Raw genomic sequence first — 57,024 nt, forward strand, 5'->3', positions numbered from 1 at the left:
GCGAAGGCATCGTCACCTCCGCCTGCAAGCGCATCGATCTGCGAGAGGTCGATAATGTCGCCATCGGCCTGGCTGAAGTCGAGGATGGTGTCGGCAAGGTGCGCGTAGCTGCCCGTATGGCCTGCCTTGAAGAGGAAGGTGTCCGCGCCCGTACCGCCGGTCATCGTGTCGATGCCCCAGTTGCCGATCAGGATATCGTCGCCGTCACCGCCCAGCAGAGTGTCGTTACCCGCGCCGCCGTTGACGACATCGTTGCCGGCCCCTCCATCGAGCACATCCTCGCCATTGTGGCCTTGCAGGAGGTCGTTCCCGCCATCGCCCGAGATGGTGTCGTCGCCCCCTTCACCGAACAACAGGTCGCGGTCGGCGCCGCCGGAGATGATGTCGCCGCCACTGCCGCCATAGATGCGGTCGAAGCCGGAATTGCCCGAGAGCGTGTCGATGCCGTCGCCGCCGAGCAGCAGGTCGCCGCCATTGCCGCCGATAAGCGTGTCGTTGCCGTCATCACCGCGCAGCATATCCCAGCCGGCCTGGCCTTCGATCACATCGTCGCCATCCTGGCCCAAGAGCAAATCGTCACCGAAGCCGCCAATTACATGGTCCGCGCCGCCCGCACCGAAGATCTGGTTGTCGTCATCGCTGCCGGTCAGAACATCCGCATGCACCGAGCCGGTCAGGTCCTCGATCGAAACCAGGGTGTCCCAGCCGGAGCCGAGCGTGTTCTGGGCCCCTTCCAGCGCGAGACTGACGGTTACGCCCGCCCACGCCGAGAGGTAAGACGCCCGGTCGTTGCCGTTGCCGCCATTGAGCAGGTCATTGCCCCCACCGCCGTCGAACGTGTCCCACCCCGCCCCGCCGTAAAGATAGTCACGACCGTCACCGCCATTTAGCCAATCATTGCCAAATTCGCCCGACAAAATATTTCCGTTTTCGTCGCCGATCAGCGTATCCGCGAAAAATGAACCCGTTAAATATTCGATTGAAGCCAACGTGTCGACGCCGGCTCCTCGCGTGTCCTGAGCGCTGGAGAGCGCGAGGCTGACAGTGACGCCCGCCGAAGCCGACAGATATGACGCGCGGTCATTGCCGTTGCCTCCGACAAGTGTATCCTTGCCATCGCCGCCTTCCAGCGTATCCCAACCGGCGCCGCCTTCCAGGATGTCGTCGCCTTCGCCTCCATCGATGGTGTCGTTACCGTCCTCTCCCTGAAGGACATCATTGTCAAAACCACCGACAATGTGATCCGCTCCACCCCCTCCTTCGGCGAGATCATCGCCAGAACCACCAAATAAGCGATCACGGCCAGTTCCACCAATAAGTTGGTCATTCCCCGCATTCCCAAAGAGCGCATTTCCAGTTTCGGTGGCGACGATCGTGTCGCCTTGCGTGGAACCGTATACGGCTGCTCCACCGATGGAGGCTTGGATAGAAGACGCTATGCCCCAGTCTTCGGGGCCCTCGACAGTTAGGAATCCGGGCAGTTCCAATGCTGATAAATCATCAGAATAGTAACGGACTTGGTTCCCGGCTCGGTCATATCCGGTCAGCTCTATTCTATAAGTTCCCGCCGCCGCGGGGATTCCTAAGTCGACAGTTCCTTGAGCTCGGCCATCGCCGTCAAGATAAATCCACCGGTCCTGGTGACCCCCATCTGGCAAATAAACTCTGATATATGCTCGATCAGCACCGGCTCCATCGTCAGACCATCGCATGGAGAATTCCAGCACTGGGCGATCGCTTTCGTCCAATGCAAACGCGGCGTCGAAGTTGCTTAGGCTGGGCGCAGCCGGATCTCCGTCCGGATTGTTCAACCATACCGCAGCATCCGGACGTGCCATCGTCAAATTCAGGGCGTTGTCCGCCACACGGATAGTGTTCACCCGATATGTCCCTGAAGGTGAATACTGATTAAGGGCGAACGCTGCTGTAGCTATGCCATCGGCGCCGACCTGGGCGTACGAAAAATAGGACTCGCCCCCCGGTCCCTCTATCTCGACTACGACATCATTTGTGTCGATACCAGCGCCACCCTCGTCGCTGACATTGAACCTGACAGAGAGTGAAAAAGTGCCATCATCACCTCTAATAGGGGTTAGAAAAGACGCATCGTCGACTACTGGCCCGAGCTCATCGCCAAATTCATTGTAGAAATCAAAGCTATTGGAAAAGCCTGACGCTTCTATTTGTGTGTCGGTGATATCAACCTCGGAGCCCTCGTTACTTATGGCCCGGATCGACCTGACCTCATAAAGATCAGACTGGGCCAAAGGATTCAGCGCAAATTCTCCTTCAAAAATCCCATTGTCCGGATTTCTGTGAAGCGTCACCCACGTTTGGACATCCCCCTGCGGCCAAAATAACAGTCGGATCGTTTGGGCTTGAGAGAATGCATCGGATAATTCGACGCTAAACTTGATGAATGCCGGGTCCTGCTCCTCGCCGCCCCTATGCATATCGATTTCGAATCCGAGCAAGTCATTCATCGCGCGACCCTTTTTCCCTATTTCCTGTCTAATTACTCACTGCTCTAGTCGAGCCGAATACACAACGGGGAACGATAGAACCCTCGCCTGACAGATGGTGTTATCGCGCGAGCCCTCTCGCAGATGGGTGGTTCGCAGCGAAAATCGCAATTCAACCCCATGTACAGTAGCGGTTGGAACGGTACGATTACAGCAAGCTTGGGGCGTGAGACCAATGCCGCGAGCCTTTCTGCCGAATCGGCGAAACGCGGACGAAACTCTAGTACGAGCCGACGTCGGGCTCTCAATTTACCCTCTACATTTCAACAGCTTGGCCTGTAATTCAAAGTGGTTTTTAGCTCATCTATTCTCCTACTCCGAACCAGACCAAAGGAGACTGAAATGGACCATGATGAGATGAAGCTGCACGGGGAAGCCTACGCGCGGTGCGTCGCGCTATTCGACGAGATCGCCGCTGAACCGCCTGCAGGCCTTTCGCGCGAGGTGTTCCTGAAACTTGTGATGCAGGCCACCGTATGTCGCTGGACGGCATTGCCGATGTCACGCGCCGAACGAGACAACTACATCAAAGCGATCATCATCACGCTGAGTGACTTGGACCCTGCTAACGCGCTCGAAGGGATGTTAGCGGTACAGATGATTACCAATCATGAGGTTATCGTCGCGTGCCATTCCCGCGCACTGAACCAAGGAGAACTTCCTCTCCACCGCGACGCAACCCAGAAGCATGCAATCAAGGCCATGGAAACATCGATGAAGCAAATGGTCGCCTACCAGCGCCTCACCTCCCAGAGGCAGGTGACCATGAAACGCATCCAGCCTCGCACTAACCCGCCGCCTGCCTTGGCCGACCGCAGTATGGACAAAGACCCGGGCATTGAGACCGTTGATCGCACACCGGTTCGCAAGGGCTCAGGGAAGTGACAGCTCGAACGGCTAGCCACCGGCGCAATGTCGAACCGATGCTGAACAGTCAGAGGTGCGGAGCAAGAACCCGTGGCGGAACGGGTTGCCGCTCCCCCGCCGTCTCGGGCAAGAAGCGATGTCGGATGCACGGCGGGGCCAAAGGGAGCGGTGCCCCAACGAACAACCAGAACGCGCTCAAACACGGGTTCTACACGCGAGACGCCATCAAGGAACGTCGCTACTTCAGCGATCTGCTCCGAGAAAGTCTCGCGACACTGAGGGAGTTCGACTAGTCACTCTCGCTGCTCTCGTGTCGCAAAGACAGCAGCGCGACGATCCGGCGCCCTAGAAAAACGCAGAGCAAGGCGGCAGCCGCCCCTCCCATGCCGAACATAAAGTCATTCCAGTCCGCTTCGCGTCCCTGCTGCATGATCATCTGGATCAACTCGATCGCGGCCGCAAAGCCCACAAGCCACATCCAGAGTTGCCGCAAGTGGAGACGCGGAAAAGTTCCTGCTGCCAGCAAGGCTAGCACTGCAAAAGCGACGACGTGCAGCAGCTTGTCGTCGGGATTACCTGGAATGCTGAAAGAAGGCAGGACGGCAAGGACCAGGACCACAAGAGAGGTCGCGCTCAAGGCGATCGCAAAGAGGCGGTAAGTGATCGGAGGTTTCCTGTCGTGGTAGCTTGCTAACGGCGCTTGACGCGAACGCCCGGTGTGGAAATCGGGTCTCCGAGGAATTCGATGCCAGCATTCTCGAGAGCCTTCTGAACTCGCTCTAGCGTTCCCGCACGCGAAGGAGGCACCCCATCGAATGCTTCAAACCTTTGAATAGTAGCCCAGCTAACTCGGGCTGCGTCGGCGAGATCCTGGGCAGAGATTGCCAGAAGAGCTCTCGCCGCACGAATTTGACTAGCGGACACCATTTGACGCCGCCCTCCTTATGCTATATTTGATAGCACAGTGCATAAGCTCGATGATCTCCTCGCTCGCTGTATCGGTGCCTACTCGCAAAACACCTTGCGTGGCTACCGCAATGATTTGCGTCATTTCCAGAGGTGGTGTGAGGCACGTGAGCAGCAATGGCTCCCCGCTCAACCGAAGAGTGTGGCGCAGTTCATAGACAATGAGGCCGAGACCAAGGCCATGTCGACGGTGAAACACCGGGTCGACGCGATCCGCTTCGCGCACCTGATCGCCGACCTCCCCTGTCCGAACCAGCACAGTGAAGTCCGTCTGGCCGTACGCCGCGCCAAGCGCAGGAAATCGACGAGGCAGCAGCAGGTTCTCGGTCTGACGAAGGAGCTCTTGGACCGAATGGTCGTCGCTTGCCCAGACACCCTCTCTGGAAGACGCGACGCTGCGCTTCTTTCGGTTGGCTACGATACATTGTGCCGGAGCGGTGAACTCGTCCTGCTACGCATCGAGCATCTAAGCCCATGCCGTACGCGGCTGCTGATCCCCCGATCGAAGAATGATCAGTTTGGTGAGGGGCGGTCAGCTTACCTCTCGGACGATACGACCGCGCATCTGAACGAATGGCTAGATGCCTCTCAGATCACTAAGGGCGCTCTTTTCCAAGGCCTACACACGCGCAAATTGGGGGAACGGCCGCTGGTGACCGCCTCGGTTAGGCGGATCGTGAAACGCGCCGCAGAGAGGGCTGAGCTGACCCGGCCGGAGGTAAGCGCCTTATCGGGTCACTCGATGCGGGTTGGCGCGGCTCAGGACATGTTTGTCGCAGGTTTCGAGACCCTCGGCATCATGCAGGCCGGAGGATGGAAGAGCCAGAACGTGCTAGCACGGTATGTCGAACATGCCTCAACGCATTCCATGCATCTCCGGCGGTGGAAGCGCCTGTCCGAGATACACGCAGAAGCAAGAATGCCGGCCCAATCGGGACTGGCACTCCAACCACGCTACGGTTGTGAACGCTAAGAGCCTTTAGCCAGAGCGCCCAGATATTCTCCATATTCGTTCTTCGCGAAACGCGACGCCCTGGCCGTCAGATCTTCGTTGCTAATCCATCCAAGCGCATATGCGATCTCGTCAGGCGAGCCCACTTGCTGCCCCTGACGCTCAGTCAGAGTGCGGACGAAATTGCCTGCATCGAGTAGTGAGGCATGCGTGCCCGTATCGAGCCAAGCGTATCCGCGGCCCATAAGCTTGACCGACAGAAGTCCATCCTCGAGATACGTCTCGAGGAGTGAGGTGATCTCGAGCTCTCCTCGCTCCGAAGGCTTCACTCGGCGTGCTCGCTCGGGCGCTGTTCCGTCAACGAAATAAAGACCTGTCACGGCATAACTGGACGGCGGGACTTCAGGCTTCTCGACGATCGCGCGAACAGTCCCGCTCTCGTCGAAATCTGCGACGCCGTATCGCTCCGGATCCTTGACGTGATAGCCAAAGACGGTGGCACCATCATCGCCGCCCGCCTCAGCGAGCATTTCGGGCAGCCCGTGGCCAAAGAAGATATTATCCCCGAGGACCATCGCGGAGGGTGCGCCATCGAGAAAGCCTTCTGCGAGAATGAAAGCTTGCGCCAGTCCGTCGGGGTTGGGCTGCACCGTATAAGACAGCGCAATGCCCCACTGGCTGCCGTCACCAAGCGTACGCTGGAACTGGACTTGGTCTTCGGGAGTGGTAATGATCAAGATATCCCGGATACCCGCGAGCATAAGCGCGCTTAGCGGGTAATAGATCATCGGCTTGTCATAGATCGGAAGCAGCTGCTTAGATACGCCGGTGGTTACGGGATAGAGGCGTGTACCCGATCCCCCTGCAAGAATGATCCCCTTGCGAACGGTCATTGCGTAATCTCCAAGTCTTTGAGAACGTTTTTCAGGCCGTGCCGCCAGTCAGGGCGAGCGATGCCAAAGGTCTGCTCGAAACTGCTGCAGTCGAGCCGCGAATTGAGCGGTCGGGTGGCCGGAGTTGAATACTCGCTTGTGGCGATGCCCTTCACTGTCACCTCGCGCCCAGCCTGCGCGAATATTGTCTCGGCGAAATCCTTCCAGCTGACATCGGGCGCCCCGCTGAAATGATAGGTGCCTGACTTCGAAGCATCATTCGCCAACTGGTCCACTAGGTCGAGGCAGGTCTGTGCGATGTCGGCCGCTGGCGTCGGGCCTCCGACCTGGTCAGCGACGATATTCAGCTGATCGCGGTCCTCGGAAAGCTTCAGCATGCTCTTCACGAAGTTGCTGCCATGGGAGGAAAAGACCCAAGACGTGCGAAGGATCGCGTACCGCCCGCCGGCCTCTTGGACGGCTTTTTCGCCAATCAGTTTTGACAAACCGTAAGCGTTCTTAGGATTGGTCAGCTCGCTGGGTTTCCAAGGCTCATTGCCGCTTCCATCAAAAACGTAGTCAGTCGAAATGTGGATGAAGGGAACGTCCATCTCAGCGCACGCCTTAGCCATCGCAGCTGGCGCCCAACCATTCACGCGGGTAGCGAGAGTGACTTCCTCTTCAGCGCGGTCCACGACCGTATAAGCCGCAGCATTGATCACTCCGTTCGGCGAGTGTTTTCGTATCGCTTCTGCACAGCTTTCAGGATCCGAGAGATCGGCCTCGTCCCGAGACAAACAGGTGACATTCCCCAAGGCTTTTAGCTCGCAAGCCACCTGCCCCGTCTTACCAAAAACGAGTATTGTCACGCTGACTTTGCCTTGCCGGTACCGAGCCGCTCACCCACGCCCTTGCGCTCCAGCAAAGGCTGCCACCACGCCTCGTTTTCGAGATACCAGGTAACCGTCCGCTCCAGCCCCTCTTCCACGGTCACAGAAGGTTGCCACCCCAGTTCATCACGTATGCGCGAGGCATTGATAGCGTAGCGAGCATCGTGGCCAGGACGATCAGTGACGAAAGTGATAAGATCGGAATACAGACCTTCGCTTCGCGGCTGGACGCGATCGAGAATTGAGCAAATCGCCTGCACCAACTCTAGGTTAGTGCGCTCATTATCGCCGCCGATGTTATAGCTCCGCCCCACCTCTCCTCGTTCTGCGACCAGCAGGAGAGCCTCCGCATGATCCTCGACGTAGAGCCAGTCCCGGATATTCGAGCCGTCGCCATAGATCGGCAGCGGCTGGCCCGCGAGGGCATTAAGAATGACGACCGGAATGAGCTTTTCTGGGAAGTGATAGGGCCCGTAGTTGTTCGAGCAGTTCGTGATGACGACAGGCAGACCGTAGGTTTCGTGCCATGCCCGGACCAAATGGTCAGAGCTCGCCTTAGAGGCGGAGTAAGGGCTCCGCGGATCGTAAGGGGTGCCCTCAGTGAACTTGACCTCGGGGTCAGCAGGTAGCGAACCATAGACCTCATCAGTGCTGATGTGATGGAAGCGGAAGCGTTCGGGCTTTCCAGCTTCCTCCCAATATTTCCGGGCCGCCTCCAGCACATTGAAGGTCCCGTTGATATTGGTCTCGATAAAATCGGACGGTCCATCGATTGAGCGGTCAACGTGCGATTCCGCCGCAAGGTGCATGACAATGTCAGGCTTGAAGTCGTCGAGTGCTTCCTGAACGCCTTCGCGATCACGGATGTCGCACTGCTTGAAACGATAGAGTGCACTTGCCTCTTCATCGCTCACATTCTCGAGACAAGCCGCATAGGTGAGAGCGTCAAGATTGAGTACCTCGTGACCTCGCTTAATCGCAAGCCTGACGACGGCAGAGCCGATGAAACCGGCACCGCCGGTAACGCAAAGCCTCATTGTTATTTCTCCCAGCAAAATGGGCTTTTGATTTGTGAGAGGGAAGGCGCCTCGGCGTCCTTCTCACTCAGGACCGGGTTCTCGGCCTTCGGCCATCCGATGCCGAGATCCGGATCATCCCAGCGCACCGAGCCTTCGGTTTCGGGAGCGTAATAATCCGAGCATTTGTATACGATCTCACTGCCCGGCTTCAGCGTCATGAAACCATGCGCGAAGCCTGCAGGAATGAAGAGCTGAAGACCGTTATCTGCACTGAGTTCGTAGCCGACCCACTTGCCGTAGGTCGGGCTGTCGAGACGGATATCTACAGCGACATCGAAAATTGCGCCGCGACCACATCGGACCAATTTCGCCTGTGCCGCCGGAGGTTTCTGAAAATGGAGACCTCTGACGGTTCCCACTTTTTCGGAGAGCGAGTGATTATCCTGTACGAACTCAGACCTGATACCTACATCGCGAAATGCGCGCGCATTGTAGATCTCAGCAAAGAAGCCTCGGTGATCACCAAACCTCCGTGGCTCCAGCAAAACAACATCAGGAAGCTTGGTCTGGATAACTCTCATTAAAGTCTCAGCTTTGTCATCGTTTAGGTTGACGAAGAAATGCGACGAATAACTTTCGCTGGGACCCCACCAACTACAGTGTCATCAGCAACGCTCCTAGTAACGGTACTATTCGCCCCAACGAAGACACCGGACCCAATGTCTATATCACCGACGACTACCGCGTTTGCCCCCAAAGTAACCCTATCTCCAAATCGCGGGTGACCTTCACGAAACCCATCTCCACCAACGGTAACGCCTTGCCGAACGAAAAAATCTGCGCCCGCGATCAACCCGCCGCCCAGAACTAACGTCCCGTTATGAGCTATAAAAAAGCGCGGACCGATATTCGCCCTCTCCGATATGTCAGTGCCTGTAATCAATTGCCCTCCACGTTTTATCAAATGCCTCAGAGGTGAAAAAATAACATTCAATGGGTACGGAAGAAGCAAAATTGCTCGAGAGATCCTATAATATAGTAATGACCATGAAGTTAGCCACAGAAAAGGAGAAAGGATGAACGCGAATGGGAATGGCTCACGCCTCCCCCAGCAGCGCTTCAAATCTTGTCGAAGAAAGCTTATCTGCTCCAGAGATTTTCTCATCTCATATCTCTTAAATAATTTTTTTCCGGAGGTACCAAAAGGAGAAAATTCCGAATGCGAGCGCGAACCCTAATACGGAAAATCCGACGAAGCTGATGCCGTATGTCGGCGTGAATGCGACCAATGCGCACGAATATGGGACAAGGACCATGACAGAAAGAAGGCTTAAACCTCTTTCATGCCCGCCCATGAAGAGAGCACTTCGCACCGTCGCGGTCGCCCCTTGAAAAAATCTCGCCATTGCAACCGCGACATACGCCATTGAGGCTTCATTCGTGAACTCAACGTCGAAAATCATATTCACCAAGGGCAACAACAAAATTGCGCCCAAGAACGCGAATAGCGAAAAAGCCAAGTTTAGATGTGTGAATTTTCTCAATGCGTGCCAGCCACTCGCGAGGTCATTTCTCGAGAATCTTGCAGCGATATTATTGGCATAAATTGTTGTGATTGTTACGGGAAGAAGGATCAAAGTGGTGATGCGCATGATAATCGCATAGAACGTCACATCGACCGGACGGAGAAAGAAACCGATTACCAAGCTATCTAATAAGGATTGCACCCCTTCGATCAGAGAGAATGCATAAAAAGATTTTGCCTGCGCCACCGATCGAAGCGGGCTTTCCCCGCGGCGCGCTGTATCTTTTTCAACCGCTGGAACCCGACCTAGGGCTAGTCGTGCACCCACCGCGACAACCAAGGTCGATAAAAAGAAGGCGGCCGCAAGAGCATAGGGCAAATCTCTTGCCAAGAATGCAATCGCCAAAAGGCTTAATGGGCCGATGACTTCAAACAAAAAGATGGAAATATTTACACGCCCCAATCCTCGGAGTAGAAATATGCTATTCCACATTGTCGCATATAATGGCGCGGATAATCCCAAAACGAGAAAGCTCGTGGCGACATTTTGAGAGTAAAATGCTGTTACAAATGCATATCCGGCAGCTGCAGCTATAACTGCCGGAATCGACGAAAAGTAAGATAGTCGCGTTAAGCGCGCCCGGGTATCCTCATCGCTGGAAGCTGCCTCCTTAAGAATATAATGATCTAACCCGAGGCGGCCTACTAGCATCGTTAGCAAGAATACACTTAGGGCGATGGAGTAGATGCCGAACTCGCTCTCCCCAAACAAACGCACTAGAATGATAACCTGAGCGGCTTTCAACAAAACCGCGGTCGCGCGGAGGGAGAGCGCGCGAATTACGACCGAGTTCTCCGCCAATCCAGCAAGAGAAATTTTTTGTGTAATGCTGATCCGAGCCCGGAAATTGGAGAGACGGAACACTTTTCTCAGCCGCCAGTCAACCACGCGGTGGCTCAGCGGGCAAAACCGGAAATACTGAATCAAAAAAATCAGAATTCGAAGCTTCGATCGCTCCGAAGAAGCTATCCGCATCTGCTCGGTCAGCTCCGTAAGTTACTTTGAACTTTTCAACTGCGTGGCGAAGCGTTGACCCTGGCAACACGACAGAACCCGGAAAGAAAGGAAATGAAGCGAATCCGCACTCCTCGGTGGTGATTACTTGAAGGCCTAGCTCTATCGCTTCGAGCACGACGATTGGGCATTCGGCCATTACTAGGCGGAAAGGCAGGAGGGCCATCTCGCACTGAGCCAACTGGGTGAAAAGCTCATTCCGCGACAGCATCCCTTCGACTACCTCAGCCCTTCGGAAGGCCTTGGCATATGGCCTAAACCTATCCTTGAGTTCGGGGCGTTCCTGGCGCACCAGAAGCCTCAAATTTTTGGTGCCAGATTCCAAAGCGAACCGGGCCACGAGATCAATACCCCGAGTTTCGAAAGGCGGCCCAACGTAAACATATTTGACATACTTCCGGCCGCTCATCTCAAGGCTTGCCTGCCCCCAGTTTCCCTTGATGAACGGGATCATCAAATAACCATTGTCACCGCGATATTGTCGATACCGCACATCCGACAGGAAAATCACACCTTGTGACTTTTGGAGGTGCCGCTCCACCCAAAAACGCGGAACGGTAGCCCCAATTAAAAGCCGCCAAAGATCACCAAAATTTCGAAAGACTGCAGCAAATCCAGCGCGCCAAAAATCTCGAATTCGATAAAGTGGGAATGTCGCGAGATAGTAAAGACGAAAGCTTTGATTTTCCGCGCCTCCGCTCCAGAGAAGATCTGACAAAGATAACGTCTTTACAACGATCCCCGAAAATCCCATCGGGACCTCTCTAATACTTGGAGCAACGCTTACTCGGTAACCTCTGATTTTCAAAGCCATAATGAGGAATTTTATAGTATACCAAGGCTGTCTTTTTGCGAGATTTTCGTTATAATCGCGAATTATAATAATAATATCATTCACGATAATGATCCAATACTTTCGCGTATATATTTTCGGAGGAGAACCCTTCAGCCAAGCATTCAGAACGTAATGAAAGTTTCATGTATTCCTGAGGAGACAGTGCCGATGCAGCTTGAAGAGCATCAAAAATCGATGAGGAGGTGTGATCATTAATTGGGATATAGGCTTCCGGATCGATGTCTTTGACCAAACCTACTTTTGTAGCAATAACTGGGGTGCCGCTTGCCATTGCCTCCAGCACTACTCTGGGGCCGGTTTCGTATGTTGAAGGCATAATCAAGAATTCAGCGGATGCGAGAGCGTCAGCCACGCCCTCGGTATCCAGCGAGCCAAGCCAAGAGACCGTATCCGGAACAAATTGTTCCGATATACGTCGCTTTAGGAGTTCAGAGAGGGGGCCATCACCTCCAAAAACGAAATGGCGTTGCCCGCCTGCACGCTGATACCGCACGATAGCATCGAAGAGTTCTGGCAAGCCCTTTCGGTATCCAAGACGACCCAGATATAGAATAAAACCTTCACGTCGATTTCCACGGCCCTTAAATACTTCCAAATCAATTGCATTGACAATTGTGGATATTTTATCCTGCCGAACGTGATAGAAATTTCTAAGTTCTTCGGCCACCCCTTCCGAAACGGAGATAATTTTGTCACTTCCTTTAATAAGCAACCGCTCCATTAACGGACTTAAAAAGTAGCCCATCAACTTATTAAGCTTGGCATGCAAGCTGATCGGTTCAATAAATTTGGTATCCGCCACCATAGTCGAATGTATGGTGGAAATAACTTTGGGCCTTTTTTCGGAGCCGGTCCTCCTTGCAGGAATCACAAGGGGAGAATGATAATGAATGATATCGAGTTCTTTGCGCCTAAAAATGGTCGTCAGAATGACAGCGAAGATGAAAGAACTAATGGCTGGTATGCTCGATGACGGAATTCGCGTGACCCTTATTGACTCGTAGGTTTCCATCGAGGGCCGCCGGAAACCGCCGGTACGGACGAAAATGGTAACGTCGCAGCCTTTGGCATTGAGATATTTGGCTAAGGAAAATACATGAGTACCCAAGCCCTCCCGAGGAGGGAAGGACCCGGAAGTCACCAAAGCAACTTTCAACCCACCTGCGGTGAGCGGGGAATGTTCTTGAATGGCCCTACCTTTAGTCTGCCAAATGCCCTCTTCGTAAATCCTTACGGAGAGCATTCGCCGAAGTCGCTGCAGCAACTCATTGGCCCTAATCATGAGCGCGCCTCTACTTTTCATGAAAAATTTTCATCTCGAACTGTCGATGAAGTTCCGCTGAAATTCGGCAGGCCAAGTCCAGCCCTCCGCTTTTACCAGGTCGCCACGATTCAACTGGCTGAGCCCTGATAGCTGCAATTCCCCTTCGCAACTCTTGCAATGAATTGGCTTCTATCGCTCGGCGAGTCAGACGGAGATGGTTGGCTAACTCCACTTGATTGTCTTGGCATTCGCCCAGCTCCTTCTTTCGAGGAACAACGATCAGAGGGCGACCAATCTCCAAAACGTCGAAACAGCTTCCGTATCCTGCTTGTGCAATGACAAGCTCTGAGCGAGCAATGAGCGCTCGGATCTCATCTCTAGGAGCGTATTTGAAGCACTCGCAATTTGGCGCTTCGGCAGTGACCCCGCATTGTGCAATGACCTGCTCGCCACCTTCCTGCGCCAAGAAGGAGATAAATTCTCTTAGGCGGCTAAATGGGTAGGGGTTAGTCCCGAAAAGACAAAAAATCATCGCCGAATGACCCCTCTGGTAAAATACTAGCCACCAAAGATCTTGGATAAAACTTTTGCAGCTCTTTACTTTGGATCACGAACACATTCGAAAATCGATAGAGTATACGTCCAGTGATCGATGGAGAGTTTATTCTCGCACCACTTTCAATAAAGATACAGATACTTCCGGTAATTCGCGATATGATGTAGAACGGGACCGCCATCCCTGCGCCGGTCGAAACGACAATAGCCGGCCTTAACCGCATCCAATACCGTATTGCCCACAGGACGTTCTTCAAAAAGAGCCAAGGTGACCGATGGCAATCCACAATTGGCATCAAGTCAAAAGCCCCAGAAGAACCGCGGTCCACAGCCCCAGGCTCAGTCAGCACGACATCGAAGGCCGGGAAATGCCGACAGACCGCTAATAATTCAGTAAGATGCCCGCCCCCAGATGCTATACCGACTATCCGCATCGCTGGAGTATCTTTTTTGCTATCTGATCCGGCCGAGAATCAGCTGTGTCAATCATGTGGAGACGGTAGATTCGAGCAATGCACCTATAGATTTTGACTTTTCTCTCATAATTCTTGTCAAATCGAATGTCCGGGCGTCTCCGTCGAACCAGATCCGGGTTACAGCTCAAGACTACGCATTCCCACGAAGCTACATGGTCTTTAATCGCGGCATCAAAAAGCCTCAAGGCGAACCGTAAATTCCCGCTTGAAAGTGCGGAATCAGCGACGATATCAATTAGATAACGGTCTGCTAAAATAAATTTCCCGTTTTTCAGAGAATCAGAAAGCTTCCATCTGGGCTTTATGAATAGGTTCCAGTCGATCCAGATGCTGAAAATGTAGATACGTCCAGCTACTCCTGAATAATTGTGATAACCCAACCTTCCGCCTGGAGTATCCTCATAGTAACTCCAACCCAAGAGGCGGCCTAGAAGATTGAACAGCCGCGCCAGTACGAATCCAAACCTTCGCCAAGAGGTGTGGGCAAACGAATGATCTTTGATCTGCTTTAGAAGCTCCTCCAAAATCGTCGACTTACCAGTACCATCGGGTCCGCTAAGGACGATTTTCATTGAAGGCCCCGATTGCCGTCGAGGGCCTGCCTGGGGGTTGGCGCATTGGGGAATTTTCTCTTGAAGATATCATTGGAAAACAAGAGCGCCGGAACCTCCCTATCATCCATCTTGTTGATGAAGTTCAATTCACTAAAGCAGAACACGTCCAGCGGCAGCCCGTTAATATTCGCCCAAAGTCTAAGTTTTAACGCGTAGCAATAAGCCCTTGCCGAACTTAGAAGACCAGAACGATGGTAAAGGCGTATATCGATGTCTGAATAACTATGCATTTTACCGCGGCAGAAACTTCCGTAAAAAAGAACCTCACGAATGCCGTGGGCCTTAGCCGTCTCTGCAAGCTTTTCGATAATCCGCGTCACATCTCGCATCGAGAGAGCGCGCGCCAATCCTAGGTACCGAAGCATCACCGGAATTTGACTGTTGACGAAAAAGTTCGCGAAATGCCCGGCTACAAAGGACCATAGCAGTCCAATGCCGGCCGCATAGAAGAGCACCGCAAATATTATTGTAACCAGTACTTTGAAGAGCCGCTCTCCCGGCGTCATATAAAGAACACCTTGAAATATCATATAGGATATCAATACAGGTATGGGCTTATTGATTAGCCTGTTTGCGAATTTGTACTTTTTCTCTGCCATCGTCAATTCTTTGAGGTAGTGCCCTTGCTTAAAAATTAAGCTCCCAACGCTCTATACAAAGTAAGATATTTCTTGGTCACTTCGGAAGGCTCAAACGGTTTAAGTTTAAGGTGCGCATGCTCCGCGATGCGGTGTCGAGACCTGTTCCAACCCATTACTGCGACGATTGCAGCGGCCAACGCCTTTTCATCAGGCTCCACAATAGCACCCGTTTCGCCATCGGAAATGATCGACGCGACATCCCCGACGGGTGTTGAGACTACGGGAATGCCACAGGCCAAGGCCTCCTTAACCACCGTGGGCGATGCCTCATGTTGGGAGGTTAGGACCAGAACCTTCGCAGAAGATATCGCGAGGGGAACAATATCGGGAGGAACTGCACCCGCCATGCAGACCGCCCGAACAAGCGCGGAATTTTCGATTTGCTTGCTAATCAAATTCGCATCTTCACCCTCCCCTGCGATGACCAATTTCGCTTCTGGAAGCTCCGCGAGCACTAGCTCCCAGGTCCTTAAAAGTAGCGGCAAGTTTTTGACGTGCGCGATCCGCCCTACGAAGAGACAAACGTCGCTATCTGGATATGGCGAATCCGGCCAAGGGGGACGATCTGGACTAAAGGATTGGAGATCAATCATCGAGGGAATTATGGATATATCAGATTGATCAATTAAATTTCCGTGCCTTTGTTTAAATTGATCAACCACGTCCGAACTTACTGCAACAATTTTTGTCGCTCGTTTAAGAAGAAAACCTTCGATATTGCGAAATATTGGAAATACAATTCGAGAAGCAAGCCGACCGAAGCGCTTAGGGAAAACTGTGAAGGTCCTACCGTGTAAGGTCACGATGCAGCAAAAGCGACGACCCAAGAAAGGCAAGCAATAATATAGTCGATGAACATGAATGACAGCGCTTACATCACGTAGATACCATATCCTGGCCCAGATGAGTCCTAGCAAAAAGCGCCAGGTGCTGTTTGCAGATTGAGCTACGGGAATGTAACGGATTTTTCCACGGGTCTCCGCTTTCCCCCCAACTCCGAGGAAGACCATCTCTGACACGGAGTCGAGAAGTGAATTCGTCAAGTTCTGGACATATCTGACTCCCCCCCCCCTGTCCGTTCTCAAATGGGTTCGTCTGGTAAACCATTACTAGCAATGCAGGCCTCCCGCAAAAAACATAGCGAACCTCACCTTTCCATCCTGTGGCGCTTTCGCAAATCTAATCGCCCGCTTGGCGTGGTGGCCCTACCCGCGCCTCGCACTCCAGGCGGACCCTCGGCAAAAAGATGCATAGCCATTGCAAGAATGAGGAAATTTGGAGCGAGCACCATATTTGTGTGCAGCCCTGACACGAAAAAGAGCACCACACCTGGGGAGTACGCAGTCTTGTAGATCAAAGCACATGAGAAGAAGACGAAGCCCAGTGCCGCCACTACCCCTCCATCGTATAGGAGATACAGAAGGTCGAAATGAGGGAACTCGAGCCCGCGCAAGGCCAAGTTCTTTACCCCCCCCAGGCCCTGCGCGCCGAAGAGCAAACTGAGCAGCTCATCCTCTCGAAGCAGCCAATTCCAGATCCAAACATGGGTCTGCAACCGGCCAGACGTAAACGCATCAAGGTCCCGCGCGTCATAGATCTGCATCCTCTCGATGATTGGAATTCTGCTAACAGTGTCGATATTTAGCCAAAGCAGTGCGGCAACAGCCAACGAAACCGATGCAAATGCGATGTATCGTTTGGATTTTATGGCGGACTGTAGAGCAGCCATTACTATGAGCGATAGAAATACCCCACGCGACTGGGTCAGAAATATTGACCACCCCGCCAAGATCAGCATTGTAAATAGCAAGATACGACTTTGACTGCCCTTTGGCCACTCTAACATTATATAAATGATTACGAAACCAGCCAATAGAGCATATAGAGTGCCTGAACCCCAACCCTTTGATCGGGAATGCACGAAATCTTCTGGAGAAAATTGAAGGTTTGTCCATAATTGGGACACCACCACAATCATGCAGAAAGTTAATAGCATTCGATGGCCCATTAACCATGCACCGGCCCGAAGTTGGAAGCAAGTGAATATTGCTATTGTCGTCAAAAAAATAAAAATTGGGCTGGTAAAGGCGGCCTCGCTATTGCCGAAATTACTTATTAATAAAGCCGACAATATTGAGCATATTATCAATACGTATATAGGGTTGAAGTTAGTCACCTTTACGAACGGCGCCACGGCGAGAACTGTAAGGGCCAATTGAGGAATGAGGAAATTACCCTCATTTCCCGTGAGATAACTAAGATTGGTCGTTCCTAAAAACATAAGAACAGCGGCGCCCAGTGGCACCGCCCAACCGTCGACCAAGTGGTTATGCGCGGCCCTATGCCGCATAATTCCGGACCAAGTATCGCGCAGCGCTGGTAAGATGATAGGCGAAATTCTTGCTGATTATCTGACGGTTTGCCCGGGCGGCGTTATGTACGAATTCAATATCCGTGTAAGATCTTAGCCTATGTCCAGTCAGGCGCGCGCGCCTGCAGAAATCAACGTCTTCCATGTACATGAAGTACCTCTCGTCGAACCCATTCAGATATTGATAGAGGTCAGCTCTGATGGCGAGAAACGCTCCCGAAGCCCAGTCGCGATAGCCCGATGTAGTTGCCATTTGGTCGCTATATCTACTAGGGCCAGAAAAGCCGATCAACGAGAGTGCAAGCGTACCGAATTGAGGAAATGGCCGTATGTTATCGTCATATTTGCGAGCCACATCATTCCATAATAAGGGGCAAACCAGCTTTTCTCCGTCTGCTTCGGCTTGGCCAACGAGTTCAGCGATTTTTTCCCCATCGGCAATGATGTCCGGATTGCATACTACGAACCAATCATTACCAGTAAGATTAGATTCCCGAAAATTCATGTTGTGATTAGCGCCAAATCCTCGCGGGGATGAGTTGGTAAACAGACTAACTCCAACACAATCTCTGTGAGATTCACTGTTTAAATTTTCACGAAGAACTACGGATAGCGGCCTCAGACGCTCCAAAAGCCGATTTCTCTCAAGCTCTTCCCTGTGACCATGAGATACTATCGATACAACTGTGCGCATGAAATCAGGATGTCTTTTTGTTCGTGTGGGACGATTGGACTCGCCAAATCATTCAACCGTTACCGATTTCGCGAGATTGCGAGGCTGGTCAATATCGGTGCCCATGGCCAATGCGGCATAGTATGCCAGCAACTGGGCGACAATTGCGTGAAGGAAGGGCGTCACCACGACGCCGGAGGGCGGAAGCACCACGTCTGCGCTAGGCACTTTTCCGACATGCCAAACATGCGCGCCGCGTGCGCTTACCTCGGCGGCATTCGAAAGCGTCTTTTCTTGGAGATTTCCTTCATTGTCGAAGACGACCACCGGCAAGTCGTGATCAATGAGCGCGATCGGTCCATGTTTGAGCTCTCCAGCCGCGTAGCCCTCCGCGTGGATATAGCTGATCGCCCGCGCTGTCAAAGCCGCGGTATTCGAGCCGCGAGAGGCCCTCGATCACGCGATTTGTCACGTCTCTACGGCCTAAGATCCCGACAATTCCACACATCGTGTTCTTGCGTCTCTTTCTGGTGGGGTTTCGTGGGTTTCGCGATCAGCCAGCAGGTTCGAGCGCCGACTGTCGCTCCCAAGCGAGCGCGTGACCGACGATCTCGTCGATGTTCTGGTGCCTCGGCTGCCAGAGCACTGTCGCTAGCAGCCTCGCATTTTCCGAGATGAGTTCACCCGGGTCGCCCGCGCGGCGAGGCTCCTGGCGGCGCTCGACCTCTCCGCCCGAGACGCGATCGACCGCGTCGAGTACCTCACGCACCGAGTAGCCTCGTCCGTAGCCGCAGTTGAGCGTCATCGATGCGTCCGGCTTTTCGACGAGCGCCTCAAGCGCAAGGACATGCGCTGCGACGAGGTCGGAGACGTGGATGTAGTCGCGTACGCCGGTGCCGTCGCGCGTCTCGAAATCACCGCCAAAGATTGCAACGTGGCTGCGCTTGCCGAGTGCAGCTTCGACCGCGACCTTGATCAGGTGGGTCGCCCCTTGGGTCGACTGCCCGGTCCTCCCCTGAGGATCGGCTCCGGCGACATTGAAGTAGCGCAAAATGCAATGGTTGAGGTCGTGCGCATTTGTCACATCGCGCAGCATCGCTTCGGTCATGAGTTTCGACATCCCGTAGGGATTGATCGGCCGCGTCGGGCTGTCTTCGCTCACGCGCGCCGTGTCCGGCTCGCCGTAGACAGCCGCGGTCGAACTGAACACGAAGTGGCGCACCCCTTCCTTGATCGCCGCCTCGATCAAGACGCGGCTGCGGGCGGTATTGTTGTCGTAATACTTCAGCGGGTTCTCGACACTCTCGGGGACGACAACCGAGCCAGCAAAGTGCATGATCGCACCGATACCGTGCTCGCGCAGGATCGACCGCACCGCCTTCCCATCACCGACATCGACTTCGTGGAAGGGCACCCCCTCGGACACCGCCGAGCGAAAGCCCGTAACGAGGTTGTCGACCACTACGACTGGCCAGCCTGCATCCTGCAGAGCGAGCACCGCGTGGCTGCCGATGTAGCCTGCGCCGCCCGTAACCAGCACGGAGAATTTATTCGAAGTCATGAACATTTCCGTTGGTTTCAGATGACCCACCCGGGCCCCATTCGTCAGCAGTCAACGACCCCATGCGCGATAACACCGACTAGGAATCGTTCTTGTTGGCCTAACGCCTTACGGCTGCTTGAGGGCGTTTCTTGTTGGCCTAACGCCTTCGGCTGCTTGAGGCCTGGAAGCGCTCCAGCATCCGTTGGCGATATCCCGCTCATTCCCCATCAACCTGCCGCTCGAGCCGCGCAATCTGCGCCTGGAGATACTCGTACTCGGCGCGCTTGCGCGCCAGGAACCCGCCCGCCAGCCGCGCCCGCTCCGCAATCCCGCCAGGCGTCAGAACATAGGCATAGCCTGCCTTGTTCTCCGATTGCCTGAAACGGCCCATCTTGAGCCAGCCCTTCCCCGCAAGTGCCCTCAGGCAATAATTCGCGCGGCCGAGGCTCACGCCCATTCGCCGGGCAAGCTCGCGCTGCGTGATCCCCGGCTCGTGCTCGAGCAAATACAGGATCTCGCAGTCGAGCGCCTCGCGCGCGGACAGCGCAGGCTGCTTGGATGGCTGTGTATCGGTCTGCACGGCTACCGCACTACGCGGGAATCGCCCTCACGCAGTGCCAATCTCGTTTATCGAACAGCGATCTTCACCCTGTTCAAATTTGAACGGCTGGCTAGGAGCCGCCATCCCGCAGGTCAATCAGCGGGATAAACTATTGAAGCAAAATACCCTGAGGTGTGGTCAGGCAGCCACGAGCTGAGCGCGCGGAAGCGTCACCCTGGTGTCTCCCGACAGCAGGCGAAGCAGCACCACGACACGCTCTGACCCTGCAACGCTGGCTAGCGAGCCGCACAGGTCGTCGAAGGGACCGCCCACGACGCGCACGGCATCACCGGGCTGCAAATCTTCTTCGAAGGCGACATCGCCGTGCTCGTCCGCCATGTCCTGCAGGCGTTCGACAAAGCCACTCGGTACAGGCGCCGGGTCATTGCCGAATGTTACCAGCCGCAGCACGCCGATTGTCCCATTGATCGAGCGCCAGCGATCCTCGGCACCCAGCTCCACGAAGACATAACCCGGAAATAGCGGCTCGCGAACAATCGCCGGCTTCTTCGCGACGAGCTTAGAGCGTGCGACCAGCGGACAATGCGTTTCGAAGCCCTGGCGCCCCAGATGCGAGATCGCGAGCTTTTCCTGGCGCGGCTTGACCTGCGCCGCGTACCACCGCGGCAAAGGGGCCGTTGATGCGAGAGAAAGGCTCATTCGCCCGCTCCCGGTTTGATGGCGGCGCATGACGAACTTGGGGTCACATCACGCGCCGCCGCGCGGGACACCGGAGACGACCCGAAGAACCCCTGCGCCTCGATAGGGGCGGCAAATTCGAGAATACCGGCCACCGAGCTATTTTGCCCCGAAGCCCGACAGGACGACGCGCAGCGTGCGCAGCGCGATGACGATGTCGAGCCAGTAGGACAGATGTTTGATGTAATAAAAATCGTACTGAAGCTTGTCGTCGACCTCGTCGAGCGAGGCGACGTGCCCCTGATTGACCTGCGCCCAACCGGTGATCCCCGGCCGGACGATATGGCGGTACCGATAGAAGGGGATCTCGGCTTCGTACCAGGTCGAAAGACTGACCGCCTCGGGACGCGGGCCGATCCAGCTCATTTGCCCGAGCACGATATTCACGATCTGCGGCAACTCGTCGAGGCGGGTCTTGCGCAGGAATCGGCCAATCTTGGTGATCCGCTCGTCATCAGTCAAGGTGACCGATTTCTCGCGGTCCTCGCCGTCATTCGCTTCCGTCATGGTACGGAACTTGACGACGTTGAACACTTTGCCGCGAAAGCCCATCCGGCGCTGCAGGAAGAAGACCGGCCCCTTGCTGTCGAGCTTGATGAGGATGGCAGTGATCGCCATCAGCGGCAGCACGACAGGAAGGACGAGAATCGAGGCGAGCAGGTCCACGCTGCGCTTCAGCTTCTGATAGACGAAACTGGGCACGAGCGCGCCGAAGCTGTTCTCCGAGAGGTGATTGATCTGCACCCTGCCCGTCTCGGTCTCCCACACCTGGCGGTAGTGATAGACCGGCCGTCCCGAAATCGCTGCCTCGGCAATCAGTCGCTCCCATTCGGGCTCGAGATCGGCATGGAGATCGGCGATGATCGGACCGCGAGGGAGAACTTCGAGGCGCGGCTCGTGGAGATCGAGAATTGGCACGCGAGTGAGGCGCCGGATACGGTCGACCTTGCCGCCCGGCACAACGCAGTAGAGCATGCCCTTGTCGCGCCAGAGGGTCTCGATTGCGTAGCGCGCGAGCAATGTCCCCACGAAGCACAAGAGCAGAATGGCATTCGAGTACTCAAGGCGAAGAAGGACGACGAGGCCTAGGAAGACGGCGTAGAATGCGGCCAGCACAGGAAGGATCGACTGCGCGATCTGCGTTCCGGGATATTGGCGGAAGCGGCGCAGGACCAAAAGGGTCGCGACCGCACAGACCGTGACGCCGAAGACGGAGTTCGAAATAGCATCGCCTGATGCAAGCGGCACCCGTTCCGCGAAGTCGAACGCCACAAGCAGCGCATCGGCATTGAAGCTGAGCGCTAACAGAGCGGGGATCAAAACCCCGACAACGAGAACGAAAGCAAATTCGAAACGAAGCCGATGAACAAAGCTCCGCCCATTGCTTACCGCTGGCATTCTGGCCAGTAACACTTGCGACCCCTAAAATAATCTACACAGCCGATGAATGGCCCAACTTAACAATTGTTAAGCAATTGCATTTGCGAAACAATTGGCCCCATCGGAAGTCCCGTTAGCGCAAAATTCGCTCTCGTGCACCCCCGCAAAGCCACGCTAGCGACCTTGGTTGCCCGCGGCTTGTATGAAAGCGACATACGCGCCAATTTCCGAGGCTAATTAGGCAATTTTATCAATCAAGTATGGATTCCCGCATTACTGGATGGGCCTATTCTCGTCATCGGGAGAATCGTAGAGAACTGCATCGTATTGGGACTGATTTAACCTCGCCCTTGAGCAAAGAGACGATGAAGTTTATGCCGAGCGACGTCTCTGGGGAGGGATAATCATTGCAAAACGTTACTAACGCAGCGCCTGTTGAAGCCATCGACACTGGGAACTCGCAAGGAAATGTCGACTCCTATGGCGCCTTGGTAGGATGGAAAGCCGAAGACCTGCACGACCGAATCGTGCTTCGCATGCAATTCGTCCATAAACCTCCGCCACATTCGCGAGACGATGTTCACCATTCGGTCCTCGTCATCGACAAGAACCAGGCCGTGCAACTGGGTAACTATCTTTTTCAGATAGCGGGGCAGACGAAACCAGCGTCACGCCCTTCGTGGTTCGGCCGCTTGATTGGCAAGTAACCTCTTTAATTGTCGGTCCTTGCTTAAATTGACCTGACCCGCCAAGAACGCCTCCTTCGTCAGGGCGGGCGCTCCTGCCGGTCCATCAAGATCGTCGGAAAGTAAGAGCCATTTTTCTGCTTCAATCTGCCAACGAAAGACTTCGTCCGCACGCGGCGATTGGCCTTCTCGCATTCCTCGTCTTCGTGTTTCTTCTCGGAGGCGGCTCGCGCGCTGACATCACCAGCCTTCCAGCGCTTCGGTTCGTCTCTGCCTTAATCATAGCCACTGCGATTCTGATGCTTCGCAAGGACGATCTGGCGCGCATCAAACTTCCGCTGCTGCTTGTTGCGGGGATCGCTCTAATAGCATCGCTTCAGCTTGTCCCCCTCCCCCCAGATCTTTGGACGCTGCTGCCCGAACACGAGGCGATAGCGCGGTTGGACAACTTGCTTGGACTGGAGGTCTGGCGGCCCGTTACCCTCTCGAGTGCAGCCACAATCAACGCATTAGGCTCGCTCACCGTGCCTCTGGCGGCGCTTCTGCTCTTTTCGATGGTCCGTGACCATACCCCCGTATTGTTGGGCTTCGTAGCAATCGGGATCGTGAGCGCCCTCCTCGGCATCATGCAGCTTTTTGCAGATCCGCGAAGCGGACTGTTTTTCTACGAGATCACCAACAATGGCAGCGCGGTCGGTCTCTTTGCTAACCGTAATCACCATGCGGTCTTCCTGGCTTGCTGCTTGCTGGTCAGCCTGTTCCTGATGCAGCACTCTGATGAACGGCGCTTCCCATGGATTAAGTGGAGCATGGCAGCGGCCGGGGCATTTCTAGCGCTGGCCATCATTACGAATGCTTCGCGTGCAGGCATTATTGCGCTTTGTATGTCGCTTTTCCTAGGCGCCCTGACACTCGGGATCGACCGGTTAAAAACCCGGAAAACATCCGCGGCGGCAAGACAAGGGAAGTTTCTTCCAATTCTCTTAGCGGTTGTCGCCATCATTCTGCTCCCGCTCTTCGCCTTGGCTGAACGAAGTCCCGCCCTCGCCCGCATCCTTGAGAACAGCGCACTCGAGGACCTGCGGGCAAAGTTGCTACCAATTCTTCTGGATATGGTGGGCGACTTTCAGCCTTGGGGGTCCGGCCTCGGCGCCTTCGAATACGCCTATCGGATGCGTGAGCCGGTCGATCTGCTCGGACCCGCCTATGTCAATGAGGCCCACAACGACTGGCTCCAATTCCCGATCGAAACCGGTGTGCCGGGGCTTATCCTATTTGCTCTGCTGGCAGTCATCTGCGTCCGGCGCTTTATCCGGCTACCCTACGAGCGAGGTGCTCGCAGCGAACCATGGTTAGGCCTCGGAATCCTCATTGTCCTTGGGGCCGCAAGTGTGGTCGACTATCCACTACGCGTTCCTTCCGTGATGGTGCTTGCGGTGATCGCCCTTGCCATGTTCGGAGCCCCTGCCCTAAAGGGGAAATCTCCCGAAGTGTCGGTTTAACTTATTTAATATGGGGGTCGCGGAAGGACTGCCTGTCGTCAGGCTTGCTTCCAAACCAATTTCCAACATGCAGATTTTGCGCACTACTATACTTGCAGCAGCTTGCGCCTCCCTTGCTTCGTGCGCTGGATCGGGGCCGATTGGCGAATCTCCCATGATCGAGGTGGCCGAACTGAGCGCTTTGCCCGCTCCGGCAATTGACGAGGTATCCGTGGTCAGGCCGCAGGACAGTCTGCGCATCAGCGTCTTGGGCTTTCCCGAGCTGAGCCGCGAACTGTTGATCGGATATTCGGGGGCTTTCCAGTTTCCGCTCATCGGGATGGTTCAGGCCGATGGCCGTACTCCGCTCGCGATTTCCGAGGAAATTGCTGCTCGCTTGCGCGGTGATTATGTCGTCAATCCCGAGGTCACCGTCGATGTTCTCGAACAACCGGGCCGCTTGCTGACGATTGGCGGCGAGGTCACTCGTCCAGGACGCCATGAAGTAGCCGGCCCTATGACGTTGCTGGAGGCAGTAGCGACAGGTGGGGGGACCACGGACACGGCTAAACTCAGCGAAGTCTTGGTATTTCGTACAGTCGGCGGTCAGCGCTATATCGGGCTTTATGATTTGGGTGCGATCCAGCGTGGTAACTATCCGGACCCTCTCGTCTATGCCGGCGATATCGTACAGGTAGGCGATTCACCTACACTGCGAAGGATTCAGGCAATCACCGCATTGGCGCCCCTGGTAACCACCCCCATCATCTTGCTTGATCGCGTGCTAAGGTAAGGCCTCATGAGAAATGCAATGAGCAGCCCTGCCGGTCGTCCCGAGTTCGCCGAATATTACGATGAAGAGCCTTCGTCGCTACGCGATTTTGCCGTGCCGGCAGCAGAGCGCATCTGGCAGGTCGTCAAGAACAACAAGCTCCTGATCGCAGGTTTTATTGCTGCTGCCCTCATCATCGGGCTAGTGGCGACCCTGCTAATTACCCCGAAATACCAAGCGAGCGCGCGGATCGAGATCAGCCGCGTCGAAACCAACGTCACCGCGGTTGAAGGCGTGGAAACGCAGGACCAGGTGCTCGACGCGCAATATTACGAGACCCAGTATGAGTTGCTCCGGGCGCGCTCGCTTGCGGAGCAGGTTGTCCGCGAGGGCAACCTGGCTACCGACGAGCAGTTTCTGAAGGCCTTTGAGGTCGAGAATCTCGGCGACAATCCAGAGAAAAGGTTGGTCGGCATACTTTTGAGCAATGTGAGCATTGCACCCGTCGGCACTTCGAACCTTGTAGATATCCGCTTTACCAGCCCCGACCCGGGGCTCTCGGCTCGCATCGCCAACCTCTGGGCCCAAGAGTATATCGCGAGCAATTTGGCGCGGCGTTTCGGCGCGACCACCGAAGCCCGCCAGTTCCTCGAAGGACGCCTCGAACAATTGAGAGAGCGTCTCGAGGAGGCCGAACGTGAACTCATTACCTATGCAGCCGAGCGCAACTTGTTCACGGTCGATGCTCCCGCGGAAGGCGACAGTGACGATACGGCGGCACAAACACTGGTCGCAAGCGATCTCCAGACACTCAACTCAGCGCTGGCGCAAGCCACCACCGAGCGAATTGCCGCTCAAGCTGCAATCAATGGATCCGGCACAGCGCTGGCTCCTGAAGATGCAGCCGCAATCCAGCCGCTGCGGCAGCGGCGCGCCGAGCTTGCAGCTGAACGCGCTCAGCTGCGCGCCACTGCAGGTGAACAATATCCGACTGTCCGTGCGCTGACCGACCAGATTGATCAGTTGGATCAGGAAATCGCCAAAGCGGAAGCTCGCTCAGGCGGGGCCGTACGGGCGCGCTACCGGCAAGCTTTGGAAACCGAGCAGCGCCTGCGTGAGCGTGTGAATGAATTACAGACCGAATTCGTCGGCCAGCGGCGCGACAGCGTACAATACAACATCCTCCAGCGTGAAGTGGACACCAACCGCTCGCTCTATAACGCACTGCTTCAGCGTTACCGCGAGATCGGCGTCGCCGGCGTAGGCGAGAACAATATCGCACTCGTGGATGCTGCAGAAATACCGTCAGTTCCCACCGAACCAAACCTGCCGCGCAATTTGCTCCTTTCGTTGTTGCTTGGCGCGGCTGCGGCCGGAGGCATTATCTTGCTTCGCGAAAAGCTCGACCAAAGCCTGCGCGATCCGGCCGAAGTACCCGATGTTCTGGGGATACCGCTTCTAGGCAGTATTCCGCGGGTAACCGATGAGAGCGTAGACGAAGCTCTGAATAGCAAGCATTCCGAGCTCTACGAGGCTTACTTCAATCTGTTCACTAACCTCGGCTTTCTTTCCGAGAGTGGCGTGCCGAAATACCTGATGTTGGGCAGCACACGCCCGGCCGAAGGCAAGAGTCTCTCTAGCGTGGCGCTCGCCGATATCCTGTCAGACCGCGGCAAGCGCGTTCTGCTGCTCGATGCGGATATGCGGCATTCCGGTCTCTCGAAGTACCTCGAAGTGTCCGGCGGTAAAGGCCTCAGCAATATTCTGAGGGGCGAAGAACAGTGGCAGCCCATGGTCCAGACCGGTGCACCTTACGCCTTCCAAGTCATCTCCTCCGGTCGGCAGCCCCCGAATGCCGCTGAGCTTCTCGCCGGCGATCGCTTTGCCCAATTCTTGCAGAGCCTGGGCGAGCAATACGATCATATTATCGTCGATGCTCCGCCTGTCCTGGGACTCGCGGACGCCCCCTTGATCGCTTCGGCAGTCGATGGCGTCGTGATGGTGATTGAAGCGAACAAAGGAAAGATGCGCATGATTGCGCAATCGCTGGATCGTCTCGAACGTGGCGGCGGCAAGGTTTTCGGGGCCGTGGTGACGAAGCTCGATCAGCGCAACCAGTCCTACGGCTATGGCTATGGCTATGGCTACGGGTACTCCTATGGTGAAAAGAGCGCGAACGAGAGCGCGGCCTGAGCATCCAAGCGACATGATCTCTCGGCTTTTTCTTGCTGGTCTAGCGATTGCGCTCGCGCCGATCGTGGCAATTCATGCGCACGCATCATCTGCGGCCTCAGCTTCCGATTGGGCCGTTCGGCTAAATGGCTTCCAGCTAGCCGAGCAAGCATTGAGCGCAATACGCACTTCCGAAGAGGGTGGTCAGGCTGCGATACAAGCGGACAAAGATACGTTAGAAAAAGCACGCGTTGCCTTCTCCAAAGAACCGTTCGCAAGTGACGCTCTCTTTGTTCTGTCGCTCGACAGAGGCGCACAGCAACATGCGGTTCTGAGTGCAGCGAGACAACTGGACAAGCGTAACAGGCTCACTGGGCTAGCGCTGCTCCAAGCCGAAGTGGCGCAGAATAATCTGGAGCGCGTCTTACCCCTCGTTGATCAATTGTCCCGTGTGGAACCCGACCTGGCTCCCCAATTCGTTTCCGTCCTATCGGAGAGTTGGAGCGATGCCGGATCCTTGTCACTGCTCGAGCAAGCTCTACGTGATGAGCCATCGTGGGCCACAGCGTTTTGGCGCAGGATTCCACGCGACGAAGCCTCGCTCGAACGATACGCGGCTCTTCGCGAGAGGCTATCTCCTCCCTCCGATCCGCAAACTGAACGCAATCTGCTCAGCGCTTTTGTTGAGACCGGACGGTTCCCCGAAGCGTTTGAACTCTACGAGCAGGCTCGGTCGGCGACGGATAATCCCGACGAATTCTACCCGCCGATTGATTGGCGGGTTTCTGAAACCCGCGATGTCCGCGCGCGTCTTATTTCGACAGATACGATGGATGTCTTCGTGAAGAGCAACGCCTCGGGCGAATTCGCAAGAAAGTTAGTCGCTCTAAGCCCTGGTGATTATCGGATCTCAAGCGAGATTTCCGTGAAGCAGGGCAACGGAACACTGCAAGCCAAGCTGGCATGTGCTTCATCTGATACGGGGTCAAACTGGTTCGCAACGGAATTGTCCGGAGATGCCCGCGTTACTGTTCCGCAGAACACCTGCCCCTACGCTTGGCTAATTCTTGAGGCCTCCGCATGGGAAAGCTCGCTCGACCTTGAGGCGATCATAGAGGGCGTTGAGCTCACAAGCATCTGACGTGCTCACTGAGCCCAGCGCCCTCTCCCGCGCGGCAATTCCATATGTAGACGATCGGCGACCTTAGGACGTCTAGTGTCCGGGAACTGGACGTCAGCTAGCTTTTTTCCGACCGCGCTTTTGACCCGGTTTGCGACCCAAGCCGATCTTTTTTGCAAGATCGCGACGCGTCTCTGCATAATCGGGAGCGACCATTGGGTAGTCTGAAGACAGGTTCCAGCGCTGACGATATTCATCAGGCGTCATATCGTGTTCGGTCGAAAGGTGACGCTTGAGCATCTTCATCTTCTTACCGCAATCAAGACAAGTGATCTGATCGCGCTTAACCGAAGCTCGGATCGAAACAGCCGGATCCGGAGGTGTCTCTTCTGCATTCTGCGGTTCGCCTAGGCTGGCAAGTGCGCCATAAACATTTGAAATCAACGTCGGGACTTCGTCGACAGCCACGCTGTTATTGGAAACGTGTGCAGCAACGATTTCCGAAGTGAGCGTAATAAGTGTGTCATCCATTTGATTAGGTACCGTCTCAAGTTTTTGGTTCAATTTGTCGCTACTGAATTGTTCGTATTCTGTCGACAATAGTTTCGCGTAACGGAGCGAAGGGACAAGCGTACGATCAGAGGCCTGATATTTGGTTTCTCACACATCCTTTTGTTTAGGCCGCGCCCCGCGGAATATTCGCGCATCCACGAGGGCATGTGCACGGGTATTTTGGTCCAGCCTGCCCCGTTCTTCCTTCGCCAAGAAGCGTCCATGCCGCCAATATTTGGGATTGTGCGCAAAGAATTTCCCTATCGCTTCTGTCGGGGTCATGTCCGCCCAACGACCGGTAGCCGACTGCTGCAAAGGAACCTGGGGTGTGGCGCCGCGCTGCATTGTAGGCCTAGTTGATAGGCGCCGAAGAGTAACGGCATAACAACCAGATACGACACTCCCGCGTGTCAGGAAATTTCGGCGGGAGTTTTGCGATTAGTTCAAATTGCAATCGAGCCGCTTGAAGATTCCGTAAGGTTTTCAATGGATGGCGCTTGGCATGCCGAATCAGAAAGCTCAAAAACCGAAAAGTGGCAGTCGCAACCGTATCGCCAGAGATAACCAACTCTTGCCGAGTGAGTGGCGGCAATTACAACAGTCAGACCTGCAGCGGATCCATAGAACGCAGCGTACTCAGCTAGAAAAATCACCGTCGCTGGATCAACTCGAAGCGTGTCTCATGCTTCGAGCGATGATCACCACTGCCCGCCCTCTCAAGACGCTCCTGCCCCTTCGAATACAATTTGTTGCTCAGAACCCCGATCCGAAGAGCCTTGCGAGCGGATTAATAAATCACGACGGAAATTGGAGTTGGTGGCTGCCAGCCGGTAGACCGGATTTAAAAGATCATCCGAAGGGAAAATGGTCCAAGAGCACACCTGGCATGATCCAAACCAGCCCGAATGTATGGATACCGAGTTCGGTCGAAGTTTCCAAATTGGTCCAGAGATGTCTGTCGGCAAGAGGCCGCAAGTCGGAGGAAGCTTCCCTGCCTCTCTTCACCTCCGAAAAAAGTAAAATCAAAGAACTTATTTTAGAAATCCTCCATCTAACTGAGAACCAAAACAGCGGGATAAGAAGGTCTGCAAAAACCATCGAGAGCACTCAGCGATGGCTTCCGAGGAAAATAACTCAAGTTGCCAGCGGTGATCCCGCTGCGGCATCAATCATTACCGAACGACATAGTTCATTGGCGAAGCCGATGACCCATTATGGCGCATTATCAATCCCTAGGGCGATCGAGATACACTCGAACGCTACGATGGACGTAGACAGACATCATCACCAAGACTGTCCTGATAATATCGCTACTCTAAGCGTGGGCGACCCAAACACGCCAACGGATGAAGCCGTATCCAGATTGGCGGCAAAATTGGCTGCTGACCTAAACAACGCGAAAGGCATGGTTACTTGCCACCGAGCTATGGTTCGTCAGACTTGCGCTTTGTTGGCGTTTGCGCTGGGTTTGCGCGGGATACGACGCGTACCAACGTTCGGTGCGATCGATGAGCGAACAGGGTTCTGCCTTATAGCCGACAAAGATGTTTCGAACCCCCATGCCAAGCGTCTGGTCTGGGTTCCGCCCTTGGCGCGGGATCAATTAAGGTACTACGAAGAGCATCTGAAACGACTGAAACTCTGGCTCGGAAACGATAAAACGCGCAAACTATTGTCGGACGCACCTTCCCATAGGGTCACTCTTTTTTCGGTTCACAGGCCAAAACGAATTGAGCGCATAAAACCTTCTCTGGTCCTGGCTGAACTACAAAAGATTGGTTGGATGGGTGAAGAGAATGCTGGACGGCATTGGCTTCGCTCAAAGCTGTCCGGGTTGTGTAGCGGCGAAACCCTTGCAGCCTTCTTCGGACATTCGCAGCTTGGTAGCGAGGCGTGGCGATCTTCATCCGCGCTCGATCCTCTCATGTATCGTGCAGACTTGGAGCGCTGCCTAGGTTCGACCCTTTCTAGCGCTGGCTGGAGAGCGTTAAGCTCCCCTCAGCAGACACTCTAAATGACGACTAAATCGGCTAGCGATCCCTATTGGCCTGAAGGCGCAATCGCAAAGCAAGACATTCCGAAGCAGTTCGACCTTCTCTATTCCAGAATAGCACCTCGTGCCGATGCGAGCATAGAGGAAAGAGCGGGCCAATTGATGGCATCCGCTGTATTTCATGGCGGGTTGCTGAGCCGGCGAACTTGGAAACGTTGGCTTGAAGCGGCGACGACTACGGCTTGGCTTGATCAGGATCTCGCTTGGGTTGAAATCGCACCAACTAACCCCGAAGGATTTGGACCTGATACCCAAACGCGTCGCTGGTTTGCTGACCCCATCACTCGTCTTCTTCTAGCGCATTGGCACACCGACGGTTTACACCTGGAAATAACAAAATGTGATCCCAGCGCGTGTCTGCGAGCCTTCTTCGAATCCTCGGAGGAATGTTTGGAGGATGCCTTCTGGGAACATTCAGTAAAGCATTGGCAGTTGAGGATTCCGCCGGTCGTAGTTGGTCACGCGTTAGATTTTCATCGGGCCGTTCCTGCTGGGACCGAAGATTGGCAGAGAGTTCTCGGCTTCGGACGAAAGATTAAACCCAAAAAGAAAAAGACGAAAGACCAGGCCGAAGACGAGGAACCAGAACCAACATCAACCGCACCTCCTCGCCAAAAAAGGAAACGGGCAGATGATGCAGAATTATCAAAGATATTTCGCATTCTAAAAAAGCCCAAGGGGCTGAGGAATCGTAAAAGAATAGCGGAAAACCAAATTTTGGATCTTTTGAAATCTTCGAATGCAAACTCGCAGTGGAAGGCGGTAAAACTCTGGTGTGTTTTCGTTTTGAGAAACCAGCGAGGTAGGCATTCACCTGGTTTGGAGCCATCAACCGTAAGGGGATACCTTGAGGTTCTGGTGTCCGAAGTATTTCGCCCAAGTGATCGGCCTGATACCTGGAGCAGCACCGAACTTCATGATCGATATCACCAGAGCCTCGAGGCGATAGAGTCTGGCTCTCGGAGGACAAAGGCGCATAATTCCATCAGCAGCTTTCACAAATACCTTCAAAGCGAGGATTCTGCTTTAGAGGACCTCTCGGAGGAACTGTCCGACTATCGGGCGGAAGATCGTTCAGCAGCTAATCTCTTGTCACCTGACGAATACCAAATCTGCTTAAAGAGGTCCCAAAGCCGACAGCACCGGCTAATCCTGATACTCTCTTTTCGAGCAGGCCTTCGCCTGATGGAAACCTTGGGGCTATTGATCGGAGATTTTCATTTTTACGACGATAACAGTTGCGATCTGGTGGTTGCGAAAAATGAACTACGAAGATTGAAAACTCCCGAAAGTCGACGCATCCTCCCGCTGAACTTGCTGTTGGATCGCGAAGAATTTGCGGAACTGAGAGCCTGGATCGAATACCGCCGAGCGCTGGCCACCCCCACTCGAGCCAAAGGGCTATTGTTTGGGCCGATAGATGGCGAGAAGCCACTTCGAGAAGGATTGCTCGAGGATCAGTTGGGAGAAATACTTCAACAGGTGACGGGAGCGGCGCTCACAGTCCATCACCTCCGCCACAGCTTTGCAAGCTACCTTTTGGCCACATTGCTTCTTCCGAGCGACGATCGCGGGGTTCGGATCCCAAACCAATTGATTAGCGTGATTTCTTACAACCGTAAGAAGCTATTGGCGGATAGACTCCTCGGCAACGAAAAGTTGGGACAGCATGCTGTCCACGCTGTGAGTGAGGCAATGGGACACAATCCAAGCCGCAACACCCTTCGGGCTTACTCCCACCTCCTTGATCTCAGTCTTTGCCACTACGTTTCTCAACCTTCGGTCGAGGCGACGCTCCCAGAACAAGAGGTTCGCATCCTAACCCGTCAAAATAGACCTAGTGTGACAGTGTCCAAGCCGATCATATGGGAAGAAACGATATCCTACCGACGCCCTTCATATTCGGCTGCCCCACTGGGCGGTCTAGCGCCCGGAACCTTTCAGGTTTCTCAAGTCAGGGGACGGCATGCAGCACGGGTAGAGCGACCGCTCCGTGCTTCAAAGCTGACGCTAGAGCGGGTAAAGGCCTGGACGGGAAAGCCCGTCGAAATGGTACCCCAAGATCCGGATTGGCGAGATATCGCTCTTAGCTCCTCGAAGCGCCATCGGCAGCTGTCTAACGAAACTTGGATAGCGTCAGCCAGATTCTTGAGAGAACTCCCAAACAAATCCGGAAACTCGCGCCATCGTAATGGCTTGAATATACTAGATAGTGCGAGATGGTTGAAGTTAGTCGATTATCATTGGCGAGCAAACTTGGTACTTACCCCGGAGCAGCGTCGTGTCCTTTTCTATGCGGTTGAGAAGTGGGATTACACTAGGTGCGGTGTACGATTTAGGAGCCGCCCTAAGGCGGTTGCGTGGCAAGAGCTTCTCAAAAAGTTAGGTTTCACCGTCCGTCAGGTTCGAATTTCTCTAACGGGGAAGTTCGAAGATCGCTCGTCAACGGCATTGCATCAGGAATTAGCCACCTCGCATGATCTACCTGGCACTTCGGCTCGTCGCGGAAGGCGTGGATCCATCCTAATCAGATTTTACGATGAGGATGGAAACTCGCGACACCTGAAAGATGCTGGACATTTCATCATTCTGATACTCGCCATTAGGGAGGGTTACGGGCTGGCGGGAGGTCCACATGCGACCGTCCGGAGTGAGTAATCGTGATCAATGAGCAAGGGGGTGACCTGATACTAACGAGGCGATTCACGACCGGTTCTCGTGCCACCGACTGAGGAAGAAGAATCCTGCCGGAGCATTCTTCCCCTCGTCGAATTTCTCCAAGGTTTGCCGCAGGGACGGCGAAATGAATGTCTTCGAGAGTGGGAAGTCTCCTAGCCCAGGGTTCACCTCGGCGCCGTTGGTGAGCGTATGTCCGATGTGAGGCACTAGCTGCCGGCGGAACTCGTCTTCGTCCCGCGCGAGACCGGCTGCGAAATAGACCGTATGGCCCTGCCCGGTGGCGAGGTCGCTCACTTGACCAAGGTAAATACGCCTCGGAGCATTTGATCGAACCTCGCTGACCTCCCATGGGTAGGGAGGCAGCTCGAAGGGGTTCTCCCCCTCCCCGTATAGCTCGACCTCCCCGCTTTCCAGCAGCTGGCGAGCGAGGTTCACGGTGGCCTGAAGCTTCTCGACTTCGTCTGGTCCTTTGCGGGCGAAATGCTGCGCCAGGAATTCGGAGGGCTTGGCGTTCTCTCCACCGCTCATGCTGCTACCTTCCATTTCTTCTTGTGATCCTGCCATGCAGCAAGGGCTGCCTCGTAGCCGCGATCGCTGCACAGATCAGTGCAGGCACCGCCAAAGCCGTTGATAGTGATCTCTCGAGAGAGAACCGCGCAATGGATATGATTGCCCTGTCCCTTCAGGCCAGCGAAGCCCGGGATGTGCGCGATCAGCACCGCCGCGAACCTATGCGCGAAGTGCGCGCGCGCGTAGCTGCGCACCCGCTCGAAGCCGACATGCCAGGCCTCGGCAGGATCGAGCATGATCTTCACGTGGATCATTGCGTGCTGCTCGAACGGAGGAAGCGTGTCGTCAAACCGATCGACAAGAGTCCCGAACCTACCGAGATCGCCCGGAGCCGTCGGGGGGAGAAGCAGATCGTACTTCGCTGCGTAGCCGAACCGGCGATCCTCCCCAGGGAAGAGCTTCTTGTCGAACCAAGGTTGCACCCCAACCCTATTCTCCTTCTTCTTGTACCAATGGCGCGAGAACTCGAAATCGGGATGCGCGTCACAGAGATGATGGACGTACACGCTCAATTTGGTCTGAGGCGGTTCAGCCGTATCTTTGCAGGTGTCGATATCGGTGGAGGTGATCTGGCTCATGATTAGAACTCTCCCTCAAAGGAGGGTCGCTCAATGGCGCGAATGATCCCGGCATAACGTTCGTATCCGTTCTCGTAAGGCGCTCCCTCGAAAGGGACGAGCCCCTCACCGTTCAACCGAAAGAACGGACCCGAAGCTTGGGCCGGCACGAGCCAGATGTCGCCGCCATCTCGGCGCCAGGCAAGAAACCGGCAGAGCCAATGGGGGCTGCCGTTCAGCAAGACATCGAAGGATGCGCCCTGCAGCGGGTCGAAGCGAAGCAACACCAGATCGAGCTGCATGAACTGCGCAAGCGCTTCGCATTCGTCAAAAAACAGCGGCCGATCGCAGGAGGTGGCGGTGACCACCACACCTGCAGCCCGATCTGCATAGAAGCCGGTAGCGACGCCTTCGTCCAAACCCTCAGCGTCAGCTTGGGCAAGGCCCGCAGCGATGAGAAAGGTACCAAACCGGCTACGGGTCCTGTACGTCGTACGCGGCAGCATAGGTTCGCCCATAAGTGGGCGGTCAAAAGTAATCGCATTCATTGGAAAAGATCCTTTGGGGAAAGCGCTCTGACCGAGCTCACCCTTCCCTCTTGTTTCATTATTTACTCGGCCAACACGCCGAGCCTTTTCTTCATTCTGGGATTAGCTGGGCCGTTGGTGGGTCCCTCCGGCCCAGAAACGGATCCATTGCTTCTGCAGGACCGCACCGGCGGTCGGCGTCGTCTGTCCAGAGCTGCTTGGCAATGTGCAGACCGCGATCGAACTCGAAACATGGCGAATGGGATAATGAGCCGTCCAGGACGAGCATCGCGAAACTCCCGAATAGACGTGGCGCGCGCTGACGAAAGGGCGGGTAGCGCCATTGATGGCTCGCAGCATATCTATGTGGGCGAACTTGGCGAAAGATATCGTGAGCTCGACCCGGCAAAACGCTATACGCTCATGTGTGCCAGCGGTATGCGAGCTACCGTTGCCGCTGGATGGGTCGCAGGCCAGGGTATCGGTAACCTCGACGTGTGTTTTGGATCGATGGACGCCGGGCAAAGCGGGACATGGCTAATCCCGAACTAGCACATCTCCGAGCAGTTGAGAGTGTTCATATGCCGGCTAGAGCCTGCTCTCCTGTTGTCCTCTCAAAAAAAGGGCGGCTCCAAGAGCCGCCCTCAATAGGTGAGAACTCGTAGGATTTCCCCCTTCGAGCCCTTCGGGTCGCACAGCATTTCTACCGCACCAATGTTTCGATTAATTGTAGAGTTGCGCCATAATCATAAGCAGCTGTTATTTTTTATGAAACATCACTATGTTGCAGAGTGTGGACACTCGTTCGGTCCGGACGGTAGAATGCTGTGGTCCGGGGTTGAATTTTTGGTTCAAACCCTAGGAAGGAGCGGAATACTTCGCTGTGCTTCAGTTGTGGCGCAATACGAAATTCCGGGGCCGCCGCTATCTGCCTTCATTAATCGAAAAGATGCATCCCAGGTGGCGGCGGTGGAGGATTGGCAGCCCCACGACGTTTCGCATCGGCGACAGACAAACCCGCGACGATCTGATCGTCCGAAAGTGGCTTGTGCAGGCACCTGATGGCGAGTTTCTCGATTGCTGCACCCGGGCAGTTACCCGTAGCGAATACTACCGCCACTCCCATTGCGTTCAGCTTCTGAGCGACGCTTAGGCCACTATCGCCTCCCGCAAGACGCATATCCACTAGAGCGAGTTCAGGATTATGTTGAGCCGCGGCGAGAAGTGCCGACGCTTCGTCATCCGCTATCTCCACGACGTCATAGCCGTTATCTTCCAGAACAGCCTGAATGCTCATCGCAATCAGAGCCTCGTCTTCAACAATCAGAATTTTCATCGTTTAAGTGCGCCCGCGGGTAATTTTCACGTTAGCGGCATGACCAATGTGACCTCAGTGCCATCTTGACCGCTCTTCTCAGATAATGTGGCCCTAATCTGCTTGCTCAACGCACGGATGATTTTCGTGCCTAGACCAGCTTGACTAGAAACCGGCTCGGCTTGGGCAAACCCCATGCCGTCATCGTAAATCCTCACAGTTATCGCGCTATCATCAGAATTCAGATCGATACCAACGGTTCCCTTCTCCTTTTCGGCGAAGGCATACTTCAAGCTGTTGGTTAACAGTTCGGCCACAACCAATGCGAGTGGAACCGCACGGTCAATGCCGAGGGAAATTCCGTGCTGCAGATCGAGCTTTGTCGAAATTTTGTCCTGGATGGATAAGGACCGGATTGTAGCGGTAACGAGCTCCTCCAAAAATTCGGCGACATCGACCAGTGAGTGCTCGCCGTTCATGTAGAGCCGTTGGTGAATCGACGCGACTACCGCAATGCGATTTCGCGCATCGAGGAGTGCAGCTTTCAGATTATCGTCTTTCACCTCTCTTGCGTGTAGTTGCAGCAAGGCAGTTACAACCTGCAGGCTGTTTTTGACGCGATGGTTAACTTCTTGGAGCAGAACTTCGCGGCTAGCTAGAGCCTGTTCCAGCTCTTCGCCGCGCTGAACTAAAGCCTGCTTAAGCTTGTTCTCATGGGTGATGTCACGAATGGCTGCGAAGAAAATTCGCCCATCATCCTGCCGCAATAACTGAAGATGCACCGAGACATCGTATAGACTGCCATCCTTGCGTTGATGGACGGTCTCGAAAACCAGATCCCCGCTGTCGCTTTCCAGAAGCGGTCTCACCTTCTCGCGAAATTGGGCTTCGCTGAGCTCGGGTTTGAGGTCCCAAGGGGTCAGATTGCGCAGTTCCTCGAAAGTGTATCCCAGATTCTCGCGTGCCCCTCTGTTTACGAGAAGAAAGGCAAAATCTGTGACCGAGAATATGTAAATCTCGCTCGCCGCGTCCTCAACGATAAGCCCGAGTTGGCTCGCGGTCATCGGCAGTGTTTCGCGAAGAGGCATCCGTAAAATCTCCCACCCGATGATGCAGCGGTGTCGGATACCCCGCACTACCTATGTCTTTGAGTCACAAGATCATTGAAACACTAGCCAAATGCAATTCTTGAGTTGAAATATTCAATCCTTCAAGCCTTCGCGTCAATGAAGACGTTCGCCTCGCCGTCCAAAACGAATACCCAAATCACGACGCACGCAACCCAGCCCAAATTGAATATTGCCAACGCCGTCCAAACTGCTGCCGGTGTCGCCCTCCGTCGCCCCGGCCCCCTTACCATCTGACCAGGTTTCTCGCCGCGAAAAAGACGAGCAACATCGGGGAGGTGGAGAACGAGCCATATTCCCGCGGCCAGACTAACGACGGCAAATAATGCGATGAGAGCGGGAAGAAACCACAAGGGCATAGATCAACTCCTATTGGACCGGTCAGACGGCTGATCTGACCCGGCAGACGCATGGCTGGCGATATTTATCAGACGATGCGGCGAGATCGACATTTTGGCTGAGGTCCCGGCGCGCCGAAGTGCTCCGCGACCAAATAAGCTATGGACAAAGTGCGGACCGAGGCCGGAAGCACCGCAAGTAGTAGTGATGTTCGTTTTCATCGAAGAGGTTCCTCTTCTTCGGCCGTCGTCAACTGAGGGTCTTCCTCCTCATCGATCAGGATGCGGTTAGCTGCACCGTCTAGATCTTCGAATTGGCCATCTCGCATGGCCCAGAAAAACAGGACCAGTCCCGCACCGCCTAGAAAAAGAGCGACCGGTATGAGGAACACGAGAACGTTCATGGCGCGTTTCCGACGCGGGCAAGTCGCAGGGAATTGCCAACGACCACCAGAGAACTGAGCGACATGGCGATGGCCGCGATCAAGGGCGTTGCCAAGCCAGCGAGCGCCAACGGCACGGCTAGGACATTGTAGCCGATGGCGAAGCCAAAGTTTTGACGCACGATCCGCATTGTTCGCCGTGCAACCGCAACAGCGAGTGCGACCGGCATGAGAGTTCGGCCCAAAAAGACCGCATCGGCAGCTTGCTGGCTTACGTCGCTCGCACTGCCGGGCGCTATGGATGCGTGGGCAGCGGCGAGAGCGGGGCCATCGTTAATCCCATCGCCGATCATCAAAGGACGATGACCTTGCGCTTTCAGCGCCTCCAGCAGTGCCAACTTGGTTTCCGGGCGCATCTCTGAATCGCCTTTTATACCAAGTACACGTGTAAGCGCCCCCACGGGTGCTTGCCGATCGCCAGAAATAATTCGGCTTTCGACACCGAAAGCTTGAAGAACAGAGAGAGTCTCCGCGACATCGGGGCGTTCCGGGTCCACAAACGGGATGGCGACCAAGCTTTCCCCGATCCGAAGTGTGGTGGACAATCCCTCGCCAACGGTTTCGGTCCGCTCCAGAGCAACTGGAATGCCGGACCAATCTCCCTTGATGCCCTCCCCGCCTGCTTCGGATAACGAACCGATTGTAGCAGCCCGGACTGTCTCGGCATTAAGTGCAGTTGCAAGTCCCTTGCTCAAGGGATGACGACTAGCTTGCGCTAACGCTAGGGCGACAGACTTTTGTTCGCTCGACAAGCGATCGATCTGCGGCACCGGTTCTCCCATCGTGAGCGTGCCGGTCTTATCGAATAAGGCTGTATCAACCTCTGCGAGCCGTTCGAGCGCGCTGCCGTCTTTGACGAGTAGGCCGCGTTTCGCCAGGGCTCCCGATGCCACCACCTGTGCCGCTGGGACTGCCAACCCCATGGCGCAGGGACAGGTAATGATGAGCACGGCTATCGCGATGACCAAGGACTGGTGCAAACCGACGCCTGCGATCATCCATCCAACGAATGCGATCAAGGCAAGGGTATGGACCGCTGGCGCATAGAGGCGCGAAGCGCGATCGGCTATACGAACATAATGACTCCGCGACTGTCCAGCCTCATCCATCAACCGCGCGATTTCGGCTAAGGCCGTATCGGAGGAAGCGGCAGTGACGCGCACACGAATGGGATTGGACAAGTTTATCGCCCCGGCAAACACAAGGTCGTTATAGTCCACGGATTGAGGCGTGCTCTCGCCCGTCAGCATCGCATTGTCGATCGAACTCCGACCGTCTTCAATCACTCCGTCAGCCGCAAGAGCCTCGCCAGCCGCGACCAGCATCAACATATCTGGCTGGAGATCTGCCGCCGCTACCGTCGTTGTCGATCCGTCCTCCGCCAAGACCCTGGCTGACTTGCCCATGCGGGATAGCAGGGCACCGATACCCGCACGGGTCTTGTTTCGCATTGTCGCATCGAGTGCGCGGCCGGCTAAAAGGAAGAACAGCAGCATGACGGCGCTGTCGAAATAGGCGTGTTCGCCTCCGGTCGCCGTTTCGTATACGCTCAACCCGGTCGCGAGCAGGACTCCGATGGAGATCGGCACATCCATGTTCGTCCGGCGATGCCGCAGTGCCATTGCCGCGCTCGAAAAGAACGGACGCCCGGCGTAGGCAACCACCGGCAGTGCGATCAGGGCAGACAGCCAGTGGAACAGCTCGCGCGTGACGCCGCCTGCTCCCGACCAGACACTAACGGACAACAGCATGATGTTCATCATGCCGAAGCCCGCGACGGCGAGGGAACGCAGGAGCATGCGGCTCTCAGCATCATCCTGTCCGAGCGGATTGGACTCTGCGGCCTGCGCTTCGAAACCTAGTTTTCCGATCGCATCAATTAAGGTATCCGCATCCACCGATCGGTCATGCCGGACAGCGACCCGCTTCGCGGAGAAATTGACGCGCACCCCGTCCACACCATCAACCTTCTGCAAGCCTCGCTCGATCTTGGCGATGCAACCGGCGCACCGCATTCCTGGGACAGTGTAGCGGCTATCTGTGAGCTGGATGGGTTCGTCCGCTGCAAGGTTCATCCGGACATTCACTGCAAATGCTCTTCCATCGACCAAGTCAGCTTATCGGGTGAAGTGATCGTCAGCCGCACAATCCAGCGCCCGGCCTTTAGCGGGTCCAGTGAAACGTGATTACCGGGTGTCGCCTCGATGAAGCGAAGCCTCATCGTTTCCTGCTTTCCGAGCGGCCTGCGGGCGGTTGCGACCACGGTGGAGCCATCAGGCACCGCGGTGGTCTCGACTACGAGGTGGTAGTTGTCGCTGCGCGATATTTCCGCGGTCCATCCCAGTGCTTCCTGCTGTTCGGCAGCTTCAAGCCAGCCGTTGAACTCCTGGCTAGCGACGTAAGAATTCTGGACTACCACCCCTCCAAAGCCGCGGACGGCCAGCGTGGCCATGAACAGGTTAACCGCAATGATGATGGCGAAGCCGGACACAATGGTCACGGCCATGTGCTTGCCAGTGAATTCGCCCTTCATTCGCTGCCTTCCGGCGTATCGAAGCGCGCTTCGGTTACAACGCTTTCCCGCTGTTCGTCGCGTGATGTGACACGGAAGCTGAATTCCTGCGTTTCCGCGCCTTCGGGAACTATGACATACGCGCGAACCGCGAGCACCTGATCGGCCGGCACTGTCTTAATCTGCATGCGTCCAGCCGCCTCACGGCCGATGGTGTCTGTCCACATGAGCGCACCTGGAAGCCCCTGAAGCTCTATCTCCATCTCTCGCGGCCGGCTCTCCATATTGCGTAGCTTGAGAGTATAGGAATTGCGCACCGAACCATCGCTCATCAGGATATAAGGAGGATTGCGGTCGGGCGAGACCGACAGGCCGACGTGGCTGCGCACGCCGAGAGCGAAGAGCATGGCAAGACCGATGCTTCCCCAGATGAGGAAATAGGCAATGGTCCTTGGTCGTAGCAGGGCTTTCCACGGCGGCCGTGTCGCTTCTCCGTTAGCTTCCTTCTCACAATCCTCGAGCGTCGCGTAGTCGATCAAGCCGCGGGGCCGGCCCACTTCCGCCATGACCTTGTCACAGGCATCGATGCACAAAGCGCAAGTTATGCATCCGACTTGGGGGCCTTCTCGAATGTCGATCCCCGTTGGACAGACGGCCACGCACTGCAGGCAGTCGATACAGTCCCCAAATTTCTCAGGATCCTTTTTAGCCTTTTTGACGCTGCCGCGCGGTTCACCGCGCCAGTCCTTGTAGGTCACAAGCAGCGACTTCTCGTCCATCATGGCCGTCTGGATCCGGGGCCAGGGGCACATGTAGATGCACACCTGTTCGCGCATGAAACCGCCGAGCGTGAATGTGGTGAGTGTAAGGATGGCCACCGTGATGTAAGCGGCGGATGCAGCCTCCCCCGCCCAGAAATCGCGCACGAGGGTCGGCGCATCGGCGAAATACATGATCCACGCACCCCCGGTCCAGAAGCTGATGACCAGATAGATCGTGTATTTAAACGTCCGTTTCGCGATCTTTTTCGGTCCGAGAGGCGCCGCGTCCAACTTCATGCGCGCGTTCCGGTCGCCATCAACAAAGCGATCGATGTGTTGGAACAGGTCCGTCCAGACCGTCTGCGGACAAGCGTATCCGCACCACGCACGGCCCACCGCGCTCGTCACCAGGAAGAGGCCAAGTGCAGCCATAATGAGCAGACCGGCCACATAGTAGAACTCGTGCGGCCAGATCTCGATGCCGAACATGTAAAACCGACGATTGGCGAGATCGACCAGGACCGCCTGATCTGGCGCGTATGGTCCGCGATCCCAGCGAATCCACGGCGTGCCGTAATAGATCGCAAGCGTCACGAACATGACAAACCATTTGAAGCGGCGGAAGGGACCGTCGATGCGCTTGTTGTGCACCTTGGTTCGCTTCTCGAACAACTTGGTCGGTAGTTGCTGCCTGGGCGGCTCGTGTGGCTCGTGGCGAAGCGTGGTGGCTTCCGGCTCGGCTACGGCCCCGGAAACCGGCTCGTTGGTCTTCGCGCGCCCGTCCTCAACTACGACCGACCAGTCGCGGTTCTCGCCTTCCCGGCGAGGACGTTCGCCCGAAGCGCGGCCGGGATCACGGTTCTTCATCAACCTCCACCGTGGGATCTTCGGCGACTTCGACGAATTCCTCGCCGCCGCCGAGCGACCAGACATAGGCCGAGAGCATCTTGATCGTGACCGGATCGAGGCGACCGCTCCAATGCGGCATCCGGCCCATCTTGGGGTTCAGGATCTGCTGGCGAATCTGTTCGCGTGAATTACCGTAAAGCCAGATTGCATCGTTCAGGCGCGGCGCACCGAGTTCGCGGTTACCTTCGCCGGCAAGGCCGTGACAGACTGAGCAGTTATCTTCATAGGTTTGCGCACCGAGCGCGTTTCGGGATCCTTTTCCGCTTAGCGAAAGCGTATGATCCACGAGCGCGTTGAGCTGAGCAGCTTCGAACGCGCCTTCGAACGGCGGCATGACGCTGGCTCTGGTGTCATCAACGCCCGGAGCGCGAATGCCGTTGACCAGCGTATATTCGATCGCCTTGAGATCACCGCCCCATAGCCAATCATCGTCGTTGAGGTTGGGATAGCCTAGCGTCTGGCTTCCTGCGGCACCCGAGCCGTGGCACTGAGAGCAGTGAACTTGAAATGCCGATCTGCCGCCAGCCACCGCCTGAGCGAACAGGCCGCTATTCTCGGGGAGGCGTTCAATCGGAATTCGCGACAATTCCTCGCGGACACTAACGCGCGCCTGATCGACGGCACTCATTTCTTTGGCCAGCTCGCCGCGGCTACTCCAGCCAAGTACGCCTTCAGTTGCCTTGTCCACGAGCGGCCACGCCGGGTAGAGGATCACATAAATTATGCCCCAGACGATGGTCAGATAGAGCGTCCAGAGCCACCACCGCGGCATTGGGGTGTCGAGCTCCTCGATTCCGTCCCATTCGTGACCGACGGTTTCGGTGCCGGTTGGCTCGTCGATGCGCTTATTCACCATCGCCGCGCCCCTCGATCTCATCTTCCTTGAAAATGGAGCGTGCGGCCTCCCGATTATGCTCCTTTGCACCTGGTCGAAACACCCACAGACAAAGCCCCAGGAAGAGCACGAGAAGCGCGACCAAGCCGTAGCTGTCGGCGAAGTGCCGCAACTGATCGTAGAGGCTCATCGACCCTTCTCCTCTGCCAACCGCTCCTGAGCGGCTGCACTGTCGACATCGACCAGCGTTCCGAGCATTTGCAGATAGGCAACAAGCGCATCCATCTCGGTCACCCGGCTCGGATCACCGTCGAAATCACGGACCTGTGCCTTGGGATAACGTTGCTGGAAATCCTCGACGTCCCCCCCGCTGTCGGGATCGGCTTGCAGGATGATATCTGCCATGGCCTCACCGATGTCCCGGTCCGAGTAGGGAACCCCCACGCGCCGCAGCGCAATCAGCATCTCGGCGGTGTTGTCGGTTTCGAGATTGGCCTCCCCGAGAAAGGAGTATTGCGGCATGATACTCTCTGGCACCACGCTTTGCGGATCCTTGAGATGCTGCACATGCCATTCATCCGAATAGCGGCCACCGACGCGCGCGAGATCGGGGCCAGTGCGCTTTGAACCCCATTGGAACGGGTGATCATACATGCTTTCCGCCGCCAAACTGTAGTGGCCATACCGTTCCACCTCATCGCGGAACGGCCGGATCATCTGGCTATGGCAGGCATAGCAGCCTTCGCGCACGTAAATGTTACGCCCCGCCTGTTCGAGCGGGGTATACGGCCGCATTCCCTCGACCTTTTCGATTGTGTTGTCGATCCAGAACAGCGGGGCGATCTCGACGATGCCGCCAATCGCCACGGCGATGAAGGAACCAATTGCGAGAAGGTTGATGTTCTTTTCCAGCTTCTTGTGCTGGGAGGCGAGACCCATGACGCGCTATCCTATTCAGCTGGTTCGGGAGTTGCGGAGCGCACGATGGGCCGGTCCTTTTCGGGATCGTATTCCGGCATGGCGCCCATCGGAGCTTCCTCGCGCAGCTTGCCGGCGATGGTCATCCAGACATTGTAGCCCATGATGATGGCACCGCTGAGATACATGACGCCGCCCAGAGCACGGATGATATAGAGCTCGTGCAGCGCTGCGACAGTCTCCGCGAAGCTGTTCACGAGGTAGCCGTCGCCGCCGTATTCGCGCCACATCAAACCTTGGGTGATACCGGCCACCCACATGCTGGCCGCGTAGAAAACGATTCCCAGCGTCGCGAGCCAGAAGTGCCAATTGATCATACGCAGCGAATACATTCGCTCCCGCTTCCACAGTCGCGGCACGAGGAAGTACACTGCGGCAAAGCTGATGAGACCGTTCCACCCGAGAGCGCCAGAATGCACGTGTCCGACCGTCCAGTCGGTGTAGTGTGACAACGAATTCACCGCTTTAATGCTGAGCATCGGGCCCTCGAACGTCGCCATGCCGTAGAACGCCAGCGCCATTACCATCATGCGGATGATCGGATCGGTGCGAACCTTGTCCCAAGCCCCGTTCAGCGTCATCAGTCCATTGATCATGCCTCCCCAGCTGGGCATCCAGAGGATGACCGAGAACACCATGCCAAGTGTCTGTGCCCAGTCCGGCAATGCTGTGTAATGAAGGTGATGCGGCCCCGCCCAGATGTAGAGGAAAATCAAGGACCAAAAGTGAATGATGGAGAGTCGGTAACTGTAGACCGGTCGCTCGGCCTGTTTGGGCACGAAGTAATACATCATCGCCAGAAACGGCACGGTCAGGAAAAACGCGACGGCGTTGTGGCCATACCACCACTGCGTCAGCGCATCCTGGACGCCCGCAAAGGCGGAGTACGACAAAGAGCCGTTCCAGGCGACGGGCACCGCCAAATTGTTGACGATGTGCAGCATCGCGATGGTGATAATGAAGGAGAGGTAGAACCAGTTTGCCACATAGATGTGCGGCTCCGTTCTACGCGCCAGAGTGCCGACGAAGACGATGAGATACGCCACCCAGACAATCGTCAGCCACAGATCCACATACCACTCGGGCTCGGCATATTCACGGCTCTGCGTGACGCCAAAAAGATAGCCCGAAGCTGCGAGAACGATGAAGAGCTGGTAACCCCAGAATACGAAGCGAGCGAGCGTCGGAAAGGCAAGCTGCGCGCGGCACGTGCGCTGAACAACATAGAAGCTGCTGGCGATAAGGATATTGCCGCCAAAGGCGAAAATCACCGCAGAGGTATGCAGCGGTCTCACCCGCCCGAAGTTGAAATAGGGCTCGAAATTCAGCTGCGGGAACGCCAGCTGCGACGCGATAAAGACGCCGGCAAGCAGGCCCACGAGAGCCCAGAACATAGTGGCAAGGACACCCCAGCGAACCGGATCATCGTCATAAAGCGAGACGCCTTCCGGCATATGAAAAAAGCCGCGTGCTTTCCCCATGGGATCGAACCGCGCGGCCGACATCCACATTAATACGAATGAGACGGTCGCGATGATAATCGCATGAGCTGCAAAGCCCGTGTCGCGCGCTGTAGCCGCCAAAACAATTGAGATGACAAGAACTAGGAACCACAACCCAACCCGTCCGAGTGCGACTTCTGCCCGCATTATAACTCCGATCCCTTTTCGACGCCTCTATGCAGTTTTGACGAAAACCGCATTGATCCAAATCAAATTAAAGAAATTTCATTTCCCTACTTACTCCGGGAGGCTAATCGACGGATTTGATCAAGGTCAAGGATCACTAGTTCCGACCTTCCGTTGGTTTGCAGAATGCCGCGTTCACGCAGGTGACTGAGTTGACGACTAACCGTTTCTATTGTCAATCCGAGGCTATCGGCTATTTCGCGCCGGGACATGGGTAGATCGAGCATTGCAATACCATTTCTGGTGGTTGCGATCCGCTCGGTCAGGTCAAGAAGAAAACTGGCAACTCGTTCCTGCGCGGTCATCCGTCCGAGCAAAACCAGACGTTCTCTCGAACCTTCGAGCGCAGATAAGAGCTGCGCGACAAGTCTTTCGGCGCAATACTCATTTTTGGTGAGCGTTTTCGCGAGCTCAGCGAGCGGACATCCGACAATCTTACAAGCTGTCAGCGCCTGGAGTTCATAGGGCACACGCGAATTTGGAGACAGCACGATCATTTCATCGCGGAATCCGAAAGTGATGATCTGCTCACGATCGAGACCAACCTGGGCAGTCAGCTTCACCGCGCCGCTAGCAACGAACACAATGAGAGGTTTCTCGGAAGAATGGAATTTTGCAGTTTCCCCAACAGGAACATGCAGGAATTCACCTAGTTGCTGGACCTCAGCACTTAAGGGGCCCCTCGGTTCGTCAGAAAAAGAGGTCGCGAACTTTCGAAGCGCCGATGAGGCTGGCATTAGAAAGGATCCTTGATTGTCATGAACGCAGCCACTGGGGGGCTTGGAGATTTCGTTCATTGATCTCGATCAATTGAATTTCGTCGGGCACACTCTCACCGGAGAGACACGCGTTGGTGACGAACTGGGTCGCGGATCAGACATAAGGAAGGTCCTTCCCTGCTCGTCCTCCAGTCAATCCGTCCCGCTTCATTGCGATGCCTGTAAGCAGGCTGTCGGCGATCATTCTCGCGCGGGTTCCGACAAGTTCGGTGGCGCTATGATGGAGTTCGATTTCGCCCAAGGTTTCATAAAAGAGCTGCAGCCAGCGCTCGAAGTGACGCAGTTCGAGGCCGGGAATGGCAAGGTGCTTCAGCATGGGATTTCCGGAGAACTCGCCGCTGTTGTGCAGCACGGATCTCCAGAATGCCTTCATTCGGGCGAGATGTGAGGGCCAGTCCGAGATACGCTCAGCGAAGATCGGTCCCAAAAGCGCATCGTCACGGATCCGGACGTAAAACGTCTCGACGAGGTGACCGATGAAGTCCGCGTCGATCCCGATCAATTCGGCTTCGGCACGCTTCTCTTCTCGTTTGCGCTTCGCATAGGATAGTGCGTCCGGATCCGCACGGCTCATGGGATTGTGATTGTTCATGAGTTGGCACTTTTCCTGGGGCTTGTGACTGGCCCGACATCACTCGGAGCACGGAGAAATTCGACCTGGAATTCTACGGATCCTATCGGTTCAACGCGGTGGAGGATTGTCGGCTCAACCACTCCAGGCTCGGTGCCGGGATCCAGGACGTATTCTTCCGGTTCGCGTCGGGGATCGGTGATGAAATAGCGCAGTCTGCCTTGAGTGACATGGATGAGACCCCAGACCCCGTCCTTGGTCGAATGATCGGTTCGTAGTCCGGACGGCACGGTATTCTCCGTGAAAGTCGGCGTGCGCTTGTAGCTTTCGAGAACGGGCATTTCGGCAGGTTTCATTTCAGGCCGCCTTTATGGGATTGTGAAAGTCACCGAGCGCCCGGCCGATTTCGTCGCCCATCAAGGGTTTCTCCACGAGGATTGCGCGAGAAATGGCAAGCCGGTTGCGCAGCCTCCGGTTAGGATGAGTGGCCAGGAAAACGACGGGTGCGCAGTTTCCTTGCGCTCTCAGATCTTCGAGAGCTTGCGCACCATCCCCGCGATATTGCTCGTCGATGATGAGTGCTGCGAGGCCATGATCCACCACGTCGAAACCTTCGATCGAGAGCGAAAACTGCAGCGAAGCGAGGACGGATGGATCTTCAACCAGCAACCGTATGGCGTGATTTTGAACCATGATCCGTCCTCCTTCATCTGACCAGCCGATCAGGCGGCCTTTTTCCAGTTCGGCTCGAGCGTGACATGCGGCGGGCATTCGGCGATTTTGCCGACTGGCAGACCGGCGAGTTCGTTCGCAAAGCCGTGGTTGACATCGCGGTGATGGGCTTCGTCCGCACGAACCACCAAGACGACGTCGCGTAGCGTCGCATCTTCAGAGAGCCCCCAATACCGCTTTGCGATCTCTGGAGCGGGCACGTTCTGGCTACGGCCCTCATCGATCTCCGCAAGATAGTGCGTATAGCTGATCACGGCTTCTTCCTCGAAGTAGCCCACTACCCGGTGCGCTGTTTTCGAGCTGACAAGGTAAAGCGCGAAGAAGAAGAGATAGAACACCCACTGCACGCCAATGATAACAGCGCGTTCGAACATCGTCGGCTTGGAAACCTCGATGAAGGTCATGAGGTGCATGCGCTCGTTTTCAGCTTCGTCCATGAGCGTCTTGATCCAGCCCTTGTCGTCGCACATGCGGCGGAGACAGGCGAGGTGGTTGATCGTCGCTCCAACCATGCCCGGAACGGCTGCCACCGTTTCCAGAACGACGGCGCGGTGCCCGTAGCGCTCTGCAAAAAACGTGTCAGCAGTCCAGCGCAGCGCCTTGGTAAAGCCGAATGCGATCCTGTCCGATAAACCCTTGGGTTGATGGTGAACGCCAAGATCGATGAGCGGTGCAGACATTGAAACTTCTCCATTCGGCAGCCATTGGAAGGAGAGTGCTGCCGATGCCCTCCATCTATGACGATGAACGGAACCGCGAAATTTGGATGATCACCCTACGAGAAGCGCCCTAAGGGATTTCACGGAGGTGCGGGGGCAGAGCTTCGTCAGCCGCTTTCTTCCGCGGCTTTCTTTCGCAAGTGCTGTTCTCGGAGCGCTGCTGGCTATCGGCCTTGCGGTAATTGTTCGGCTTGTCTTTGCAGACGAGCTTGGACAGCGCGCCACCTTCATTTTCTTTGTACCAGGCGTCGTCATTGCCAGTGCTCTGTCCGGACTAAGGGCCGGTGCATTCGCCTCGGTCGCGGGTGCGACGGCGGGGATCTTATGCGATCGTTTGAGCGGTCCAATCGAAAGCGGAAGCATCATCGCTGCCGTAACCTTCGTAGTCATCGGCCTCGCGGTCGCGGTGGGCGGGGAATGGTTTCAGCGCGCGCGGCTCGAAACCGAAGCGGCCGCGACTGAACTTGCAAGACGTGAGGCACACCTGAGTTCCATCCTGGACACGGTGCCTGACGCTATGGTCGTAATCGATGAAGCCGGTTTGATTCATGAGTTCAGTCCCACTGCGGAAAGGATGTTTGGCTGGAGCGCGGATGAGGTGAACGGGCACAACGTCAGTGTATTAATGCCAGATCCCTATCGCACGGCACATGATGGATACCTGGAGCGGTATTATAGGACGGGCGAAAGGCGGATCATTGGGAAGGGACGCATCGTCGTCGGCGAACGCATGGACGGTTCCACTTTCCCCATCGAACTGGCCGTCGGCGAAATGCGAACCGAAGGTCATCGGTATTTTACTGGTTTCATCCGTGATTTGACCGAGCGGCAACAGGCCGAGGACCGGCTCCAGGAATTGCAGAGCGAACTCGTCCATATTTCGCGTCTGACGGCTCTCGGCGAGATGGCATCTGCTCTTGCTCATGAGATCAACCAGCCGCTTTCAGCCATTGCGAATTATCTGAAGGGCAGCCGAATGCTGCTTACTCGCGAAGACCCGCCGCTTGATCGGATTTCCGATGCAGTCGAACAGGCGTCGGGACAGGCTCTTCGGGCAGGCGAGATCATCCGGAGACTGCGCGATTTCGTGGCCCGGGGAGAAACCGAAAGGAGCATCGAGAGTCTTCCCAAGCTTGTCGAAGAAGCCAGCGCGCTCGCATTGGTCGGAGCAAAGGAACATGGCATTCGGGTGCTCTACGACTTCGACCCTGAGATTGATCTCGTTCTGGTCGATAAGGTTCAGATACAGCAGGTAGTGCTTAACCTCGTGCGCAATGCGGTGGACTCGATGGCCGAAGCGGCATCATCGGAACGTCGGCTCCTCATTGTGATCGATAGATCAAGCGAGGAACTTGCGCGGGTCGCTGTCAGTGACACGGGTCCAGGTATCAGACCTGAAATTGCAGATCGACTATTTCAGCCTTTCATTACAACCAAGCGGACCGGTATGGGCGTCGGCCTTTCGATCTCGCGAACAATTGTCGAGGCTCATGGGGGACGTATATGGGCCGGCCCATCTGCCGAGGGGGGCGCGGAGTTCGGCTTTACAGTCCAAAGAGTTTCCAAGGAGGAATATTACGATGGCGAATGACGCCACCAAAGATGCGATCGTTTATGTCATCGACGACGATGAAAGTGCGCGCAATTCTTTGGAATTTCTACTCGATGTAGCAGGCGTTAGGGTTCGATCCTTTTCTTCGGGTGACGCATTTCTGAAGTCATCGCCCCCACTCACCGGCGCCTGTGTCATTACCGATATTCGGATGCCAGGTGTCGGCGGGATCGAACTTACTGAACGCATTAAGCAGAAGGATCCCTCGGTTCCAGTCATTGTGATTACTGGGCATGCCGACGTGCCCTTGGCAATCCAGGCAATGAAGGCGGGCGCTGCGGATTTCATCGAAAAGCCTTTCGACGACGACATCATTCTCTCGGCAATCGAGCGGGCGGTTTCTCAGAAAGCGGAAGGAGACGCGCTTGTCGAGGAACGCCGAGAAATAGAAACGCGTCTATCCTCCTTGTCAGGCCGCGAACGTGAAGTGGTCGAGGGCTTGGCGGACGGCAAAGCCTATAAGGTCATTGGATATGATCTAGGCATCAGTCCACGAACGGTTGAGGTCTACCGTGCCAATGCGATGATGAAACTTCAGGCGAAGACCTTATCCGACCTGGTGAGAATGGTCACTTTAGCCCGGCTTCCCTGAGCGACCTCTCGTCCGAATGCTGTAAAGCAACTTCAAAGGTTCTCTGCATTCCTACCGAGACCGCGTCGAGGGGTCATATTGGGTAATAGCAAAACCCTCCGATCGCCGCTCGATGCTATTTTGCGAGGCGGAGGTGATCTTATGAGCTTTAACGTTCCGATTGCGCAGGATATCTGGTCTGCGAAATACCGCTTTAGTGGCAATGAGACGTATGCGGGCGATCTCTCGAGGTCGGGCGGGCTATCGCTCCGCTTGCTCGCGATGGGGTGCTGATCGTGGCCAGCGGCATTTTCACGCATGACCTATCCAGCTGGGGCTGACAGCAGGGCATGGAAGAGCCTCAATGGGTGACCGACTTTGCCGATTGATTCGACGCGGCGTTGGCAGACGGCCGCACCTGCGATCGTCTTGTCTATCGGCGTCTCGCTCCCAACGCCTAGCGCAATCATCCCACCGAGGAGCATCTTCTCCCCCTGTTCGTTGCATTGGGAGCGGTAGGTCCGACTGCGGCGGCCGAACGGATACATAGCAGCACTACTTACGGCGTCCTGAGAATGGATGCCTACGCCTTTGGATCGAAGCCCGGCCAGATTAAGAATGAAGGAGAACATCATGCCTAAGCCTCACAAGATTGCCGTCGTAGTCGGCAGCCTGCGCAAGGATTCGATCAATCGTAAGGCTGCGCAGGCCCTGATCCTTGAGGCATCCGGCAATCTGGAATTTGATTTCGTCGAGATCGGCGACCTGCCGCATTACGACGAAGATGTCGAAGACGCAGGCGCGCCGATAGAATGGACCCGCTTCCGAAAGCAGGTTTCCGAAGCAGACGCTGTGCTCTTCGTCACGCCGGAATACAATCGCTCGGTCCCCGGCGTTCTCAAGAACGCGATCGACGTCGGTTCGCGCCCCTATGGAGCGAGTTCCTGGGCCAAGAAGCCGGCGGCCGTAGTGAGCGTATCGCCGGGCGCTATCGGCGGTTTTGGCGCTAATCATCACCTGCGCCAGTCACTCGTCTTTCTCGACATGCCGGTGCTCCAGCAGCCCGAAGCCTATGTCGGAGGCGGCTTCGATCTGTTCGGCGATGCAGGCGAATTGAAGAGCGACGACACTCGCAAATTCTTCAAGAGCTTCATCGATGCGTTTGGAGAGTGGATCGAACGCGTTGCTGCCACGGACTGAACTATCGCGGAGTGGGTGAGCGGACTGCCCACTGGGTAAAGACCAGTGCGATTGTCTCGATTGCTGGATTGATGATAAGAGAATGGGAGCTAACGAATGTCCCGAATGCCTGCCCTATTCATCGGTCACGGAAGTCCGATGAACACGCTCGAGAACAACGGCTACACGGAGGCTTGGCGAGCATTCGGGGAGACGCTGCCAAGGCCCAAAGCCATTCTCGCGATTTCGGCCCACTGGTATTTCGGCACCACCGCGGTCACGGCGATGGCGCGCCCGCGAACCATTCATGACTTCTACGGCTTTTCCAAAGAGCTTTTCGTATTTGAGTATCCTGCGCCCGGCGATCCCGATTTGGCCGGAGAGATCGTGGAGGCGGTTAAGCCCGAATGGGTTGGTCTGGATCAAGACCAGTGGGGCCTCGATCACGGAACCTGGTCCGTCTTGGCGCATCTCTATCCGGAGGCCGACATCCCGGTGGTTCAATTGTCGCTCAATGCGACGAAGTCTTTCGAATATCACCTCGACCTCGGCCGACGTCTCGCCAGTCTTCGCGACAAAGGAGTGATGATTCTTGCCAGCGGCAATGTCGTCCACAATCTGCGCGCGCTTCGGTGGGACGAACCCAACCTCGGTTTCGATTGGGCACAGCGCTTCGATGACGCAGTATCCCAGCAACTGGCACAAGAGCCCGGCGACATCGGCAAGCTGACCGAGCATCCCGATTTCGCTGCCGCCGTGCCGACGCCCGATCACTATTTGCCCGTGCTGTATCTGGCTGGTTTGGCTACGGCCCAGGGGACAACTCTCGAACCCCTCGTACGGGGGCACTCGATGGGGTCGATATCGATGGCCTGCTACGGCCTCGATGCAGACATCGAGTTGCGAAAAAATCCGTCCTGCGCTGCTCGCCTGCCTGCCAGCGTTCCTCCCGAACAGTCGAATATCTGATTCCAACAGCGGCTGCGCATTCCTGTTAGCCAAGTCACCGAATGATCGCTTCATCTGCACATGTTTGAAAACAGTATCATCGCACTCGACTGGTTGGGAATCGTCGTCTTCACGATTTCCGGCGCGCTCGTCGCGTCTCGCAATCAGATGGACGTAATCGGATTCATTTTGCTTGGCACCATCACCGGTATTGGCGGCGGTACCATCCGTGATCTCCTACTTGATGCGCATGCAGTGTTCTGGATCGAGCGGCCGCAATATCTTGCCGTGTGTATCGCGGTGTCCATAGCTGTCTTTTTCACCGCTCACCTTGCCGCGTCGCGGTACAGGCTGATCCTCTGGCTCGATGCCATTGGTCTTGCGCTTTTCGCAACCGGCGGCTCGGAGAAGGCCATAGCTCTTGGTGAAGGGGGACTGGTCGCCGCAACGATGGGAGTGATTACTGCCTGCTTCGGGGGGATCATTCGGGATGTTATTGGCAAGGAAGATTCGATTATCTTCTCGCACGAGATTTACGTCACCGCCGCGGTGCTGGCAGCACTGAGCTATGTGATCCTTCACTCGCTTGGCGCGCCACGCGAACTGTCGGTCGCTCTTTCGGTCGCGGCCGGTTTCGGTCTGCGGGCCGGCGCGCTGGCCTGGGGTTGGTCCCTCCCGCGATACAGGCCTCGCCCGCCCGACATCTGAGGCGCGGTCCAGCACGGCTTCTACTTCAGCCAATCCAAGAAAACGGTGGTAAGGGGGTTTGCAGGGTCGGCAAGTAACTTTGCTGTGAGTGCCAAGCACATCACGATCAATAATGGCCTTACCGCCTTCGTGCCGAAGCGCATGGTGCTGTGGGCACCCAAGAACGCTCCCGCCATGCTTGCAACTGCCATGAACATTCCCACCACGATCAGAACCTCTCCAGCGGCGAGCAAGACTATGAGGCTCGCTAGGTTGCTGGAGCAGTTCAGTAGTTTGGTGTGCGCAATCGCATTGATAGTGCCCAAGCCGAACACGGCAATCAGGGCGGTGGTGTAAAACGAGCCAGCGCCGGGGCCGAAGAAGCCGTCGTAGAAGCCAATCACGGCTGCAGACGCGAGCAACAAGATGGGCCGTGCACGAACGTGACGGTCTTCGTCGCCGAGGTTTGGCTTCAAAGCATAGTAGATCGCCATCGCGACAAGGAGGAGCGGTATCAAACCGGACAGTATTGCGGGATCTACACGGGTTAGGACGAAGGCTCCGCCAGCCGCGCCGAAGAAGGCAGCAAGAGCGGGGCCAAGAAACCTCCGCAAGTCGATGCGGCCTTTTCGGGCGAAGGTTATCACAGCCGTCGCGACGGCGAAGGTGCTCTGGAGCTTGTTCGTTCCCAAGGCGGCAGCGGGTGATGCGCCGACCGCCAATAAAGCCGGGACGGTCAGCAGTCCCCCGCCTCCCGCTATGGCATCAATCGCGCCTGCGAGAAACGCTACGGCGATCAAAAAGCCTACGATCTCAACGGTGAGCTCCATCGGGCGCAGTTAGGAAACGAGGTTCCAATAAGCAAATCTGCTTGAGTGCGAAAGACCGCCGCTGGTTCGCTAGCAGTCAGACTGCTTTTAGCGCACACCACGCTCGTTCGTAACGGCAAGTTCCGGTGGTCCGCCTTATGGGTCTAACGCGAAAAAGCGGACCTAAATCATCTGGGTAGATTGCGTATTGATGACGGCTTCAGTCGATTCACGTCGAAGTCCATCTGTCCGATCGAGTGACAGCTGCAAACAAGGTGATTTTTCTTTCTGATACGAAGAACGATTATCGCGCGCCTCTCATAGAGATAGAGCTTGGATCAAACCTTGAGAAGGCTCGACACCGAGCGATCATTTCAATTGCTGGCTTTAACTCGCGGGCGATTTGAGCAATGCCGCCCGCTTCGAAGCCGCCGGGAATAGCGATCACTAATCGGTCCGCCTTCTGAAGGCCTGCTTCTTCCAGAATTGCCGGTATTGCCGCATTGCCGGTAATGACGTGCAGGCCGCCAGGTGCTCGCTGGGCGATATCTTCCTGATACTCGACAACCGAAAAGGATGAGCCAGATGCTCTAAGCTCTCGGGCGACCAGCTTCCCAACACGGCCATACCCCACGAGCACCGTGTGCGTCTTACCGCTCTCTGACACTGTACTCCCGCGCTCGCCGTCAGATGATGTGGCCGGGAATGGTGTGCGCAGAGGCGCGCGGCCTATCATCATGGTGAAGATGAATGGATTGGCAAAGATGGAAAGGATGGCACCAGCCAGTATCAGGTCCCTGCCCTCTTGCGGCAAGATGTTAAGTCCCACCCCAAGACCTGCGAGAATGAATGAGAATTCACCGATTTGTGCAAGACTGGCGGAAACAGTAAGTGCGGTCTCATTCGAGAAGCGAAATGCGCGAACAATTCCGTAGGCGACGATGGATTTTCCGAAAATGATGATCGCTACCGTCGCGAGCAAAGGCCACGGCTGTTCGACCACCACCGATGGGTCGAACAGCATGCCGACCGACACAAAAAACAGGACGGCAAACGCGTCTCGGAGCGGGAGCGTCTCTTCAGCTGCACGGCGACTGAGCTGGGATTCCCCCAAGATCATACCGGCAAAGAATGCTCCAAGGGCGAAAGAAACATCGAATAGGTAAGCAGCTCCAAACGCTACCCCCAAAGCAATTGAGAGCACTGCGAGCCGGAATAGTTCACGCGACCCCGTATGGGCCACCCAATGCAGACCGGCAGGAATGAGACGCTTACCGACTATAAGCATCAGCGCGATGAACCCGCCGATTTTCAAGAGGGTCAACCCTACAAGTGCGGCAATTTGGGTGCTTCCGCCACTCCCACCTTCCATGATTTGCGCGATTACTGGCAATAAAACCAGCGCGATCACCATCGCCAGATCTTCGACGATGAGCCATCCGACCGCGATCCGCCCGCGTTCAGTCTGCACCGCATTTCGGGTCTGAAGCGCCCGGAGCAGCACGACGGTGCTGGCAACCGACAGGGCGAGGCCGAAGATCAGTCCGGCCAATATGGTCCAGTCCAGATAGCGAGCCAGCAAAAACCCCAGAAGCGTCGCGACTGCAATTTGCGCGAGCGCTCCTGGCAAAGCAATTTTGCGGACAGAAAGCAGGTCCTTCAGCGAAAAATGAAGGCCAACGCCGAACATCAGCAGAATTACGCCGATTTCCGCGAGTTCTACCGCGAGATCGGTATCCGCCACGAACCCGGGAGTGAATGGGCCAATGAGGACACCGGCAAACAGATAACCTGCGACCGGAGATACGCGGAGACGATACGCAAGGGCCCCCATAGCAAAAGCCACGACCAGTCCAGCGACGATCGTTGCTATGAGCGGCGTATGATGAGGCATGGCCGGCAGTAGGCCCTAAAACCCTCTATTACGTCAAGCGGGTGTGGGTAGGGAAATGACGAAGTCTATTGGTCCTGAACTAGGTCT

The 57,024-nt window shown here is 55.7% G+C and carries 57 protein-coding genes and 1 pseudogene (1 of these 58 only partly in view); 15 read left to right on the forward strand and 43 right to left on the reverse strand.

Features of this window, described 5'->3' with window-relative positions:
- The coding region (locus GRI69_RS16015) for a calcium-binding protein (protein WP_272916457.1) at positions 1 to 2,483 on the reverse strand (2,483 nt) is incomplete at its 3' end.
- A gap of 381 nt (positions 2,484 to 2,864) precedes the next feature.
- Here GRI69_RS16015 and GRI69_RS04300 point away from each other — a divergent pair.
- Positions 2,865 to 3,407, forward strand: a complete 543-nt coding sequence (locus tag GRI69_RS04300) for a hypothetical protein (RefSeq protein ID WP_160727047.1) — start codon at positions 2,865 to 2,867, stop codon at positions 3,405 to 3,407.
- A 38-nt stretch (positions 3,408 to 3,445) separates the two neighbouring features.
- Positions 3,446 to 3,682 carry an HGGxSTG domain-containing protein gene (locus GRI69_RS16385; protein ID WP_419957063.1) on the forward strand — a complete coding sequence of 79 codons (237 nt, stop codon included), beginning with the start codon at positions 3,446 to 3,448 and terminating at the stop codon, positions 3,680 to 3,682.
- Here GRI69_RS16385 and GRI69_RS04305 read toward each other — a convergent pair.
- Complete coding sequence (locus GRI69_RS04305; RefSeq protein WP_160727048.1) at positions 3,679 to 4,026, reverse strand: VanZ family protein; 348 nt, start codon at positions 4,024 to 4,026, stop codon at positions 3,679 to 3,681. The genes GRI69_RS16385 and GRI69_RS04305 overlap by 4 nt on opposite strands.
- A 327-nt stretch (positions 4,027 to 4,353) precedes the next feature.
- Here GRI69_RS04305 and GRI69_RS04310 point away from each other — a divergent pair, with 327 nt between their 5' ends.
- Entirely contained in the window at positions 4,354 to 5,328 is a 975-nt protein-coding gene (locus tag GRI69_RS04310) for a tyrosine-type recombinase/integrase (RefSeq protein WP_160727049.1), read from the forward strand.
- On the opposite strand, the gene rfbA is transcribed toward GRI69_RS04310, so the two are convergent.
- The 19 genes and pseudogenes from rfbA to GRI69_RS04405 all read right to left on the reverse strand — a co-directional run bounded on the left by rfbA (position 5,325) and on the right by GRI69_RS04405 (position 22,301).
- Complete coding sequence (rfbA, locus tag GRI69_RS04315; protein WP_160727050.1) at positions 5,325 to 6,200, reverse strand: glucose-1-phosphate thymidylyltransferase RfbA; 876 nt, start codon at positions 6,198 to 6,200, stop codon at positions 5,325 to 5,327. The genes GRI69_RS04310 and rfbA overlap by 4 nt on opposite strands.
- Positions 6,197 to 7,048, reverse strand: a complete 852-nt coding sequence (gene rfbD, locus GRI69_RS04320; RefSeq protein ID WP_160727051.1) for a dTDP-4-dehydrorhamnose reductase — start codon at positions 7,046 to 7,048, stop codon at positions 6,197 to 6,199. The genes rfbA and rfbD overlap by 4 nt, the downstream gene beginning before the upstream one ends.
- Positions 7,045 to 8,106 carry a dTDP-glucose 4,6-dehydratase gene (gene rfbB, locus GRI69_RS04325; RefSeq protein ID WP_160727052.1) on the reverse strand — a complete coding sequence of 354 codons (1,062 nt, stop codon included), beginning with the start codon at positions 8,104 to 8,106 and terminating at the stop codon, positions 7,045 to 7,047. Before rfbB ends, rfbD begins: the two co-directional genes overlap by 4 nt.
- Positions 8,107 to 8,108: 2 nt before the next feature.
- On the reverse strand, positions 8,109 to 8,669 hold the full coding sequence (gene rfbC, locus GRI69_RS04330) for a dTDP-4-dehydrorhamnose 3,5-epimerase (RefSeq protein ID WP_160727053.1): 561 nt from the start codon (positions 8,667 to 8,669) through the stop codon (positions 8,109 to 8,111).
- 23 nt (positions 8,670 to 8,692) lie between these two features.
- Entirely contained in the window at positions 8,693 to 9,253 is a 561-nt protein-coding gene (locus tag GRI69_RS16390) for a serine O-acetyltransferase (protein WP_160727054.1), read from the reverse strand.
- Positions 9,254 to 9,263: 10 nt separating this feature from the next.
- Positions 9,264 to 10,562: a lipopolysaccharide biosynthesis protein gene (locus GRI69_RS04340; RefSeq protein ID WP_337191023.1), complete on the reverse strand. Its 1,299-nt coding sequence runs from the start codon at positions 10,560 to 10,562 to the stop codon at positions 9,264 to 9,266.
- The gene (locus GRI69_RS04345) at positions 10,555 to 11,586 is read right to left on the reverse strand and encodes a glycosyltransferase family protein (protein WP_160727056.1); all 1,032 of its coding nucleotides are present in this window, start codon (positions 11,584 to 11,586) and stop codon (positions 10,555 to 10,557) included. Before GRI69_RS04345 ends, GRI69_RS04340 begins: the two co-directional genes overlap by 8 nt.
- On the reverse strand, positions 11,579 to 12,847 hold the full coding sequence (locus tag GRI69_RS04350; RefSeq protein WP_160727057.1) for a glycosyltransferase family 4 protein: 1,269 nt from the start codon (positions 12,845 to 12,847) through the stop codon (positions 11,579 to 11,581). The genes GRI69_RS04345 and GRI69_RS04350 overlap by 8 nt, the downstream gene beginning before the upstream one ends.
- On the reverse strand, positions 12,837 to 13,274 hold the full coding sequence (locus tag GRI69_RS04355; RefSeq protein WP_160727058.1) for a glycosyltransferase: 438 nt from the start codon (positions 13,272 to 13,274) through the stop codon (positions 12,837 to 12,839). Before GRI69_RS04355 ends, GRI69_RS04350 begins: the two co-directional genes overlap by 11 nt.
- A 40-nt stretch (positions 13,275 to 13,314) precedes the next feature.
- Entirely contained in the window at positions 13,315 to 13,797 is a 483-nt protein-coding gene (locus GRI69_RS16395) for a hypothetical protein (protein ID WP_419957061.1), read from the reverse strand.
- 610 nt (positions 13,798 to 14,407) lie between these two features.
- Entirely contained in the window at positions 14,408 to 15,052 is a 645-nt protein-coding gene (locus GRI69_RS04365; protein WP_160727060.1) for a nucleotidyltransferase domain-containing protein, read from the reverse strand.
- Positions 15,053 to 15,087: 35 nt separating this feature from the next.
- On the reverse strand, positions 15,088 to 16,179 hold the full coding sequence (locus GRI69_RS04370; protein WP_272916458.1) for a glycosyltransferase family 4 protein: 1,092 nt from the start codon (positions 16,177 to 16,179) through the stop codon (positions 15,088 to 15,090).
- Positions 16,180 to 16,241: 62 nt separating this feature from the next.
- Positions 16,242 to 17,417 (reverse strand): hypothetical protein, encoded by a 1,176-nt coding sequence (locus GRI69_RS04375; RefSeq protein ID WP_160727062.1) that lies wholly within the window; start codon positions 17,415 to 17,417, stop codon positions 16,242 to 16,244.
- Positions 17,418 to 17,433: 16 nt separating this feature from the next.
- On the reverse strand, positions 17,434 to 17,970 hold the full coding sequence (locus GRI69_RS04380; RefSeq protein WP_160727063.1) for a glycosyltransferase family protein: 537 nt from the start codon (positions 17,968 to 17,970) through the stop codon (positions 17,434 to 17,436).
- A 411-nt stretch (positions 17,971 to 18,381) separates the two neighbouring features.
- Positions 18,382 to 18,564 (reverse strand): annotated as a pseudogene (locus tag GRI69_RS16400) (SIS domain-containing protein); the annotation flags it as partial.
- Between the two features lie 127 nt (positions 18,565 to 18,691).
- Positions 18,692 to 19,699: a UDP-glucose 4-epimerase GalE gene (galE, locus tag GRI69_RS04390; RefSeq protein ID WP_160727065.1), complete on the reverse strand. Its 1,008-nt coding sequence runs from the start codon at positions 19,697 to 19,699 to the stop codon at positions 18,692 to 18,694.
- A 199-nt stretch (positions 19,700 to 19,898) separates the two neighbouring features.
- On the reverse strand, positions 19,899 to 20,261 hold the full coding sequence (locus GRI69_RS04395; protein ID WP_337191024.1) for a MarR family EPS-associated transcriptional regulator: 363 nt from the start codon (positions 20,259 to 20,261) through the stop codon (positions 19,899 to 19,901).
- Positions 20,262 to 20,420: 159 nt separating this feature from the next.
- A complete protein-coding gene (gene nusG, locus GRI69_RS04400) occupies positions 20,421 to 20,942 on the reverse strand; it encodes a transcription termination/antitermination protein NusG (RefSeq protein WP_160727066.1) in 522 nt (173 codons plus the stop codon).
- Positions 20,943 to 21,080: 138 nt separating this feature from the next.
- Positions 21,081 to 22,301, reverse strand: coding sequence for a sugar transferase (locus tag GRI69_RS04405; RefSeq protein WP_160727067.1), 1,221 nt, complete (start codon positions 22,299 to 22,301; stop codon positions 21,081 to 21,083).
- Between the two features lie 1,045 nt (positions 22,302 to 23,346).
- Between GRI69_RS04405 and GRI69_RS04410 the strand changes: the two genes are divergently transcribed.
- From GRI69_RS04410 to GRI69_RS04425, 4 genes are all read left to right on the forward strand, one after another.
- A complete protein-coding gene (locus GRI69_RS04410; protein ID WP_160727068.1) occupies positions 23,347 to 24,549 on the forward strand; it encodes an O-antigen ligase family protein in 1,203 nt (400 codons plus the stop codon).
- A 154-nt stretch (positions 24,550 to 24,703) separates the two neighbouring features.
- Positions 24,704 to 25,321: a polysaccharide biosynthesis/export family protein gene (locus GRI69_RS04415; protein ID WP_160727069.1), complete on the forward strand. Its 618-nt coding sequence runs from the start codon at positions 24,704 to 24,706 to the stop codon at positions 25,319 to 25,321.
- Positions 25,322 to 25,339: 18 nt separating this feature from the next.
- Positions 25,340 to 27,493, forward strand: a complete 2,154-nt coding sequence (locus GRI69_RS04420) for a GumC family protein (protein WP_237452942.1) — start codon at positions 25,340 to 25,342, stop codon at positions 27,491 to 27,493.
- 13 nt (positions 27,494 to 27,506) lie between these two features.
- Complete coding sequence (locus tag GRI69_RS04425) at positions 27,507 to 28,613, forward strand: hypothetical protein (protein WP_160727071.1); 1,107 nt, start codon at positions 27,507 to 27,509, stop codon at positions 28,611 to 28,613.
- A 93-nt stretch (positions 28,614 to 28,706) separates the two neighbouring features.
- On the opposite strand, the gene GRI69_RS04430 is transcribed toward GRI69_RS04425, so the two are convergent.
- The gene (locus tag GRI69_RS04430; protein WP_160727072.1) at positions 28,707 to 29,123 is read right to left on the reverse strand and encodes a Ros/MucR family transcriptional regulator; all 417 of its coding nucleotides are present in this window, start codon (positions 29,121 to 29,123) and stop codon (positions 28,707 to 28,709) included.
- A gap of 523 nt (positions 29,124 to 29,646) precedes the next feature.
- On the opposite strand from GRI69_RS04430, the gene GRI69_RS04435 reads away from it, so the two are divergent.
- Together GRI69_RS04435 and GRI69_RS04440 are read left to right on the forward strand one after the other, a co-directional pair.
- On the forward strand, positions 29,647 to 31,158 hold the full coding sequence (locus tag GRI69_RS04435) for a hypothetical protein (RefSeq protein WP_237452943.1): 1,512 nt from the start codon (positions 29,647 to 29,649) through the stop codon (positions 31,156 to 31,158).
- Positions 31,159 to 33,855: a site-specific integrase gene (locus GRI69_RS04440; protein ID WP_160727074.1), complete on the forward strand. Its 2,697-nt coding sequence runs from the start codon at positions 31,159 to 31,161 to the stop codon at positions 33,853 to 33,855. It abuts the gene before it with no gap.
- 45 nt (positions 33,856 to 33,900) lie between these two features.
- On the opposite strand, the gene GRI69_RS04445 is transcribed toward GRI69_RS04440, so the two are convergent.
- From GRI69_RS04445 to GRI69_RS04455, 3 genes are read right to left on the reverse strand one after another with little or no spacing between them, the layout of a single operon-like run.
- Positions 33,901 to 34,440 (reverse strand): hypothetical protein, encoded by a 540-nt coding sequence (locus tag GRI69_RS04445; RefSeq protein WP_237452944.1) that lies wholly within the window; start codon positions 34,438 to 34,440, stop codon positions 33,901 to 33,903.
- Entirely contained in the window at positions 34,401 to 35,024 is a 624-nt protein-coding gene (locus tag GRI69_RS04450) for a hypothetical protein (protein WP_160727076.1), read from the reverse strand. Before GRI69_RS04450 ends, GRI69_RS04445 begins: the two co-directional genes overlap by 40 nt.
- A 2-nt stretch (positions 35,025 to 35,026) precedes the next feature.
- Positions 35,027 to 35,551 carry a hypothetical protein gene (locus tag GRI69_RS04455; RefSeq protein WP_160727077.1) on the reverse strand — a complete coding sequence of 175 codons (525 nt, stop codon included), beginning with the start codon at positions 35,549 to 35,551 and terminating at the stop codon, positions 35,027 to 35,029.
- 288 nt (positions 35,552 to 35,839) lie between these two features.
- Here GRI69_RS04455 and GRI69_RS04460 point away from each other — a divergent pair, with 288 nt between their 5' ends.
- On the forward strand, positions 35,840 to 36,082 hold the full coding sequence (locus tag GRI69_RS04460; RefSeq protein ID WP_160727078.1) for a rhodanese-like domain-containing protein: 243 nt from the start codon (positions 35,840 to 35,842) through the stop codon (positions 36,080 to 36,082).
- A 385-nt stretch (positions 36,083 to 36,467) separates the two neighbouring features.
- Here GRI69_RS04460 and GRI69_RS04465 read toward each other — a convergent pair whose 3' ends face one another.
- The 15 genes from GRI69_RS04465 to GRI69_RS04535 form a co-directional block, all read right to left on the reverse strand.
- Positions 36,468 to 36,866, reverse strand: coding sequence for a response regulator (locus tag GRI69_RS04465; protein ID WP_160727079.1), 399 nt, complete (start codon positions 36,864 to 36,866; stop codon positions 36,468 to 36,470).
- Between the two features lie 26 nt (positions 36,867 to 36,892).
- Complete coding sequence (locus GRI69_RS04470) at positions 36,893 to 37,933, reverse strand: sensor histidine kinase (RefSeq protein ID WP_160727080.1); 1,041 nt, start codon at positions 37,931 to 37,933, stop codon at positions 36,893 to 36,895.
- Positions 37,934 to 38,528: 595 nt separating this feature from the next.
- Positions 38,529 to 38,714, reverse strand: coding sequence for a cbb3-type cytochrome oxidase assembly protein CcoS (ccoS, locus tag GRI69_RS04475; protein ID WP_160727081.1), 186 nt, complete (start codon positions 38,712 to 38,714; stop codon positions 38,529 to 38,531).
- Complete coding sequence (locus GRI69_RS04480; RefSeq protein ID WP_160727082.1) at positions 38,711 to 40,828, reverse strand: heavy metal translocating P-type ATPase; 2,118 nt, start codon at positions 40,826 to 40,828, stop codon at positions 38,711 to 38,713. The genes ccoS and GRI69_RS04480 overlap by 4 nt, the downstream gene beginning before the upstream one ends.
- 8 nt (positions 40,829 to 40,836) lie before the next feature.
- The gene (locus GRI69_RS04485) at positions 40,837 to 41,286 is read right to left on the reverse strand and encodes a FixH family protein (RefSeq protein ID WP_160727083.1); all 450 of its coding nucleotides are present in this window, start codon (positions 41,284 to 41,286) and stop codon (positions 40,837 to 40,839) included.
- The gene (gene ccoG / locus GRI69_RS04490) at positions 41,283 to 42,893 is read right to left on the reverse strand and encodes a cytochrome c oxidase accessory protein CcoG (protein WP_160727084.1); all 1,611 of its coding nucleotides are present in this window, start codon (positions 42,891 to 42,893) and stop codon (positions 41,283 to 41,285) included. The genes GRI69_RS04485 and ccoG overlap by 4 nt, the downstream gene beginning before the upstream one ends.
- The gene (gene ccoP, locus GRI69_RS04495) at positions 42,880 to 43,791 is read right to left on the reverse strand and encodes a cytochrome-c oxidase, cbb3-type subunit III (RefSeq protein WP_160727085.1); all 912 of its coding nucleotides are present in this window, start codon (positions 43,789 to 43,791) and stop codon (positions 42,880 to 42,882) included. The genes ccoG and ccoP overlap by 14 nt, the downstream gene beginning before the upstream one ends.
- Positions 43,781 to 43,960, reverse strand: coding sequence for a cbb3-type cytochrome c oxidase subunit 3 (locus GRI69_RS04500; RefSeq protein ID WP_160727086.1), 180 nt, complete (start codon positions 43,958 to 43,960; stop codon positions 43,781 to 43,783). The genes ccoP and GRI69_RS04500 overlap by 11 nt, the downstream gene beginning before the upstream one ends.
- Positions 43,957 to 44,709 (reverse strand): cytochrome-c oxidase, cbb3-type subunit II, encoded by a 753-nt coding sequence (ccoO, locus tag GRI69_RS04505; RefSeq protein WP_160727087.1) that lies wholly within the window; start codon positions 44,707 to 44,709, stop codon positions 43,957 to 43,959. Before ccoO ends, GRI69_RS04500 begins: the two co-directional genes overlap by 4 nt.
- A gap of 11 nt (positions 44,710 to 44,720) precedes the next feature.
- Entirely contained in the window at positions 44,721 to 46,397 is a 1,677-nt protein-coding gene (gene ccoN / locus GRI69_RS04510) for a cytochrome-c oxidase, cbb3-type subunit I (RefSeq protein WP_160727088.1), read from the reverse strand.
- 86 nt (positions 46,398 to 46,483) lie between these two features.
- The gene (locus tag GRI69_RS04515; protein ID WP_160727089.1) at positions 46,484 to 47,233 is read right to left on the reverse strand and encodes a helix-turn-helix domain-containing protein; all 750 of its coding nucleotides are present in this window, start codon (positions 47,231 to 47,233) and stop codon (positions 46,484 to 46,486) included.
- Positions 47,234 to 47,309: 76 nt separating this feature from the next.
- On the reverse strand, positions 47,310 to 47,807 hold the full coding sequence (locus tag GRI69_RS04520) for a group III truncated hemoglobin (RefSeq protein WP_237452945.1): 498 nt from the start codon (positions 47,805 to 47,807) through the stop codon (positions 47,310 to 47,312).
- Complete coding sequence (locus GRI69_RS04525; protein ID WP_160727090.1) at positions 47,804 to 48,142, reverse strand: TehB family protein; 339 nt, start codon at positions 48,140 to 48,142, stop codon at positions 47,804 to 47,806. The genes GRI69_RS04520 and GRI69_RS04525 overlap by 4 nt, the downstream gene beginning before the upstream one ends.
- A 1-nt stretch (position 48,143) precedes the next feature.
- Positions 48,144 to 48,479, reverse strand: a complete 336-nt coding sequence (locus GRI69_RS04530) for a response regulator (RefSeq protein ID WP_160727091.1) — start codon at positions 48,477 to 48,479, stop codon at positions 48,144 to 48,146.
- 29 nt (positions 48,480 to 48,508) lie between these two features.
- Entirely contained in the window at positions 48,509 to 49,198 is a 690-nt protein-coding gene (locus tag GRI69_RS04535) for an alternative oxidase (protein ID WP_160727092.1), read from the reverse strand.
- A gap of 127 nt (positions 49,199 to 49,325) precedes the next feature.
- Here GRI69_RS04535 and GRI69_RS04540 point away from each other — a divergent pair, with 127 nt between their 5' ends.
- From GRI69_RS04540 to GRI69_RS04560, 5 genes are all read left to right on the forward strand, one after another.
- The gene (locus GRI69_RS04540) at positions 49,326 to 50,828 is read left to right on the forward strand and encodes a PAS domain S-box protein (RefSeq protein ID WP_337191025.1); all 1,503 of its coding nucleotides are present in this window, start codon (positions 49,326 to 49,328) and stop codon (positions 50,826 to 50,828) included.
- Positions 50,818 to 51,441 carry a response regulator FixJ gene (gene fixJ / locus GRI69_RS04545; protein WP_160727094.1) on the forward strand — a complete coding sequence of 208 codons (624 nt, stop codon included), beginning with the start codon at positions 50,818 to 50,820 and terminating at the stop codon, positions 51,439 to 51,441. Before GRI69_RS04540 ends, fixJ begins: the two co-directional genes overlap by 11 nt.
- Positions 51,442 to 52,053: 612 nt before the next feature.
- On the forward strand, positions 52,054 to 52,620 hold the full coding sequence (locus tag GRI69_RS04550) for an NADPH-dependent FMN reductase (protein ID WP_160727095.1): 567 nt from the start codon (positions 52,054 to 52,056) through the stop codon (positions 52,618 to 52,620).
- Positions 52,621 to 52,725: 105 nt separating this feature from the next.
- Positions 52,726 to 53,568: a 4,5-DOPA-extradiol-dioxygenase gene (ygiD, locus tag GRI69_RS04555; RefSeq protein ID WP_237452946.1), complete on the forward strand. Its 843-nt coding sequence runs from the start codon at positions 52,726 to 52,728 to the stop codon at positions 53,566 to 53,568.
- A gap of 60 nt (positions 53,569 to 53,628) precedes the next feature.
- Positions 53,629 to 54,255 (forward strand): trimeric intracellular cation channel family protein, encoded by a 627-nt coding sequence (locus GRI69_RS04560; RefSeq protein WP_160727097.1) that lies wholly within the window; start codon positions 53,629 to 53,631, stop codon positions 54,253 to 54,255.
- Between the two features lie 20 nt (positions 54,256 to 54,275).
- Here GRI69_RS04560 and GRI69_RS04565 read toward each other — a convergent pair whose 3' ends face one another.
- The 3 genes from GRI69_RS04565 to GRI69_RS04575 all read right to left on the reverse strand — a co-directional run.
- On the reverse strand, positions 54,276 to 55,064 hold the full coding sequence (locus GRI69_RS04565; protein WP_160727098.1) for a TSUP family transporter: 789 nt from the start codon (positions 55,062 to 55,064) through the stop codon (positions 54,276 to 54,278).
- Between the two features lie 283 nt (positions 55,065 to 55,347).
- Positions 55,348 to 56,937: a cation:proton antiporter domain-containing protein gene (locus GRI69_RS04570; protein ID WP_160727099.1), complete on the reverse strand. Its 1,590-nt coding sequence runs from the start codon at positions 56,935 to 56,937 to the stop codon at positions 55,348 to 55,350.
- 65 nt (positions 56,938 to 57,002) lie between these two features.
- A protein-coding gene (locus tag GRI69_RS04575) for a hypothetical protein (protein ID WP_160727100.1) crosses the window boundary here: on the reverse strand, positions 57,003 to 57,024 show its 3' portion. The gene runs 569 nt beyond the window's last position; only the last 22 of its 591 coding nucleotides appear in the window; its start codon lies beyond the right edge, outside the window — the gene reads right to left on this strand; the stop codon is at positions 57,003 to 57,005.

The organism is Qipengyuania vulgaris (assembly GCF_009827325.1).
GTDB lineage: Bacteria > Pseudomonadota > Alphaproteobacteria > Sphingomonadales > Sphingomonadaceae > Qipengyuania > Qipengyuania vulgaris.

What these genes read in the sequence shown, in the direction of transcription:
- GRI69_RS04300 (WP_160727047.1), top strand. Translation starts at nt 2,865, where the DNA reads ATGGACCATGATGAGATGAAGCTGCACGGGGAAGCCTACGCGCGGTGC.
- GRI69_RS16385 (WP_419957063.1), top strand. Translation starts at nt 3,446, where the DNA reads ATGCTGAACAGTCAGAGGTGCGGAGCAAGAACCCGTGGCGGAACGGGT.
- rfbA (WP_160727050.1), bottom strand. Translation starts at nt 6,200, where the DNA reads ATGACCGTTCGCAAGGGGATCATTCTTGCAGGGGGATCGGGTACACGC.
- rfbB (WP_160727052.1), bottom strand. Translation starts at nt 8,106, where the DNA reads ATGAGGCTTTGCGTTACCGGCGGTGCCGGTTTCATCGGCTCTGCCGTC.
- rfbC (WP_160727053.1), bottom strand. Translation starts at nt 8,669, where the DNA reads ATGAGAGTTATCCAGACCAAGCTTCCTGATGTTGTTTTGCTGGAGCCA.
- GRI69_RS16390 (WP_160727054.1), bottom strand. Translation starts at nt 9,253, where the DNA reads ATGAGAAAATCTCTGGAGCAGATAAGCTTTCTTCGACAAGATTTGAAG.
- GRI69_RS04350 (WP_160727057.1), bottom strand. Translation starts at nt 12,847, where the DNA reads ATGAAAAGTAGAGGCGCGCTCATGATTAGGGCCAATGAGTTGCTGCAG.
- GRI69_RS16395 (WP_419957061.1), bottom strand. Translation starts at nt 13,797, where the DNA reads ATGCGGATAGTCGGTATAGCATCTGGGGGCGGGCATCTTACTGAATTA.
- GRI69_RS04365 (WP_160727060.1), bottom strand. Translation starts at nt 15,052, where the DNA reads ATGGCAGAGAAAAAGTACAAATTCGCAAACAGGCTAATCAATAAGCCC.
- GRI69_RS04380 (WP_160727063.1), bottom strand. Translation starts at nt 17,970, where the DNA reads ATGAATTTTCGGGAATCTAATCTTACTGGTAATGATTGGTTCGTAGTA.
- galE (WP_160727065.1), bottom strand. Translation starts at nt 19,699, where the DNA reads ATGACTTCGAATAAATTCTCCGTGCTGGTTACGGGCGGCGCAGGCTAC.
- nusG (WP_160727066.1), bottom strand. Translation starts at nt 20,942, where the DNA reads ATGAGCCTTTCTCTCGCATCAACGGCCCCTTTGCCGCGGTGGTACGCG.
- GRI69_RS04410 (WP_160727068.1), top strand. Translation starts at nt 23,347, where the DNA reads ATGCTTCGCAAGGACGATCTGGCGCGCATCAAACTTCCGCTGCTGCTT.
- GRI69_RS04415 (WP_160727069.1), top strand. Translation starts at nt 24,704, where the DNA reads ATGATCGAGGTGGCCGAACTGAGCGCTTTGCCCGCTCCGGCAATTGAC.
- GRI69_RS04420 (WP_237452942.1), top strand. Translation starts at nt 25,340, where the DNA reads ATGAGCAGCCCTGCCGGTCGTCCCGAGTTCGCCGAATATTACGATGAA.
- GRI69_RS04425 (WP_160727071.1), top strand. Translation starts at nt 27,507, where the DNA reads ATGATCTCTCGGCTTTTTCTTGCTGGTCTAGCGATTGCGCTCGCGCCG.
- GRI69_RS04430 (WP_160727072.1), bottom strand. Translation starts at nt 29,123, where the DNA reads ATGGATGACACACTTATTACGCTCACTTCGGAAATCGTTGCTGCACAC.
- GRI69_RS04435 (WP_237452943.1), top strand. Translation starts at nt 29,647, where the DNA reads ATGCCGAATCAGAAAGCTCAAAAACCGAAAAGTGGCAGTCGCAACCGT.
- GRI69_RS04440 (WP_160727074.1), top strand. Translation starts at nt 31,159, where the DNA reads ATGACGACTAAATCGGCTAGCGATCCCTATTGGCCTGAAGGCGCAATC.
- GRI69_RS04445 (WP_237452944.1), bottom strand. Translation starts at nt 34,440, where the DNA reads ATGGCAGGATCACAAGAAGAAATGGAAGGTAGCAGCATGAGCGGTGGA.
- GRI69_RS04450 (WP_160727076.1), bottom strand. Translation starts at nt 35,024, where the DNA reads ATGAGCCAGATCACCTCCACCGATATCGACACCTGCAAAGATACGGCT.
- GRI69_RS04455 (WP_160727077.1), bottom strand. Translation starts at nt 35,551, where the DNA reads ATGAATGCGATTACTTTTGACCGCCCACTTATGGGCGAACCTATGCTG.
- GRI69_RS04465 (WP_160727079.1), bottom strand. Translation starts at nt 36,866, where the DNA reads ATGAAAATTCTGATTGTTGAAGACGAGGCTCTGATTGCGATGAGCATT.
- GRI69_RS04470 (WP_160727080.1), bottom strand. Translation starts at nt 37,933, where the DNA reads ATGCCTCTTCGCGAAACACTGCCGATGACCGCGAGCCAACTCGGGCTT.
- ccoS (WP_160727081.1), bottom strand. Translation starts at nt 38,714, where the DNA reads ATGAACGTTCTCGTGTTCCTCATACCGGTCGCTCTTTTTCTAGGCGGT.
- GRI69_RS04480 (WP_160727082.1), bottom strand. Translation starts at nt 40,828, where the DNA reads ATGAACCTTGCAGCGGACGAACCCATCCAGCTCACAGATAGCCGCTAC.
- GRI69_RS04485 (WP_160727083.1), bottom strand. Translation starts at nt 41,286, where the DNA reads ATGAAGGGCGAATTCACTGGCAAGCACATGGCCGTGACCATTGTGTCC.
- ccoG (WP_160727084.1), bottom strand. Translation starts at nt 42,893, where the DNA reads ATGAAGAACCGTGATCCCGGCCGCGCTTCGGGCGAACGTCCTCGCCGG.
- ccoP (WP_160727085.1), bottom strand. Translation starts at nt 43,791, where the DNA reads ATGGTGAATAAGCGCATCGACGAGCCAACCGGCACCGAAACCGTCGGT.
- GRI69_RS04500 (WP_160727086.1), bottom strand. Translation starts at nt 43,960, where the DNA reads ATGAGCCTCTACGATCAGTTGCGGCACTTCGCCGACAGCTACGGCTTG.
- ccoO (WP_160727087.1), bottom strand. Translation starts at nt 44,709, where the DNA reads ATGGGTCTCGCCTCCCAGCACAAGAAGCTGGAAAAGAACATCAACCTT.
- ccoN (WP_160727088.1), bottom strand. Translation starts at nt 46,397, where the DNA reads ATGCGGGCAGAAGTCGCACTCGGACGGGTTGGGTTGTGGTTCCTAGTT.
- GRI69_RS04515 (WP_160727089.1), bottom strand. Translation starts at nt 47,233, where the DNA reads ATGAACGAAATCTCCAAGCCCCCCAGTGGCTGCGTTCATGACAATCAA.
- GRI69_RS04520 (WP_237452945.1), bottom strand. Translation starts at nt 47,807, where the DNA reads ATGAACAATCACAATCCCATGAGCCGTGCGGATCCGGACGCACTATCC.
- GRI69_RS04525 (WP_160727090.1), bottom strand. Translation starts at nt 48,142, where the DNA reads ATGAAACCTGCCGAAATGCCCGTTCTCGAAAGCTACAAGCGCACGCCG.
- GRI69_RS04530 (WP_160727091.1), bottom strand. Translation starts at nt 48,479, where the DNA reads ATGGTTCAAAATCACGCCATACGGTTGCTGGTTGAAGATCCATCCGTC.
- GRI69_RS04535 (WP_160727092.1), bottom strand. Translation starts at nt 49,198, where the DNA reads ATGTCTGCACCGCTCATCGATCTTGGCGTTCACCATCAACCCAAGGGT.
- fixJ (WP_160727094.1), top strand. Translation starts at nt 50,818, where the DNA reads ATGGCGAATGACGCCACCAAAGATGCGATCGTTTATGTCATCGACGAC.
- GRI69_RS04550 (WP_160727095.1), top strand. Translation starts at nt 52,054, where the DNA reads ATGCCTAAGCCTCACAAGATTGCCGTCGTAGTCGGCAGCCTGCGCAAG.
- ygiD (WP_237452946.1), top strand. Translation starts at nt 52,726, where the DNA reads ATGCCTGCCCTATTCATCGGTCACGGAAGTCCGATGAACACGCTCGAG.
- GRI69_RS04560 (WP_160727097.1), top strand. Translation starts at nt 53,629, where the DNA reads ATGTTTGAAAACAGTATCATCGCACTCGACTGGTTGGGAATCGTCGTC.
- GRI69_RS04565 (WP_160727098.1), bottom strand. Translation starts at nt 55,064, where the DNA reads ATGGAGCTCACCGTTGAGATCGTAGGCTTTTTGATCGCCGTAGCGTTT.
- GRI69_RS04570 (WP_160727099.1), bottom strand. Translation starts at nt 56,937, where the DNA reads ATGCCTCATCATACGCCGCTCATAGCAACGATCGTCGCTGGACTGGTC.